The sequence below is a fragment of the Paraburkholderia phosphatilytica genome, assembly GCF_003443895.1.
GTDB classification, from domain to species: Bacteria; Pseudomonadota; Gammaproteobacteria; order Burkholderiales; family Burkholderiaceae; genus Paraburkholderia; species Paraburkholderia phosphatilytica.
Genome location: NZ_QQOA01000014.1, coordinates 115,343 through 169,959, shown reverse-complemented (window position 1 = coordinate 169,959; position 54,617 = coordinate 115,343). Strand labels below are relative to the sequence as shown.

50 protein-coding genes are annotated in these 54,617 nt (G+C 66.6%); 10 read left to right on the top strand and 40 right to left on the bottom strand.

Annotation, left to right across the window (positions count from 1 at the left end):
* Nucleotides 1–119: 119 nt before the first annotated feature.
* The 6 genes from DVS29_RS17370 to DVS29_RS17345 form a co-directional block, all read right to left on the bottom strand.
* A complete protein-coding gene (locus tag DVS29_RS17370) occupies nt 120–374 on the bottom strand; it encodes a GlsB/YeaQ/YmgE family stress response membrane protein (protein ID WP_118181696.1) in 255 nt (84 codons plus the stop codon).
* A 255-nt stretch (nt 375–629) separates the two neighbouring features.
* Nucleotides 630–1,298, bottom strand: coding sequence for a hypothetical protein (locus DVS29_RS17365; protein WP_118181695.1), 669 nt, complete (start codon nt 1,296–1,298; stop codon nt 630–632).
* Between the two features lie 15 nt (nt 1,299–1,313).
* Nucleotides 1,314–2,708 (bottom strand): selenium-binding family protein, encoded by a 1,395-nt coding sequence (locus tag DVS29_RS17360; protein ID WP_118181694.1) that lies wholly within the window; start codon nt 2,706–2,708, stop codon nt 1,314–1,316.
* 229 nt (nt 2,709–2,937) lie between these two features.
* Complete coding sequence (locus DVS29_RS17355) at nt 2,938–5,349, bottom strand: glycoside hydrolase family 31 protein (protein WP_118181693.1); 2,412 nt, start codon at nt 5,347–5,349, stop codon at nt 2,938–2,940.
* Between the two features lie 65 nt (nt 5,350–5,414).
* Nucleotides 5,415–6,707: an MFS transporter gene (locus tag DVS29_RS17350; RefSeq protein ID WP_118181692.1), complete on the bottom strand. Its 1,293-nt coding sequence runs from the start codon at nt 6,705–6,707 to the stop codon at nt 5,415–5,417.
* A 257-nt stretch (nt 6,708–6,964) separates the two neighbouring features.
* Nucleotides 6,965–8,134, bottom strand: a complete 1,170-nt coding sequence (locus DVS29_RS17345) for a metallophosphoesterase (RefSeq protein ID WP_118181691.1) — start codon at nt 8,132–8,134, stop codon at nt 6,965–6,967.
* A 337-nt stretch (nt 8,135–8,471) separates the two neighbouring features.
* On the opposite strand from DVS29_RS17345, the gene DVS29_RS17340 reads away from it, so the two are divergent.
* Nucleotides 8,472–8,792, top strand: a complete 321-nt coding sequence (locus tag DVS29_RS17340; RefSeq protein WP_240655664.1) for a hypothetical protein — start codon at nt 8,472–8,474, stop codon at nt 8,790–8,792.
* A 24-nt stretch (nt 8,793–8,816) separates the two neighbouring features.
* Here the strand turns inward: DVS29_RS17340 and DVS29_RS17335 are convergent, their stop codons facing one another.
* A complete protein-coding gene (locus DVS29_RS17335) occupies nt 8,817–9,401 on the bottom strand; it encodes a malonic semialdehyde reductase (protein WP_118181690.1) in 585 nt (194 codons plus the stop codon).
* Between the two features lie 169 nt (nt 9,402–9,570).
* On the opposite strand from DVS29_RS17335, the gene DVS29_RS17330 reads away from it, so the two are divergent.
* Entirely contained in the window at nt 9,571–10,161 is a 591-nt protein-coding gene (locus DVS29_RS17330; RefSeq protein WP_118181689.1) for an alpha-ketoglutarate-dependent dioxygenase AlkB family protein, read from the top strand.
* A gap of 68 nt (nt 10,162–10,229) precedes the next feature.
* Here DVS29_RS17330 and mdcH read toward each other — a convergent pair whose 3' ends face one another.
* The 8 genes from mdcH to DVS29_RS17290 are packed head-to-tail and all read right to left on the bottom strand — an operon-like array spanning nt 10,230 to nt 17,422.
* Complete coding sequence (gene mdcH / locus DVS29_RS17325) at nt 10,230–11,165, bottom strand: malonate decarboxylase subunit epsilon (protein ID WP_118181688.1); 936 nt, start codon at nt 11,163–11,165, stop codon at nt 10,230–10,232.
* On the bottom strand, nt 11,165–11,887 hold the full coding sequence (locus DVS29_RS17320) for a malonate decarboxylase holo-ACP synthase (RefSeq protein ID WP_338069333.1): 723 nt from the start codon (nt 11,885–11,887) through the stop codon (nt 11,165–11,167). Before DVS29_RS17320 ends, mdcH begins: the two co-directional genes overlap by 1 nt.
* A complete protein-coding gene (mdcE, locus tag DVS29_RS17315) occupies nt 11,884–12,705 on the bottom strand; it encodes a biotin-independent malonate decarboxylase subunit gamma (protein WP_118181686.1) in 822 nt (273 codons plus the stop codon). Before mdcE ends, DVS29_RS17320 begins: the two co-directional genes overlap by 4 nt.
* The gene (locus DVS29_RS17310; protein ID WP_118181685.1) at nt 12,702–13,595 is read right to left on the bottom strand and encodes a biotin-independent malonate decarboxylase subunit beta; all 894 of its coding nucleotides are present in this window, start codon (nt 13,593–13,595) and stop codon (nt 12,702–12,704) included. The genes mdcE and DVS29_RS17310 overlap by 4 nt, the downstream gene beginning before the upstream one ends.
* On the bottom strand, nt 13,592–13,915 hold the full coding sequence (locus tag DVS29_RS17305; protein WP_118181684.1) for a malonate decarboxylase subunit delta: 324 nt from the start codon (nt 13,913–13,915) through the stop codon (nt 13,592–13,594). The genes DVS29_RS17310 and DVS29_RS17305 overlap by 4 nt, the downstream gene beginning before the upstream one ends.
* Nucleotides 13,903–14,922 (bottom strand): triphosphoribosyl-dephospho-CoA synthase, encoded by a 1,020-nt coding sequence (locus tag DVS29_RS17300; protein WP_118181683.1) that lies wholly within the window; start codon nt 14,920–14,922, stop codon nt 13,903–13,905. Before DVS29_RS17300 ends, DVS29_RS17305 begins: the two co-directional genes overlap by 13 nt.
* Before the next feature lie 5 nt (nt 14,923–14,927).
* Entirely contained in the window at nt 14,928–16,634 is a 1,707-nt protein-coding gene (gene mdcA / locus DVS29_RS17295) for a malonate decarboxylase subunit alpha (protein WP_205962469.1), read from the bottom strand.
* 8 nt (nt 16,635–16,642) lie between these two features.
* Nucleotides 16,643–17,422, bottom strand: a complete 780-nt coding sequence (locus DVS29_RS17290) for a GntR family transcriptional regulator (protein ID WP_118181682.1) — start codon at nt 17,420–17,422, stop codon at nt 16,643–16,645.
* A gap of 238 nt (nt 17,423–17,660) precedes the next feature.
* On the opposite strand from DVS29_RS17290, the gene DVS29_RS17285 reads away from it, so the two are divergent.
* Entirely contained in the window at nt 17,661–18,971 is a 1,311-nt protein-coding gene (locus DVS29_RS17285; RefSeq protein ID WP_118181681.1) for an MFS transporter, read from the top strand.
* Between the two features lie 100 nt (nt 18,972–19,071).
* Here the strand turns inward: DVS29_RS17285 and DVS29_RS17280 are convergent, their stop codons facing one another.
* A complete protein-coding gene (locus tag DVS29_RS17280) occupies nt 19,072–19,977 on the bottom strand; it encodes a DMT family transporter (RefSeq protein ID WP_118181680.1) in 906 nt (301 codons plus the stop codon).
* A gap of 117 nt (nt 19,978–20,094) precedes the next feature.
* Between DVS29_RS17280 and DVS29_RS17275 the strand changes: the two genes are divergently transcribed.
* Together DVS29_RS17275 and DVS29_RS17270 are read left to right on the top strand one after the other, a co-directional pair.
* A complete protein-coding gene (locus DVS29_RS17275; protein WP_118181679.1) occupies nt 20,095–20,955 on the top strand; it encodes a LysR family transcriptional regulator in 861 nt (286 codons plus the stop codon).
* A 180-nt stretch (nt 20,956–21,135) separates the two neighbouring features.
* Nucleotides 21,136–21,741: a LysE family translocator gene (locus tag DVS29_RS17270; RefSeq protein ID WP_118181678.1), complete on the top strand. Its 606-nt coding sequence runs from the start codon at nt 21,136–21,138 to the stop codon at nt 21,739–21,741.
* A 6-nt stretch (nt 21,742–21,747) separates the two neighbouring features.
* On the opposite strand, the gene DVS29_RS17265 is transcribed toward DVS29_RS17270, so the two are convergent.
* The 7 genes from DVS29_RS17265 to DVS29_RS17235 all read right to left on the bottom strand — a co-directional run bounded on the left by DVS29_RS17265 (nt 21,748) and on the right by DVS29_RS17235 (nt 30,628).
* Nucleotides 21,748–22,605 carry an AraC family transcriptional regulator gene (locus DVS29_RS17265; protein WP_240655662.1) on the bottom strand — a complete coding sequence of 286 codons (858 nt, stop codon included), beginning with the start codon at nt 22,603–22,605 and terminating at the stop codon, nt 21,748–21,750.
* A 3-nt stretch (nt 22,606–22,608) separates the two neighbouring features.
* A complete protein-coding gene (locus DVS29_RS17260) occupies nt 22,609–23,688 on the bottom strand; it encodes an ABC transporter ATP-binding protein (protein WP_118181677.1) in 1,080 nt (359 codons plus the stop codon).
* Between the two features lie 69 nt (nt 23,689–23,757).
* Nucleotides 23,758–25,359, bottom strand: coding sequence for an ABC transporter permease (locus DVS29_RS17255; RefSeq protein ID WP_118181676.1), 1,602 nt, complete (start codon nt 25,357–25,359; stop codon nt 23,758–23,760).
* Nucleotides 25,360–26,403 carry an iron ABC transporter substrate-binding protein gene (locus tag DVS29_RS17250; protein WP_118181675.1) on the bottom strand — a complete coding sequence of 348 codons (1,044 nt, stop codon included), beginning with the start codon at nt 26,401–26,403 and terminating at the stop codon, nt 25,360–25,362. It lies immediately after the preceding gene.
* Nucleotides 26,404–26,533: 130 nt separating this feature from the next.
* Nucleotides 26,534–27,847, bottom strand: coding sequence for an iron uptake transporter deferrochelatase/peroxidase subunit (efeB, locus tag DVS29_RS17245; protein WP_118181674.1), 1,314 nt, complete (start codon nt 27,845–27,847; stop codon nt 26,534–26,536).
* Nucleotides 27,848–27,851: 4 nt separating this feature from the next.
* Entirely contained in the window at nt 27,852–29,009 is a 1,158-nt protein-coding gene (locus tag DVS29_RS17240) for an NHL repeat-containing protein (protein ID WP_118181673.1), read from the bottom strand.
* Between the two features lie 89 nt (nt 29,010–29,098).
* Nucleotides 29,099–30,628 carry a carbohydrate porin gene (locus tag DVS29_RS17235; protein WP_420816121.1) on the bottom strand — a complete coding sequence of 510 codons (1,530 nt, stop codon included), beginning with the start codon at nt 30,626–30,628 and terminating at the stop codon, nt 29,099–29,101.
* A gap of 389 nt (nt 30,629–31,017) precedes the next feature.
* Between DVS29_RS17235 and DVS29_RS17230 the strand changes: the two genes are divergently transcribed.
* Together DVS29_RS17230 and DVS29_RS17225 are read left to right on the top strand one after the other, a co-directional pair.
* A complete protein-coding gene (locus DVS29_RS17230) occupies nt 31,018–31,848 on the top strand; it encodes an arylamine N-acetyltransferase family protein (RefSeq protein ID WP_118181714.1) in 831 nt (276 codons plus the stop codon).
* 35 nt (nt 31,849–31,883) lie between these two features.
* Nucleotides 31,884–32,561, top strand: a complete 678-nt coding sequence (locus DVS29_RS17225) for a methyltransferase family protein (protein WP_118181672.1) — start codon at nt 31,884–31,886, stop codon at nt 32,559–32,561.
* 27 nt (nt 32,562–32,588) lie between these two features.
* On the opposite strand, the gene DVS29_RS17220 is transcribed toward DVS29_RS17225, so the two are convergent.
* The 3 genes from DVS29_RS17220 to DVS29_RS17210 all read right to left on the bottom strand — a co-directional run bounded on the left by DVS29_RS17220 (nt 32,589) and on the right by DVS29_RS17210 (nt 37,885).
* Entirely contained in the window at nt 32,589–33,374 is a 786-nt protein-coding gene (locus tag DVS29_RS17220; protein ID WP_118181671.1) for a hypothetical protein, read from the bottom strand.
* A gap of 148 nt (nt 33,375–33,522) precedes the next feature.
* Entirely contained in the window at nt 33,523–36,894 is a 3,372-nt protein-coding gene (locus DVS29_RS17215) for a GMC family oxidoreductase N-terminal domain-containing protein (RefSeq protein WP_118181670.1), read from the bottom strand.
* Nucleotides 36,895–37,057: 163 nt separating this feature from the next.
* A complete protein-coding gene (locus DVS29_RS17210; protein ID WP_118181669.1) occupies nt 37,058–37,885 on the bottom strand; it encodes a hypothetical protein in 828 nt (275 codons plus the stop codon).
* 304 nt (nt 37,886–38,189) lie between these two features.
* On the opposite strand from DVS29_RS17210, the gene DVS29_RS17205 reads away from it, so the two are divergent.
* Both DVS29_RS17205 and DVS29_RS37855 read left to right on the top strand, forming a co-directional pair.
* Nucleotides 38,190–40,046 (top strand): ATP-binding response regulator, encoded by a 1,857-nt coding sequence (locus tag DVS29_RS17205; protein WP_118181668.1) that lies wholly within the window; start codon nt 38,190–38,192, stop codon nt 40,044–40,046.
* A 136-nt stretch (nt 40,047–40,182) separates the two neighbouring features.
* Nucleotides 40,183–40,383: a hypothetical protein gene (locus DVS29_RS37855; RefSeq protein WP_240655661.1), complete on the top strand. Its 201-nt coding sequence runs from the start codon at nt 40,183–40,185 to the stop codon at nt 40,381–40,383.
* 166 nt (nt 40,384–40,549) lie between these two features.
* On the opposite strand, the gene DVS29_RS17195 is transcribed toward DVS29_RS37855, so the two are convergent.
* The 8 genes from DVS29_RS17195 to DVS29_RS17165 form a co-directional block, all read right to left on the bottom strand.
* Nucleotides 40,550–41,311 (bottom strand): response regulator transcription factor, encoded by a 762-nt coding sequence (locus DVS29_RS17195; protein WP_118181667.1) that lies wholly within the window; start codon nt 41,309–41,311, stop codon nt 40,550–40,552.
* A 32-nt stretch (nt 41,312–41,343) separates the two neighbouring features.
* Complete coding sequence (locus DVS29_RS36930) at nt 41,344–41,640, bottom strand: hypothetical protein (protein ID WP_164707937.1); 297 nt, start codon at nt 41,638–41,640, stop codon at nt 41,344–41,346.
* Nucleotides 41,641–41,804: 164 nt separating this feature from the next.
* Nucleotides 41,805–42,092 (bottom strand): hypothetical protein, encoded by a 288-nt coding sequence (locus DVS29_RS17190; RefSeq protein ID WP_124800664.1) that lies wholly within the window; start codon nt 42,090–42,092, stop codon nt 41,805–41,807.
* Nucleotides 42,070–43,071: a cytochrome d ubiquinol oxidase subunit II gene (cydB, locus tag DVS29_RS17185; protein ID WP_118181665.1), complete on the bottom strand. Its 1,002-nt coding sequence runs from the start codon at nt 43,069–43,071 to the stop codon at nt 42,070–42,072. The genes DVS29_RS17190 and cydB overlap by 23 nt, the downstream gene beginning before the upstream one ends.
* Before the next feature lie 84 nt (nt 43,072–43,155).
* Complete coding sequence (locus DVS29_RS17180; RefSeq protein WP_118181664.1) at nt 43,156–44,583, bottom strand: cytochrome ubiquinol oxidase subunit I; 1,428 nt, start codon at nt 44,581–44,583, stop codon at nt 43,156–43,158.
* A 319-nt stretch (nt 44,584–44,902) separates the two neighbouring features.
* The gene (locus DVS29_RS17175; protein WP_118181663.1) at nt 44,903–45,100 is read right to left on the bottom strand and encodes a 4-oxalocrotonate tautomerase; all 198 of its coding nucleotides are present in this window, start codon (nt 45,098–45,100) and stop codon (nt 44,903–44,905) included.
* Between the two features lie 102 nt (nt 45,101–45,202).
* A complete protein-coding gene (locus tag DVS29_RS17170) occupies nt 45,203–45,979 on the bottom strand; it encodes a class II aldolase/adducin family protein (RefSeq protein ID WP_118181662.1) in 777 nt (258 codons plus the stop codon).
* Nucleotides 45,910–46,941, bottom strand: a complete 1,032-nt coding sequence (locus DVS29_RS17165) for an urea transporter (protein WP_118181661.1) — start codon at nt 46,939–46,941, stop codon at nt 45,910–45,912. Before DVS29_RS17165 ends, DVS29_RS17170 begins: the two co-directional genes overlap by 70 nt.
* Before the next feature lie 171 nt (nt 46,942–47,112).
* On the opposite strand from DVS29_RS17165, the gene DVS29_RS17160 reads away from it, so the two are divergent.
* Nucleotides 47,113–47,673 carry a putative glycolipid-binding domain-containing protein gene (locus DVS29_RS17160; protein WP_118181660.1) on the top strand — a complete coding sequence of 187 codons (561 nt, stop codon included), beginning with the start codon at nt 47,113–47,115 and terminating at the stop codon, nt 47,671–47,673.
* Here the strand turns inward: DVS29_RS17160 and DVS29_RS17155 are convergent.
* The 6 genes from DVS29_RS17155 to DVS29_RS17130 all read right to left on the bottom strand — a co-directional run bounded on the left by DVS29_RS17155 (nt 47,646) and on the right by DVS29_RS17130 (nt 54,399).
* Nucleotides 47,646–48,653, bottom strand: a complete 1,008-nt coding sequence (locus DVS29_RS17155; RefSeq protein ID WP_118181659.1) for an alpha/beta fold hydrolase — start codon at nt 48,651–48,653, stop codon at nt 47,646–47,648. The two genes, DVS29_RS17160 and DVS29_RS17155, sit on opposite strands and share 28 nt — an antisense overlap.
* Nucleotides 48,650–49,540: a metal-dependent hydrolase gene (locus DVS29_RS17150; protein ID WP_118181658.1), complete on the bottom strand. Its 891-nt coding sequence runs from the start codon at nt 49,538–49,540 to the stop codon at nt 48,650–48,652. Before DVS29_RS17150 ends, DVS29_RS17155 begins: the two co-directional genes overlap by 4 nt.
* Before the next feature lie 68 nt (nt 49,541–49,608).
* A complete protein-coding gene (locus tag DVS29_RS17145; RefSeq protein ID WP_118181657.1) occupies nt 49,609–50,523 on the bottom strand; it encodes an SDR family NAD(P)-dependent oxidoreductase in 915 nt (304 codons plus the stop codon).
* Between the two features lie 64 nt (nt 50,524–50,587).
* Nucleotides 50,588–52,180, bottom strand: a complete 1,593-nt coding sequence (locus DVS29_RS17140; protein ID WP_118181656.1) for a flavin-containing monooxygenase — start codon at nt 52,178–52,180, stop codon at nt 50,588–50,590.
* Between the two features lie 269 nt (nt 52,181–52,449).
* Complete coding sequence (locus DVS29_RS17135) at nt 52,450–53,319, bottom strand: mechanosensitive ion channel family protein (RefSeq protein ID WP_118181655.1); 870 nt, start codon at nt 53,317–53,319, stop codon at nt 52,450–52,452.
* Between the two features lie 99 nt (nt 53,320–53,418).
* A complete protein-coding gene (locus DVS29_RS17130) occupies nt 53,419–54,399 on the bottom strand; it encodes an aliphatic sulfonate ABC transporter substrate-binding protein (RefSeq protein ID WP_118181713.1) in 981 nt (326 codons plus the stop codon).
* Nucleotides 54,400–54,617 lie beyond the last annotated feature (218 nt).

Sequence of the window (54,617 nt, the reverse complement as noted above, 5' to 3'; positions counted from 1 at the left end):
CGGGCTGATTGCCAGCGGGCCAACACGACCGCCCGATACCCGATCATGCCTCACGTGCGCGCCGGATTGCGGACGGCCTTCGCGAGGCGCTTACCAGCGAAAGCGGGTAGCGCGGTGTGCTATGTGCCGCGTCGGATGAGCCTGATGATGAAGAGCAGGATCACGGCGCCGATCACCGCGGTGATGATCGAGCCGATCCAGCCGCCGCCCAGATGGATGCCGAGTACGCCGGCGAGCCAGCCGCCAATGAAGGCACCGACAATGCCGACGATGATGTCGACGATCAGGCCGAAGCCGCCGCCCTTGACGAGGACGCCCGCGAGCCAGCCGGCGATCGCACCGATAATGATCCAGGCAATGAGGCCGTGTTGCATGGTCGATAACTCCCTTAGTAAGCGCGGACACAGGTGGTGCGTCCGCGGGGATGCAGCTTAGTGGATCGAGATGACGCAGTCCACACGCGTCGAAAGAAATTGACAATGCATAACACTCCGAAGCGATCGTGCGGAAAACACGCGCCCGGAGTTCACGACAACCCGCTTTTGCGAATATATGTCAGGCTAGTTATAGGTGACAGTACGATGGTTCGCAAGTGACCGGCCTCGCGTTGCGTGCGATAGCGAACCTGGTCAGCCGCTGAAGATCAGCCAGGCACCTGTCGTCGCGAGTGCGCCGCTCCAGAGCCAGTTGAAGTTGATCCAGCCACGTCGAAGCAGGCCGAGGCCAAAATATTCGTACGCGGCGACGGCAATAACAGCGGTCGTCGCGGTCATGACCACGGTATGCACGACAGCGAACTGGAGCGGGGCGAAAAGCGCGAGATCGAAGGCGCTACCGTGTCCGGACCCATCTGGAACGCCGGTGCCGGCACCGCCGCAAACCGACAGTAAGGCAGGCGTCAACATCAAACCGGCGCCATGCATGGTCGCCATGACCGCCGACCACAGCGTGAGTCCAGCGAACCCGGCAGTCATGCCGACACGGGCGCGATGCCGATGCCCGTACACATGCTGATAACACGCCCATCCCATCAGTAATGCTCCCAACATCAGATGCAGCGGCAGCAGCGTTGACCAGCTGCTGAGCAGTGCAACGGAGCCTGTCAGCAGCAGAATTGATAGAGCATGGCCTAGCGCAAGCGGTGGCAACGCCATCCAGAGCGCGGTGCGGCTGCCGCGCTGAAGCCCGATCGCGGTGGCGAAGAGCCAGCCCGTCGCCGGGTTGATGCCGTGAAAGATCCCGCTACCGACGACGCTCGCCCACGCGCCGACCGAATCGCTGACGAAGAACGTAGACATCTCGATCACACTGCATTATGGATAGCAGTACGAATCGGATGACGCATCGCCCCCTTCGAGCCTGATCTGATGGGGCCGATGTGTCTTCGGCCACTCGACGAAAAAGGAATCGTCGAACGTGAGGCCGCCGTCCGGCGCCGCATCGAGCTTCACCATCCAGCCGTCGATGCCGTCAGGGTAGAACTGCTCGTCGATTACGCCATAGAGCGAGTTGGTGAAATAGACGCGGCTGCCGTCACGACTGACCTCGACCATCTGCGGGCCACCGTTGAGCTTGCGGCCACCGGCCTTCGGATGCGTTGCGCGAGAGACGATGCCGCCAATGCGGATATTGCCGGTCAGTTTCGGCGCATCCGGATTCGACACGTCGTATTGCCGCAGGTCGCCGGTGCCCCAGCACGACACATAGAGGAAGCGGTCGTCGAGCGACAGCGCGATGTCCGTCACCAGCGGCGGCACCGCACCAAAGCTCTTGAGCATCGGCGGCAACAGATCGGGGTCGGCGGGTTCGGCGGGAATCTCGATGATCTTGCGCGCGGCCCACTGATCGCCATCGCGATACCACGTCCAGATCGATGCGGACAGATCCTTCAGGCTGATCACGGAATTGACGAACCCATAAGGACGCGTCGGATCGTGCGCGGGCCGCAGCTCGAACACGAGCTGGTTTTCCGCGCCGAAATCGATCACCTGCTTGTGCTTGCGCGAGTGCAGATCCCAGAAGTGCAGGCGGTGGCCATAGTTGCCGCCCAGCAGCACCTCGGGCACGAGACCGTTTTCAAAGGTTGCGGGCAAGCCCCATTCGCTCGTCACGACCGTATCGAAGCCCAGGTGCCACCAGCCGTCATACGCGAGCTGCTGTGGTCCGCGATCGATTTCCCATTGCCCACGAATGTCGAAGGTCTCGTGATCCATCAGGAAGATGCCGCCCGGCGCTTCGCCTTCCGCATTGGCGAGCGAAACGACGTAGATGCCTTCGGGGCCGCAATGCACGGTATGAGGACGTGTGTAGCCCGCGCGGTGCGCGACTTCATCGGGTTCGAGCACGCGAACGATTTTCGGCTGATGCGGATCGGGTTTGGTGTCGATGATATGAATCCGCGATGAACGCAAACCGGGCACAACGAGATAGCGCCGCTCCGAATGCGGATGCGGCGCGTTTGGACACAGGCATGAGCTGCACGCGTTCCAGCCGAAGTGATGCAGCTCGTCGCCGGTATTGGGCATCGGCACGCGGCCGGCGACGGTGCCGTAGGTGGACGACCCGCGTTCGATGTCGACCACGTCGAGGGCATCGGGCATCTGCCGCGTCGGATCGAACGTCGCGACGTACGCGAGCGTTTCCTTCGGCGCGCTGCTCGCCATGCGTGCGGATGGGTAGAAGGTTGGGTCCGGCTTCCATGTGGACATCGCGGTGCTCCCGTGACGTCTGCGTGCGCGCAGACTTCAGACAAGGTCAGCACCAGTATAGGAACAGCGACGCGAAGTTGCACGAACCGGGACAAAGTTCGGCAACATCCATGCAAGATAGTGCCGGATGCGGCGCGATAGCGGACATTCAGCCGAGAGCGCCCCGATGCGAGGCCCTGCATTCCAATACACGCATGCGCGAATGCGGCAGAACGATTGCACTACGAGGTCAATCGAGTTCCACGGTCAGGCGCTTCCACCCGTGCTCGTGCGCTTCGTTGACGATGCGTCCCGTCACACAGGCGATGGTTCGCGAATCCGCCGCCGGAAGCCATACTTCGACGCGTTCGAACGGCCGTGCGAACCGTCCACTCCATTGCACCGATACGTTCAGCGCGTTCGCGTCGCTTGTCACGGAGACTGTCCACGTTCCGTATTCTCCGTTGCGCCACGCCTCGGATTTGCCATCGTCTTCGATGCACTCGCCTGACGCTGTTCCTGCATTCGCGAACGGAGCAACAAGAAACGCGCGCTGGTCCGCACGATGCGCGAAGTGTTGCTCCGCGACGTTGAGCGGTATCGCATGACCTTCGCGGACGAGCATCGGCGGCTGGTCCCACGGTGCAGGCAACGTAACCGTCGTTCCGCCATCGAAGGTTTCCGCGGTCCAGTACGATACCCAGCGAGATCCTGCCGGGAGCGTCACGCAGCGTTGCGTCGCGCCGGCTTCGACGACCGGCGCGGCCAGCAGCGCTGCACCGACCATCATGTCGTCGTTTTCGGCGTAGCAGGCACCATCGTGCGGGAAATCCGCGAAGGTGGGGCGCAGTATCGGTTCATACGATGCAGTGGATTGCCACAGCAGGTGATACAGGTACGGCAGCAACCGATAACGCAGCTTGATCAGCCCGGAAATGTGGTTCGTCACTTCCGGATGCATCCAGGGCTCGTTCACCGTGCCGTCGTCGTTCCACGAATGAATGCTGAATCGCGGCATGAACACGCCGAACTGCACCCAGCGCAGGAACAATTCTGCATCCGGCGCGGGTCCCGAGAAACCACCGATGTCGTGCCCGATGTTCGATATGCCGGACAGCGCAAGACCCAGTCCCATCTTCAGGTTGTAGCGCAGCGTTTCCCACGACGTGTAGTTGTCGCCGGACCACGTCTGAACATACCGGTGCATGCCCACGCCACCCGAGCGCGACACGAGAAACGGCCGGCTATCGGGGGCGTACTCGCGCTGTGCGTCGCGCGATGCGCGCATCATCAGCATGGTCTGCAACACCTTCGCTTCGCGTGCCGGGAACGGCGTGCCGAAACCGTGTGCGATCGCGTCCGGCGACCAGAACTCGAACTCGTTGTTGTCGTTCCATGTGGAAGCGATGCCGTAGCGAAGCAGTGCGTCGGTGACCTGCGAGCGCCACCATGCAATCGCGTTCGGGTTCGTGAAATCGAGGTACGCGCCGACTTCATCCCAGAACTGCACCCATGCCGGTTCACCGTCTCTCGAGCACACCAGCAGCCCGTCGCGATGCGCTGCATCGAACTGCGGATGATCGCGCAGCAGGCACGGCTTGATGTTCGCGCACAGGCGCACGCCGTGTTCGAGGTAGCCCTGCACGAAACCGTCGACGTCGGGAAATTTGTCGCGATTCCAGTTGAAGACGTAACGCTTCGCTCCGATCGACGTATAGCCCGATGACAGATGGAACGAGTCGCACAATATGTCATGTTCCGCGCAGCGCTCGATGAACTCGCCCATCTGTTGCTGCGCGTCGGGAGCGTCCGTGTAGCTCATCGTCGAGCCGGAATAGCCGAGGCCCCATTTCGGCATCAGCGCCGGGCGGCCGGTCAGCCAGGTAAAGCGGCGCACCGCGGCGAGCGGCGTGTCAGGCGACGCGATGAAGTAGTAGTCGAGATCGCCGTTCTCTGCAATGAAGTGCCGGTAGTGGCCGTGATAATTGTCGAGCTCGCGGCCCATGTCGAACGTGCAATCCGCGAGCGTGTCGTAGAAGAGGCCGAAGCCGAGCGTCGCATCGCGCTGCCACGTCAGATAGAACGGGATGTGCTTGTACAGCGGGTCGGTGGTCTTCGCGCTGTAGCCCATCGCATCGACATTCACCATCGAATAGCGCTGGTTCGCGCGATCGAGCGAACCCGCCCGTTCGCCGAGACCGATATAGATCTCGCCGCGTTCGCGTTGCAGATAGTGATAGACGCGCTGGTCCCACCAGCCGAAGTTGTAGGCCTGGGTGGCACGATCCTGCAGGACACGTCGCCACTCGCCGTCGTGGCGCATCGCCCAGCTGCACCGGCCGCCGTGCAGCGCGACGGTCAGCCTGACCTGCGCGGTCGTGACGTGCAATTCCTCTGCATCATGCTGCAGGTCGAAAGCGGGCAACGTGAAGCCGGACAGATCGAGGCGGTCGCGTCCTTCGACTGGCACGTCGTCGAGTCCCGGCGCGATCGCCCACGTACGCGGGCCGTGCGCCGAGCCGTCCGGCAGTACCCGTACACGCACGATATCGTCCTCGAGCACGAAGATCTCGATCACCGGGCCGGCGGTGCTCGTCAACCGGATGCATCGATCGCCGGGCGTGCCGACGGTGAACACCGGAGGATGCAGTAACGACGTCATCAAACTTCCCTTGAGTGCATGTTGAACGGATTCGCGCGACGGTTGCGCCGCGCATGCAATCCGCTTCAGGTGTGCGAAGTACGAGGTTGTCCCTGCACCCCTTCCGAACGTTCGTCGCGGGTCTGACCGCGGATCAGGATGATCAGCAACGTCGCGCCGATCAGATCGAACGCGCCGAGGCAGGCGAACAGCGGACCGTAGCCGACCTTGTCGGCCAGCGCGCCGACCATCAGCGAGAAACCGAGCCCGCCGATCCACGCCGCCATGCCGGCGAAACCGCTCGCGGTCGCGACTTCGTCGGGATCGAAGACGTCGGCGCTCAGCGTGTTGACGAGCGCGGAGATCATCTGGTGCGCGAAGCCGCCGATGCAGAACAGTGCAATCGCTTCATACGGCGATGCGACGAGGCCGATGCACGCAGGACCGATCATCATCACGGCGCCGAGGACGACGCCGGCGACGCGTGACCAGACCAGCGGCAGGCGGAAGTACTTCATCATGAACGGCGACAGGTAGCCGCCCAGAATGCCGCCGAGGTCGGCCGCGAGGAACGGCAGCCACGCGAAGATCGCGATGTCCTTCAGTTGCATGTGCCGTTCGGTCGCGAGGTAGAGCGGAATCCAGAAGCTGAAGGTCTGCCATGCCGGTTCGGCGAAAAAGCGCGGCAGCGCGATCGCCCAGAAGCGGCGCGAACCGAGCACGTCGCGCACCGGCCGCTGGCTCGCCGGCGGCGAGTGCGTCTGGCCTTGCTGGATGAGTTCCAGTTCATGTCTGGAGATGCGCGGATGACTGACCGGCGGACGGTACAGCACGAACCAGAGCGCTGCCCAGATGAAGCCGACTGCACCCGTGAACATGAATGCCGACTGCCAGCCGAACCGCAGCGACAGGAAGATCACGAGCGGCGGCGCCAGCAGGGCGCCGAGCGAGGTGCCGGCATTGAAGTAGCCGACCGCCACGGACTTTTCGCGATCGGGAAACCATTCGGCGACCGCCTTCATGCCGGACGGAATCGCTGCTGCCTCGAACAGCCCCAGCATGCCGCGCATCGCGCCAAGCGACAGCCAGCCGCTCGCAAAGCCGTGCAGCACGCCGGTGGCCGACCAGAGCGCTGCGAACAGCGCGAAGCCGATCCGCAATCCGATCAGGTCGACGACGATCCCGCACACCGGCTGCATGATCGTGTAGCCGATCTGGAATGCTCCGACGACATACGAGTACTGCTGGGTGCTCAGGTTCAGCGCCGTCTTCAACTCCGGCGCCAGAACGCCGAGCGAGTTGCGCGCAAGATAGTTCAGGATCGTGCCGAGACAAACCAGCACAATGATCCACCAACGTAGTCCGCGGATTGCACTCAACTTCTGTCTCCATTCCTTTATGTGCGCGTCGAGGCGGCACGGTGTTGTGTTCGCCGACGGGATGTCCTGGTGCGAGATGATTGCGCCCCAAAACAGCACAAGAAGGCTTTCATCTCATCAGACAACTGACATCGTCGAGCGTGAAGCTATCGTATGTGCGAAAACGGTCAACAGTCAAGTTCGTTTGACCCTGATCGCACCAAAAAACGAAAATAAACGAACTGAAACGAAAATCCTGCGGAGCTGGGACGCTGAGTTCAGATCGGCGCCGCGCGTCCTGCCACCAGCCGCAAACGGGTGATCTCCGATGGCGCGCCGAGCCGCTTCGGCGGCCCCCAGTAGCCGGTGCCGCGGCTCGTGTAGATCCACAGTTCGCCGAGCCGGTCGAGACCGGCGGTGAACGGCTGCTGCAGCCGCACGAAGAAATTCCACGGGAAAAACTGCCCGCCGTGCGTGTGTCCGGACAACTGCAGCGTGAAGCCCGCTTCGGCGGCGGCTTCGGCCGTGCGCGGCTGATGGGCGAGCAGCACCCGGGTCCGGACGTCGGCAGGCGCGCCGGCCAGCGCGGTCGCCGGGTCGCTGCGATGCGCGGGGTCGAAGTGGGCCGCGGAATAGTCGGTGACGCCGGCGATGATCGCGCGGGCGCCGCGATGTTCGACCACCACGTGCTCATTGAGCAGCACATGCAATCCAATGCGTCTGAACTCGTCGATCCATGCATCGGCGCCCGAGTAGTACTCGTGATTGCCGGTCACGAGATAGACGCCATGCTGCGCGGCGAGCCGCCCGAGCGGCAGCGTATGGCTGGCCAGCTGCTCGACGCTGCCGTCGACGACGTCGCCCGTGATCGCCACCACATCGGGTTTCAGATGGTTCACGGCATCGACGATCGCGTCGACATAGCTGCGCTTGATCGTCGGTCCGACATGGATGTCGCTGATCTGCACGATCGTGAAGCCATCGAGCGCGGCGGGCAGATGTTCGATCGGCACGTCGATCGTGACGACACGCGCGCGGCGCCGCGCGTTGACGAAACCGATTGCCGTCGACAGCAACGCGAGCAGCGGGACGGCGCCGGCGGAACCGGTACGCCAGCCGGCGAGCGCAATCGTGTGCGGCGACAGCGCATCGATCGTCAGGAGCGACGCCATCAGCAGATCGCGCCCGAAGGTCAGGACCAGCAGCGAGGAAAAGAAGCCCATCGTCAGGAGCCCGATCCACGCGAGCCGGTCGCCGAGCGGCTGCTTCTCGATCGTGCGCGCCAGCATCCCCGCGGGGATCAGGAAGACCGACAGGACGAGCCACAGCGCGGCGAGCCATCGCCAGGTCGACCCGACGGGCAGATCCGGAATCAGCCGGAAGCCGATGTAGATGTGAAACAGAATGCCGATGCCGATGAAGCGAACGAAGAACGAGGAGCGGCGCATAGAAGAGGGCGAGAGAGCGCGACCCGCGCGCGGTAGGAACCGCCGTCGGACCGACTGGACGGCGCCTTGGGCAAAATCATTCTACCGGCACTGAAAGCCATGCGCAGAATCCACCCGGAACCGGGCGAGCATTGGCAGCAGCACCCGAATGCACGACACGATTTTTTGAACTGCACCGTTCATTGCGCTATGCTGGAAATGAACCGTGTCGCGCGCCTGACGTATCGTGCAGGCGGTTCGCGTTCACCTAAATGAACGGCGCCCCCAACGGGTCGCCCACGTCCGGCCGCTCTCATGGTTCGATGCATCGCGCGAGGTACGCGATGTGGGGAGATACATGATGAAAACGGACGGACGAATCCACCATGCCCACCATGTCGGGCACGAAGGCAGCCACGTGATGCTGCCGCTCGTCGTGCTGTCGCTGATGGCGCTTGGCGTCTACTACGGCGTGCGCAGCGTCGACTTCTCCGAGCTGGGCCGCAGCGCGCTCTTCTATACCGTCATGGTGTTCGTTGCGCTTGGCACAACGGGTCTGTTCGGCGTCGTGGCCGCGTGGCTCAGAAACAGCGGCGACAGGCGCAGCGAAGAGGGCTTCTGCTTCGTCGGCGCGCTGATCGGCGCGATCGTGTTCTACGTCGCGCTACTGACTGGCTGAACGACGCCTGAACCACAACCCACATCACGCCACCCGAGCGGCCTCGTCGAACGAAAGCCGAGGATTGCGCGGGTGCAGCTTTGCCGCGTCCCCATAGCCGAGGTTCACGAGAAAGTTCGAACGCAGCGTCGTGCCGGCGAAGAACGCCTCGTCGACCTTGCTCCTGTCGAAGCCCGACATCGGGCCCACGTCGAGGCCCAGCGCGCGCGCCGCCATCATCAGATAGGCGCCCTGCAGCGACGAATTGCGAAACGCAGTGTCCGCGATCGCCGCGTCGTTGCCGGCGAACCAGCTGCGCGCATCGGTATGCGGGAACAGCTTCGGCAGGTGGTCGTAAAACGCCATGTCCATCGCGACGATCACGGTGACCGGCGCCGCCATCGTCTTGTCGGCGTTGTTCGGCGACAGCGCGGGGCGCAGCTTTTCCTTCGCTTCCTGCGACTTCACGAACACGAAACGGCCGGGGCTCGAATTTGCGGAGGTGGGCGGCAGCAGCGTCAGTTCGACGAGTTCATGCAGCAGCGCGTCGTCGATGGGTTTCGGCTGCCAGCCGTTGTGGGTGCGGGCGGTGCGGAACAGCTGGTCGAGCGCGGCATCGTTGAGCGTCATGATGAAAGCCTGAAGTGAAGGGAAGAGAATGCTCGAATGAAAGCGGGAATGAAAGCGCAAAGCAGTGCAGCACGCTTATCCGGAATCGCTTTCATAATAGACGCTGGTTCCGCTTCAAAACGCCTGCATGCACTCGGCTTCCTGTTGCGTGCGGCGCACAGGCTATCCCATGCACGATCTGTTCGATGATCTTCCGTCCCCCGACGTCGACTGGCTCCCCGACTGGCTCGAGTCTGCCGCTGCGAACAACCTGCTGACGCGCGTGATCGACGAGGTTGCCTGGCAGCAGGATTCGATGGGCACGCCGGGCGGCCGCATCCCGTTGCCGCGCCTCACTGCATGGCAAGGCGAACCCGACGCCGTCTATATCTACTCGGGCATCCGCAATGTGCCGCAACCGTGGACACCTGCAGTCGCGGAGCTACGCGCCGCAGCCGAATCTGCCAGCCACGCGCGCTTCAACAGCGTGCTGCTGAACCGCTATCGCAGCGGCGCGGACAGCATGGGATGGCACGCGGACCGCGAGCCGGAACTGGGACCGCAACCGGTGATCGCGTCGGTGAGTCTCGGTGTTGCGCGCACCTTCGACCTGCGGCACAACCGCAGCGGCACGATGCGTTCATACCGGCTCAAGGGCGGCAGCCTGCTCGTGATGCGCGGTGACACGCAGGCTGAATGGCGTCATCGTGTGCCGAAAGAGCCGAAAGTGAGCGGCGAGCGTATCAACCTCACGTTCCGCTGGGTCACGCCACGTCGATGAAGCCAGCTTCGTGCGTATAAAACGAATAAAAAATTTATGCGCAGAAAGCACATGTGCCGCAAACGCGATCAGCCGTCCGCGGACAGTCGACGGTGCAGCGTCGCGACGAGCCGGTCGAACGCGCTGTTCGCCGCTGCGATCGATGTGATGTCGGGAGACTCCTCATGCGCGATGTCGGTCAGCACCTGTCCCGGCGGCGCTTCCAGCAGCACGCGTGCGCCTAGCTCCACCATCGCGGTGAGGCCATCGTACCAGCGCACGGTATGGCGCATGTTGCCCGCCAGGTCGCCGCGAATCGCATCCGCCGTGTACAGTGGACGGCCGCCGCGATTGCCGATATAGACGCTCTTCGGTGCGTCGAAGGGCAGGTGGGCCGCGAAGCCCAGCAGTTCCTCGGCCGCGTCGGCCAACAGTTCGCAGTGCGATGGAACGCTGACGTCGAGCGGCGTCGCCCTGCGGGCGCCGGCCGCACGCGCGCGATCGACAAAGGCGCTGAGTGCGTCGTTGGCGCCAGCCATCACGATCTGACGTGGCGCGTTGACATTGCCGATGTAGACGGGCGCCGCGCCTTCACGCATCTGGTCCGCGGCCAGCCGTTCGATTTGCGCTTCGCTCAAACCTGAAATCGCCGCGAGACCGTAACCGTGCGGATACGCGGCTTCCATCAGCTCCGCGCGTTTGCGCACCAGTCGCAGCGCGTTGGGGAAGCTCAGCGCGCCGCAACTCACCGCGGCTGCGAACGCGCCGACCGAGAGTCCCGCGCTGATGTCGGGCACAAAGCCCTCGTCGGCGAGTGCGCGCACGATCGCCACGCCGGCCACCACGAGCCCGATCTGTACCGCGACCGTGGAGCGCAGCGCGCTGGCGCTGTCGAGCGTGAGCAGGTCGCACGCGAGCGTCTGCGATGCCTCTTCGAGCGTCACGCGAACGGCTGGACGATCGGGTAGGCGGTGCAGGAAACCTTCGCTCTGCGCGCCCTGACCAGGGAACTGTAGTGCAAACATCAGACGCTCCAGAGATCGGTGACGAGCCGCGGACCCGTCGACGAACGCGCGAGCACACGAGGGCCGCCCGTGGCCCATTCCGCGAGAGCAATACCGCCGGCGGGCGTGTCGAGCTGCACATCGATACGGATTCCGAACGATATGCTATGCAACTGTAACCACTCAGCAAGACTGGCAGCTTCATCGCGTGAAAGCAAAATCGGCGCGCGAATCAACAGGTCGAGATCGCTCGCAGGCGTGACAGTCGGCACGGACGTAGCCAGTTCGAAACCCGCACTTCCAGCGGGTCCCCATGCATGAGCCCCAAAAATGGCACCACCCTCCGCGGACATCAAGGAAGCCAACGCTGCAAACACCGGCAAATCTCGTCGCGATCCGGACAGCGCGCACAACCCGTACGGCGCACGCAGCAACGCTTCCGGCGCAACGACCGCATCGATGTCGTCCAGCCCGACGAAGCAGCCGTAACGTTGCGCCCTCGTATCGCCGCGCACGCCAACCGCAACGAACCCGTCAGGCGCAAGCGCGCGCCTGACCACGACGAATGGCGCACGAACCAACGCTTCCTGAACCCACGCGGGCGCATCGATCAGAACAGGAAGCCTCGCCAACCGCAACAGATCGTGCGGCCGGCACTGGGCAGTCACGCCGCCACCTTCAGCGGAAACGCCACGCACGGCACCGCACGCAGCACCACCATCGCTAACGGCGTTCGCGCTCAAAGCGCATCCCACTGCTCGGCAAGCCGCCGCCGCACTTCGACGGACGCCGCGCGCGTCGTCCGCGCAGTCTCTGACGACAGACGCCGCGCAAGCGAACGATCGCCCGAGCGCGCATCGCGAATCTGCTCGACGAGCACGCTTTTCACGCGCTCGATCTGCGCGGCGTCCGGCGCATCCGCATCCACGCCGTCGATCAGCTGGTCCAGCAATCCAAGCTTCGCGAACGACGCCATCGAATACGACATCGGCGTGATCGTTTCGCCAAGCTGATCGAGCGCCTCGACGGTCCGCCGCGTCACGCGCGCCGCCGCCTCCTTGCCCATCGCGTGCACCATCGTGCCAGGCGCATCGAGCGCGACGATGCGGTTCGCCTGATAGCCATGCGCGAGAAACGCGCCCGACATCGCCGGTCCAACGATCAGCGCGATCACCGGATGCCCCGCGAGCCGCGCGGTCGCATACGCATCGACGGCCGCCGCACACGCGAGATGGATGCCGAGCATTTCCTCGCGATAGCCGTACGCCTGGCTCTTCACGTCGACGATCGCGACGATCGGCCGGCGCGTGGTCGCATCGCGGTCTGCTTCGACCGCGTCCGTCACCGCGCGCGCGAGGCGCCAGCCCTGTTCGAGCCCGACGACGTTATCGACCGCGCGCGGAAAGCGGTTCGCAGGATCGGACACGACGCTGATGAAGCGCGCGGTGTCGTCGCCGAGCTTGACGTCAGCGCAGAGCACTGGCGGGCGCGACAAAGAATCGCTGGCAAGCGCCTGGAACCAGCGCGCGCCGCGCGTGAGGGGCGTGTCGATCGAACTCATGCCTGCTGCTCCTGTTGTGCGGTCGGCGGGAAGATCGCGCGCATCGTGTCGGGCGTCACCGATGCCGGGTCGATCTGCGCGAGCCGCGCGAGATACGTATCGATCTGTCGCGAGCGGGGCGTGCTGTTCGATCCATGCTCAGCGTTCGCACCATGCGCGAAGGTCCGCAGCACGGCGTCGCGTACCGCGGCCGTATCGTCGTCGACGAGCGCATCCGCGAAGCCGGTCGCCGCGCGCTGCTCGCCGCCGATCAGTTGCCACACGCGGCGCCGGTCGCTCGAATCGAGTTCGTCGATGCCCGCTTCCTGCTCGATCACTTCGGGGCCGTTCATGCCGAGCCGGCCCTGCTTCGTGACGACGAGATGCGAGCACAGCGCCGCCGCGAGCGACATGCCGCCGAAGCAGCCGACCATTCCCGCGATCACGCCGACCACGGGCACGTACTGACGCAGCGCGACGATCGCGGCCTGCATCTCCGCGATCACCGCGAGCCCGAGGTTCGCTTCCTGCAGCCGCACGCCGCCGGTCTCGAAGACGATCACCGGTCGCACCAGCTTGCCGCGTTCGCAGTCGCGCAGCGCGAGCTCGAGTGCCGCGGCGATCTTGCTGCCCGACACTTCGCCGATGCTGCCGCCCTGGAACGCGGACTCGATTGCGGCGACGACAGCAGGCTGACCATCGAGCGTGCCGCGCGCGATCACCGCGCCGTCGTCGGCCTGGCAGACGATGCCCTGCAGCGACAGCCAAGGCGATTCGATCCGGTCGAACGGCCCGAGCAGTTCGCGGAAGCTGTTCGCATCGAGCAGCGTGCGCGCACGCTCGCGCGCGGACAGTTCGATGAAGCTGTCGTGCAACGTAAAGGCGGGCGTTTCGGCAGTAACAGTACTCATGGCCGGTTTCCTGAAGCAGCACCATCATTAACCTCAGCCGCTTCAACAGCCTCCGCGAGCCGCAGTGCAACCACGCCCGGCGTCGCGCCGAAGTCGTTGATCTCGATGAGCGCGGCGCCGTCATAGCGCGTGAAAAAGCGGTCCAGCACGCTCTTCCAGATGTGGCTGTAGCCGTCGACGCTGGTCCGCACGATCACGTGCGCAGTCTGCGCGTCGGCCGGAGAGAGCAGCACTTCGAGGTCGCCCGAGCCGACCACGCCCACGTGGGCGCGCGTCGTCACCGTGCGCTGTGCCGGATAGTCGAACGTCAGATGTTCCATGTGATGGGGCTCCCGCTGACGCCGGGCGACGTCAGCCTGTCGATGAAGAGGGTGGCGGCGAGCAGATCGGCTGCGCCGCCGGGCGATGCGTTCTGCAGCAGCAGCGCGCGTTCGAGCGAATCGAATTCGGCGCGGCCTTCGTGGGTCGCGCTGCCGCCCGCGGCCAGCACGCGTCGCGCGCCCTGCTGCGCAGTGTTGAGACCGGGCAGCCCCGCGCGATGCAGGAGACACGTGTCGTCGAGCGATACCATGATCGCGAGCAATGCGTCGAGCCTTGCGTGGTCTTCGGCGGCGCCGCGTGTGCGTGCCGCGCGCAGCGTCGGCAGACCGGCGCGGCGTACGTGCGGAAACGCGTACTGTGCTTCCTGACGCGCGCCACCCACGCCATAGCGTTGCCGCACGCGCTCGCCGTTGCTAGGACGGTGAGTTACAGCAGCGCTACTCACCGCCGTCGAGCCCGCGGCAAAACGATCGGGAAAGCAGGCGATCTGCGCGGCTGTCGTGCAGATACGCGAAGCGTAGGATTCCGATGTTTCTTCCGGCAGTGTGTTCGCGCAGATTGCCGCACCGGCCGCGAGCAGGCCGACGATCCAGATTGCGCCGCGATGCGCGTTGCTGCCTTCCGTCGCGTCGAGCATCGCGCGCTCGCCGGCGCGGCCGATCTGCCCAAGCTCCGCGCGCAATGTTGCCGAGGGTGAGCGGCCGCGCGACGTGCGGGCAAGCGCGACGAAGGTCGATTCGAGCGAACGCGCGGAGCGCAGCATCGTATCGAGATCGAGATCGGTGTGCGCGCCGCTGCCGCGCCGGTCGACGAGCGCAGGCTTCGGCGTGAGCTCCGCTTCCGCGATCAGCGCGGCGACGGCGAGACGGCCGAGGTCGGTATCGGACGCGGACGGCGCGAGACGACTGGCAGCGTCGTCTTGAACCACGAATGCGTCGGCACCATCAGAGGCATCCTCCCGGCGCTTCGCGTCAGCCAGAGCGGCGGCACAAACGTGCTTCGCCATGCCGCTCACCAGCTACGAAAGCGCGCGGGCGGCGCATACAGCCCACCCGACCACGCGACGAGATCGTCGATGCTGCGCGCCGCGAGCAGCGAGCGCTTCGCTTCGCCGCGACGGATGCCGAGATCTTCCGGATACGCGACGATGCCGCGCCGACGCAGCTCGGCGGTTTTCTCGGGCTTCGCGCGCAGACCGATCGGCGTCACGCCGGCCACCGCCGCGAGCGCCGCGCGCCGTTCGTCGACGCTTTCGGCCTTGTGCAGATGCGCGATGCCTTCTTCTGTCACAACGTGACTGACGTCGTCGCCATAGATCATCACAGGCGCGACGGCCATGCCGCTTTTCGCGCCGACCGCAACCGCGTCGAGCTCGTCGACGAAGGTCGGCTCGCCGCCTTTCTTCCATGTCTCCGCGAGCTGCACGACGAGCTTCTGGCCGCGCGATACCGGCCCGGTGTCCTTCAGCAGCTTCAGCCACGCTTCGCTCGTGTGACGGCGGCCGCGCGGATCGTGGCCCATGTTCGGCGCGCCGCCGAAGCCCGCGAGCCGGCCGCGCGTGACCGTCGACGAATTCGCGTCCGCGTCGATCTGCAGCGTCGAGCCGATGAACAGGTCCACCGCATACTGGCCCGCGAGCTGGCACAGCACGCGGTTCGAGCGCAGCGTACCGTCGCTGCCGGTGAAGAATACGTCGGGCCGCGCTTCGATGTACCGCTCCATGCCCACTTCGCTGCCGAAGCAGTGCACGCTGTCCACCCAGCCCGATTCGATCGCGGGGATCAGCGTGGGATGCGGATTGAGCGTCCAGTTGCGGCAGATCTTGCCCTTCAGCCCGAGCGACTCGCCGTAGGTGGGCAGCAGCAGTTCGATCGCGGCCGTGTCGAAGCCGATGCCGTGATTCAGCGCGGCGATGCCATAGGGCGCGTAGATGCCCTTGATCACCATCATCGCGGTCAGCACCTGCAGGTCGCCGATATGGCGCGGGTCGCGCGTGAAGAGCGGTTCGACCGCGAACGGCCGGTCCGCCTCGACGACCACGTCGACCCACGAGCCGGGAATGTCGACGCGCGGCAGCTCGTCGACGATCTCGTTGACCTGCACGATCACGATGCCGTGCCGGAACGCGGCCGCTTCGGCGATGGTCGGCGTGTCTTCGGTGTTGGGGCCCGTGTACAGGTTGCCATGGCGGTCCGCCTTCTCGGCGCACAGCAGCGCGACGTTCGGCGTGAGGTCGACGAACATCCGCGCGTACAGCTCGACATAGGTGTAGATCGCGCCGATCTCGAGCTGGCCATCTTCGAGCAGTTGCGCGACGCGCAGGCTCTGCGGACCGGCGAACGCGAAGTCGACCTTGTGCGCGATGCCGCGCTCGAACAGCGTCAGATGCTCGGGGCGGCTGATGCTCGAAATCAGCAGATGCACGTCGTGCACACGCGCCGGGTCCACCTTCGCGAACGCGCGCGACAGAAAGTCCGCCTGCTTCTGGTTGTCGCCTTCCAGTGCAACGCGGTCGCCGGGGCGAATCAGCGCTTCGAGCGCATCGACGATGTGCTCGCGCCGCAGGATGCCGTCGTCGAGCCACGGCGCGATCGACGCCAGGCGACGGTGTTTCTCATCGCGCAGCGTGGTCCACGAACGCGTGGCGGTCGGAGCGGGGCGGGCGCTGGCATTCTGAGTTGAAGCGGAGGCGGAACGCGTATCGGCGGGGGAATTCATCGGCGGCTTCAGCTCCGGGTGGCGCCGCGCGCACGTCGCGCGCGCGGCTTGCGCCCGGCGGCGTCCGCAGTCGCGGCCTCCGTCCGTGCGCGTTCGGTGAGAAAACGGTAGACCAGATCGCCGGTGCCGAGCAGGTGCGCGGAGAGCAGCGACTGCGCGGTGGCGACATCGCGGCGGCGGACCGCGTCGAGCAGCGCCTCGTGTTCCGCGTCGGACTCGCCCTTGTACGACGGCAGCCCGAACTTCAGGCGCAGGTAGCGTTCGCCGCGCCGGTGCAGCGTGTCGATCATCGCGGCCAGTTGCGCACGGCCGGCGGGCGCGTACAGGCTCAGGTGGAACGCCTCGTTGCGCGCGACGTAGCGCGACGGATCGGGCTCGTCTTCCGCGGCCTGACATAAACGTTCGCATTCCGCGAGCGTAGTCTCGGTGTGCAGCGGAATCGCGAGGCCGATCGCGAGGCTCTCCAGCGCCGAGCGGATCTCGTAGATCTCGCGGGCTTCTTCCGGCGACAGCTTCGCGACCGTCGCGCCCTTGTGGACCTCGACCTTGACCCAGCCTTCGCTTTCGAGCTGCCGCAGCGCCTCGCGCACGGGAATTGCGCTGACCGAGAAATGCCGCGCGATCGCGTCCTGGCGCAACGGCGCGCCGGGCGCCAGCGAGCCGTCGACGATCGCCGCGCGCAGCGCGTCCGCGATCACGCGCGACGTGCTGGCGCGCGGTTGCACGGGCGCGGGCAGGAACGCCGGCGAGGCCGCTTCCAGGGGAAAACCATTTGTTGCGTCGCTCATAAGATCAAATATTATATATAAAAAGACGCGTTTCCCAACCGGAAAAACCCGCCCCAACCGCGGCGATTCATCCGGCGACTCTGGCCACCGTGCACAAGCGTAGCCCAGCAGCGAGCTGGATGCGCCTGTCCGGCGGCCAGTTTGCCAAGGAAAAAGAAGAAAGCGCGCTACCACGTCCGTCGCGTGATACAGGAAGCACGCGGCGGCACGCCATCAACCGTATCGCCGGAGGAGCAACATGGACTCACTGATGGACCGCGAGCGCACCGCGCGGCGGCGCACGCCGCTGAACCGCTCGCAGATCGCCGGATTCTGGGGCGCGTGGGCGGGCTGGACGCTCGACGGGATGGACTCGTTCATCTACGCGCTCGTGCTCACGCCGGCGCTGACCGAACTGCTGCCGCACTCGGGCTACGCCGCAACGCCCGCCAACGTCGGGCTGGCCGGCTCGATCCTGTTCGCGCTGTTTCTGGTGGGCTGGGGCCTGTCGTTCATCTGGGGGCCGATTGCCGACCGCTTCGGCCGCACCAAGGTGCTGGCCGGCACGATCTTCACGTTCGCGATCTTCACCGGGCTGGCCGCCACCGCGCACAACGTGTGGGAGCTGGGCATCTACCGCTTCATCGCGGGTGTCGGGATCGGCGGCGAATGGGCGCTCGCGGGCACCTACGTGGCCGAGGCGTGGCCGGAGGATCGCCGCAAGATGGGCGCCGGCTATCTGCAGACCGGCTATTACGCGGGCTTCTTCCTCGCGGCCGCGCTGAACTACACGGTCGGCGTGCACTACGGCTGGCGCGTGATGTTCCTGACCGGCGCGGTGCCGGTGGTGGTCGCGATTCTCGTGCTGCTGCGCGTGAAGGAGACCGAGCGCTGGGAAAAGGCCGAGCAGCAGGCCGAGGTGAAGGCGATCCGCACGAAGCCGCTGCGCGAGATTCTCGGGCCGATGTATCGACGCCGCACGTGGGTCGCATGCGCGCTCCTGACCATCGCGATCATCGGGCTGTGGGCTGGCGCGGTGTACGAGCCGTCGGCGGTGATCCAGCTCGCGACGCGCTCCGGCATGGACAAGGCCGGCGCAATCAAGACCGCGTCGCTGGCCACGGGGCTGCTGTCGATCGGCACCATTCTGGGTTGCCTCGCGCTGCCGCCGCTCGCCGAGAAGATCGGTCGCAGGCGCACGCTGGCGATCTATTTTGCCGGCATGGCGGTGTCGATCGCCGGTGCGTTCGGCTGGGCGTTCTACCTGCCGAACGGGCTCGCGCCGTTCATCGCGTGGCTGTTCGTGCTGGGTTTCTTCGGCGGCAATTTCGCGCTCTTCAGCCTGTGGTTGCCGGAGCAGTTCGAGACGCGCGTGCGCGCCACCGCGTTCGCGTTCTGCACGTCGTTCGGGCGCTTCATCGGGGCGGGCGTGAACTTCCTGCTCGGTGCCGCCGTGCTGCACATGCATACGCTCGGCGTGCCGGTCGCGCTGACGGCGCTCGTGTTCGTCGCCGGCCTGTTCCTGATTCCGTTCGCGCCGGAGACGAAGGGGCAGGTGTTGCCGCAGTGAAGCGGGTACGCGGTTCAAGCTGAAACGAAGCGCGGCGCTCGAAGCGAGCGCCGCGTTTTTTTGCGGACGCGCGTTGCACCGCCTGAAGCTCGATGCACCTTCAACGCGGCGCGAGCCGCCGCACCATCGACACCAGCGGCCAGCCGAGATTCACACCGAGGCTCGCCGTCACGATCAGCGCCATGCCCACCATCTGCGCGGGCGCGAGCGGGCGGCCGTAGACGAGCGCGTCGACGGCGATCGCGGTCAGCGGATAGACGAACAGCAGCACGGCGATGGTCGGCGTCGTGAGTCGCGGTAGCGCGCCGTAGATCAGCACGTACGATAGGCCGGTGTGCAGCACGCCCATGCCGATCAGCCAGAACCACTGATGCGGCTCGATGTGCAGCGTGCCGAGCGGCGCGAGAAACGGCAGCACCACGGTGCCGACCAGACACTGCGCGAGCGTCAGCAGATGCGGCCGCAACGCGCCGAGCGACTTCGCGATCAGCGTGACGGCCGCATACATCACCGAACCCACCAGCGCTTCCGCGATGCCGATCAGGTAGCGCGTGTGGCCCTGCAGATGATCGGTCGCGAGCACGCCGGATGCGAGCACGAGCCCGACGAACGCGATCGCGATCCACGCGGGCCGGTCGATGCCGAGGCGCTCACGGAACAGCACCGCGCCCATCAGCACGACCCAGAACGGCTGCACATGGAACACGACGGTGGAGACCGCGATGCTGGTGCGGCCGATCGAATCGAAGAACGCGACCCACTGCGTGACCATCAGCACGCCGGTGATCAGCGCGAGCCCGACGATGCTCGGCGTGAAGCGCTGCTCGCGGAAATAGCCCTTCCACACGCAGTAACCGGCCAGCGCGATGAAGCCGAAGAAGCAGCGGCACAGCACCATCGTGAACGCATCGAGGCCCGCCTGTTCGACGAAGATCCCGATCGTGCCCATCAGCAGGCCGGCAGCGGCGAGCTGGATAGCAGCCTGTGGACGGTGGGCGGGCAACATCGGTTGAATGCTCCTGTTTGCGTGGATAGCGGAGAACGTGCAATCGAGTATCGACGCCTTGTCAGCCTGTGGCAAACAAATTAAATTGAGCAATCTCATCAATCTGGCTGATAAATCATGCATCCGGAGTTCGACGTCGATCTGCTGCGCACCTTCGTCGCGGTGGTCGATACGGGCAGCTTCACGAAGGCAGCCGCGAACGTGCATCGTTCGCAGGCGGCGGTGAGCATGCAGATCAAGCGGCTCGAGCAGATGCTCGGCGCAACGCTGTTCACGCGCGACACGCGCAATCTCGCGCTCACGCGCGCGGGGCACGCGCTGCTCGAATACGCGCGGCGTCTGCTCGATCTGCATGCGGAAGCGTGGTCGGCGATCGCGCGGCCCGAAGTCAGCGGCCGCGTGGTGCTCGGCGCGCCGGACGACTACGTATCGTCGCTGCTGTCGCCGGTGTTGCGGCGCTTTTCGAAGCGCTTTCCGCACGTGGAGATCGAGATCGTCTGCGCGCAGAGCACCGCGATCGCGCCGATGCTCGCGGACAACAAGATCGATCTCGCGTTCGTCACGCGCGACCGCAAGCTGCGCGGCGACTACGTGCGCAGCGAGCCGATGGTGTGGGTCGGGTTGCGCGACGACCGTAGCGTGCTGGCGGCGTCGCCGTTACCGGTGGGCCTGTACGAGCCGGGCTGCGTCGCGCGCGTGCATACGCTGAATGCGCTGAACGGCGCGGGCATCCGCTTTCGCGCGGCGTACAGCAGCGCGAGCATGCTGGGGCTCGTCGCGACGGTGGACGCGGGGATCGCGATCAGCGCGCTAGTGCGTTGCTGCGTGCCGCAGCGGCTGGAGGTGCTCGGTGAAGCGCACGGGCTGCCGGAAATCGAACCGCTCGATATCGTGGTGGCGCGCAGCGCGAAATCCGACCGGCCCACCTGCGACTATCTGGCCGAGCAGATGCTGCAGGATCTGTCGGTGCGGAGATAATGCGCTAACCCTGACGGCACGATCGTGCGGCGAGCGCCGGCCGGTCCCCGCAGGCAAATTTCCTTCAATACGCGCACGACACATTTCCCTATCGTGGTTTGCCTTCCGGATGAGAGAAGGCGGACGAAAGCGGCGGTCCGAGGTTCGCCGCCACTGCACAGTCAGTCGAAGGGGGAGGTCATGTCGCTACTTGTCGCGATGTGCACGTTGTCGCTGTCCATGTCGATATCGCCAGGACCCGTGAACATGGTGATCATCTCGTCGAGCGCGAATCACGGCGTTCGACGGACCATGCCGTTCATATCCGGCGCCACGATCGGATTCACGTTGCTGCTTGTGTTCGTCGGCTTCTGGCTGATGCAGACGGTGGGCCGTCATCCGCTGATGCTGAGATACCTCGAATACGTCGGCGCGGCATTCATGATCTATGTCGGCTTCCGGATCGCGTCGTCGTCGCCGGACCTTGCCCTCGAGAAGCGGCGCACGCCGACGTTCATCGAAGGCTTTCTGCTGCAGTGGCTCAACCCGAAAGCGTGGATTGCGTGCGCGTCGGGCGCCGCGCTGTTTTCCGACCCGAACACCCACGCGACGATGATCGTATTCGTCGCGGTGTACTTCGTCGTGTGCTATGCGTCGCTGGCCGCATGGGCCGTGCTTGGCGATCGCGTTTCCATTCTGCTGCGCAACCGGATGCGCATCCGTCTGTTCAATCTGGCGATGGGCGGGTTGCTGATCTCGACTGCCGCCTGTCTGGTGTTGACGCAGATCGCACCGCGCAACGCGTGACGGGTTTCAGCGCTTGTCGCGGTACTGGCCGGGTGTCGCGGCCATATGGCGTTTGAAGGCGCGCTGCAGGTGCGCCTGGTCGGAAAACCCCGCGTCGATCGCGACCTCGGCAATCGGGTTGCCGCGTTTGAGCAGCGCCCGCGCGTACTCGATCCGCGCGTTGACGAGGTACGCGTGAGGCGTCATCCCATAGCGACGCTTGAATGCGCGGATCAGATAGGGCGCCGAAAGCCCGGTCGCGGTGCACAGTTCATCGAGCTTGATCGCGCGCGTGCGGTTGTCGCGCAGGTAGTCCGCTGCCTCGACGATTCTTGGGTTCGGTTCGTCGGATGCAGCCGGTTCCGCATCGAGCGCATGCTGCAAACCGGAGAAGAACGTGATCATCGCGGCGTGCTTTCGCAGGCCTTCCTCGCCGGTGTCCGTCAGTACGTCGTGCAGACGGTTCAGTCCTTCGAACAGATGGCGGTTCGTGGTCAGCACTGTCGAAAATCGCTGGAATCCCGGCGTCCGGCGGGTGTTCGTGCGTTGCTGGATCTCGCCCAGCCATCCCGTATCGACATAGAGCATCAGGTACGACCACGCGCCTTCGTCGATCGGATTGCAGCAGTGGACGTCGCCGGGATTCATGATGACCACGCTGCCGGTGGTCACGGGCAAGTGAGCGCGTCCGTTGACGTAGACGTTGCGGCCCTGGGTGATCGCACCGATCGAAAAGGTCTCGTGCGCATGCGGGGCATAGCAGACTGTGCGGCCATCCGGAACGAAACGCGCTTCGACGAACGGTAGCGCGCTGTCTCGCCAGAACGTCGGCGCTGACAGGCGATTGTCTTCGTTCGTCGCAATCCGCTGGCGCGCTGCGCGCACGTTTCATCCCCTCGCGTAAGCCGTCACTTCCCCATCCACCGCGAGCCTGACCTGCTCGCCCGGCCGCGGGCTGCGATAGCCCGGCACGCGCGAACGAACTGTGGTGCGCCCCGCGGGCGAAGGCACGTCGAGCACGACTGCGGCATCCTGGCCGTGGAAGGTGACATCCTGCACCGTCGCGTCGAGCCATGCGGCTGTCGCGCCGATCGTTTCGTCCGCCGGCGAGATTTCGTCGCTGCGCCGCAGATGAATCTGCTCGGGCCGCACCATCACGTCGACCGCGCCGTCCACCACCGAACCCACGAGAGGCAGATCGCCGAGCGCGCAGGTCACGCGTCCGCGGAGCGCGTCGCCGGGCAGCAGCACCGCTTCGCCGATGAACGACGCGAGCTCGCGCGATACCGGCTGGCGGTACAGCGCTTCGGGCGTCGCGGTCTGCAGCAGACGGCCGCGCCACAGCACGGCCACTTCATGACCGAGCGACAGCGCCTCGCCCTGATCGTGCGTGACGAGCACCGCGGTCGCGCCGGCCGCGGCGAGCGCATCGGCGACGGCTTCGCGCGTCTCCAGCCGCAACGCGGCATCGAGCGACGAGAACGGCTCGTCGAGCATCACGAGCGTCGGCGAGGGCGCGAGCGCGCGTGCCAGTGCAACGCGCTGCTGCTGACCGCCGGACAGCTGCTGCGGCGCGCGATCCGCGAACGACGCAGGCAGGCCCACCAGCTCCAGCAGTTCGGCAACACGATGACGCGCACGACGTTGCGCGCGCGGCAAACCGAACACGATGTTGTCCGCCACCGAAAGATGCGGGAACAGCGCGCCTTCCTGCGGCACGTAGCCGATGCGGCGCTGCTCGGACGGCACGTGCAGGTTGTCGCCGGCCACGCGGCGGCCGTCGATCTCGATGGTGCCGCGATCCGCATGCTCGAAGCCGCACAGCACGCGCAGCAGCGTCGTCTTGCCGCTGCCCGATGGTCCGAGCAGCGCGAGCAGCGTGCCGCGCCGGATCGACAGGTCGACGCCGTGCAACACGGCGTGGCCGTCGAACGATTTATGCAGGCCGGAAATACGTACGTCGCTCATTGCAGATTTCTTCGCAGACTTCTTCGAATAGGGCGGACCAGCTTCAGTTGCGTGGCTCAGTTGCTAACGTCAGTTACTGCGTTCGCCCAGCAGCGCCGAGCGCCCGAGCAGCAGGAACAACAGGCCGGACGCGAACAGCGACAGTCCCGTCAATAGCGCAGCATACGGCGCCGCGGCCGCGAACGCGAGCTGCGACGTGTCGGACCAGACCTGGGTCGCCAGCGTATGCGTATCGATCGGCGACAGCAGCAGCGTCGCGTTCAGCTCGGTCACGACCGAGATGAACACCATCGCCGCGGCCGCGCCCAGACCCGGGCCCGCGAGCGGCAGCATCACGCGCAGACACGTCTGCAGCCAGTCGAGGCCCAGTGCGCGCGCGGTGTCTTCGAGCCGCGGCTGCGCCTGCGCGAGCGCGGCGCGCACGCTGACGAGCGCGAGCGGCAGAAAGAGGATCGCATACGCGATGATGAGGAGCGTCGTGCTTTGATACAGCGGCTCCAGCGCGTGTACCGCGAGCGACACGATCGCGAGCGCGATCACGATGCCCGGCACGCCCTGCGCGAGAAACACGGTGCGTTCGAGCAGCGTCGCGACGCGACCGGGGAAGCGCACCAGCAGCAACGCGAGCGGCAACGCGAGCACGGTGGCGAGCAGCGCCGCGACGAGACCGTATTCGAGCGAGGTCAGCGTGGTGTTCAGCAGCAGTTCGGGCGACACATCGGCGGGCGTCACCGCGGCGGACGATTCCTGCGTGAGCCAGTAGCCGATCATGCCGAGCGGCACGCCAAGTGTGGCGATCGATACCACCGCGAAGCCGCCGGCGACGAGCCAGCGCCAGGCGCCGAGCTCGTAGCGCTTCGCGGCGCGGCGCGCGCCACGGTCGAGGCGTTCATAGCGCGCGGTGCCGCGCACGCGGAATTCGACCGCGAGCACGATCAGGCACAGCACGATCAGCACGCACGCGAGCATCGACGCGCCGCCGCCGTCGAAGCTCGTGCGGTACTCGGCGTAGATCTCGGTCGTGAAGGTACGAAAACGCAGCAGCTGGAATGCGCCGAACTCGGACAGCACGCCGAGCGCGACCAGCAGCATGCCGCCCAGCAGCGCAGGCCGCAGTTGCGGCAGCACGACGCGCACGAAGGTTTCCCAGCGTCCACAGCCGAGCACGCGCGCGCTTTCCTCGAGCGCCGGATCCATGCCGCGCAACGCGGCCGCCACCGGCAGATAGACGAGCGGAAAATAGCCCGACGTGATCACCAGCAGCGCGCCGCCGAAGTCCTGCAGATCGAGACTCAGCGACACCCACGCATAGCTGGAAACGAATGCGGGCATCGCGAGCGGCGCGGCCATCAGCACGGCCCACAGGCGCCGCCCCGGCAGCCGCGTGCGTTCGATGAACCACGCGGCGGCAGTGCCGACCACTGCTGCCGCGAGCGTGGCCGACACGGTAATCAGCAACGTATTCGCGAGCAGTTCGCCGACGAGCGGCCGGTACAGCAGGTCGACCGCGTCGTCGATGCCGAAGCTCGCCGCGCGCCACACCGTGAGCGCGAGCGGCAACAGCACCAGCAATGCACCGACCGCCGCGGCGGCGAACAGCGTGCGCGGCGCCCGCCTGCGCGTTTGCGCGGGGAGGGGCGCCGGCGCACCGACCGACACGGCGTCGCTCATTTACAGCAGGCCAGCCTGACGCAGCAGACGGCCCGCCTGGCTGTCGTCGCCGAGTGCCTTCACGGACAGCGTCGGCGGCTGCAGCTGGTCGAACGGCTTCAGGATCGGGTCGGGCGAGACGCCCGGACGCGCCGGATATTCGAACTCGACCTTGCTCTTCGCCATCAGATCCTGCGCGCGCTCGCTCACGAGATACGCGAGGAATTTCTGCGCGCCGGCCGGGTTGTGCGCGCTCTTCAGCACTGCCGCGCCCGACACGTTGACGAGCGCACCCGCGTCGCCGTTCGTGAAGTGATAGATCGCGCTGCGCGTGGACTTGTCGCCAAGCTCCTGATGCAGACGCGCCCAGTAGTAGTTGTTGATGATGCCGGTCTGCACCGCGCCGCGGTTCACGGCGGCGACCACGCCTTCATCGTCGTCGAAGATCTGCGAGTTGGTCTTGAGGCCCTTCAGCCAGTCGAGCGTCGCGGCTTCGCCCTTCAGCGCGAGCACCGCGGACACGAGCGGCAGGAAGTCGCCGTCGCTCGGCGCGATGCCGACACGGCCCTTCCACTCCGGCTTCGCGAGATCGAAGATCGACTGCGGCATCTGCGCCGGCTGTACCTTCGCGGTGTTGTACGCGAGCACGTTTTCACGCGTCGTCACAGCAACCCAGTCGCCGTCCGGCGAGTTGTAGCGCGTGGGCACCGCGGCGAGCGTCGAGTCGTCGACCTTCGCGAGCAGGCCCTTTTCCTCGAGCAGCATCAGTTCGGGCGAGTTCTCCGTGAAGTAGACGTCCGCCGGCGACTTCGCGCCTTCGGCGACGATCTGCGCGGCGAGTGCCGGGCCTTCGTCGGTGCGAACCTTCACCGAGATGCCGGTCTGCTTTTCGAAGTCCTTCGTGAGCATGTTGACGACCTGCTCGTGCTGCGCGTTGTACAGCGTGATGGATTCCGCGTGGGCCGCGAGCGGTGCCGCGCCGAGTGTCGTCAGCGTGAGCGCGAGTGTGCCTGCGGATGCGCCGGCGGTTGCGCGCCGGCGCAGGTTGAGCCACGTTTGAACCATGATCGGGTGTCCTCTTTGTTCTATGGTGTGATGTTGCGTTGCCGCCGCGGATGGAATGAGCGGCACCGGCGGCTGCGCATCGCGCGCTGCCGGTGTGCCGCTGTCCGCTGTCATCCGCCGGTTGGCATCGTTACGCTTCGAACAGCTCCGCGCCGATGTACGAACCTTCCTTCGCGCCCGGCGGGCACGCGAAAATCGCGCTGCCGACGTGCGTCGTGAACTGGTTCATCATGTCGAACTTCGAGAGCTTTTCGTTGATCGGGATGAAGCCCGCGCGCGGGTCGCCCTGATGCGCGATGAAGATGAGACCCGCATCGTACTCCGTCTCCTGGCGCCACGGCGGCCACCGTTCGATGTAGAAGTTCGTGCTGTCGTTGTACGAGTACGAGCGGCGCAGGATCTGCGCGCCGTTGTTGTTGTCGCGATTCGACAGGCGCACGTGCGAATTGTCCGGAATCAGCGGATTGCCGTCCTTGTCGTTCGCCGAGAGATCGACCTTGTCGAACTCGTTCTTGCTGCCGATCGGCGCGCCGCTGTACTTGTGGCGGCCGAACACCTGCTCCTGGAAGCCGAGCTCCATCTGGTCCCAGTGCTCGACCGTGATGCGGATGCGGCGCACCACCGTGTAGGTGCCGTCGTTCATCCACGACTGGTCCTGCGAGCTTGCCCAGACGAATTCCTTCATCGCCGCCGGATCGGTCGCGGGCGGGTTGTTGGTGCCGTCCTTGAAGCCCATCAGGTTGCGCGGCGTCTTGCCCTTCGGTCCTGACAGGAAGCCTGCCTGGCCCCAGCGCATCGCCGCGGTGCCGTACGCGACGCGCGCGAGCTGGCGCACCGCGTGGAACGCGATCTGCGGATCGTTCGCGCATGCCTGGATGTACAGATCGCCGCCGGTCTTCTCCGGCAGCAGCTGGTCGCCGTTGAAGCGCGGCAGGTCGACGAGCGCGGCGGGGCGTTTGCCCGCGAGGCCGTAGCGATCCTTGCCGTCCTTCGTGAAGAGACCGGGGCCGAAGCCGAACGTGATCGTGAGACCCGCCGGATCGAGACCGAGGATGTCGCCGGAGTCGACCGCGGATTTGTCGTCGGCGGTCTGCAGCGACGCGGCCGTGTCGCCGCGCGTCATGCGCGCCGACATCTCGGTCCACGTGCGCAGCAGCGCGATCACGTCGTCGCGCTTCGTCGTGGTCAGATCGAGTGCGGCGACGTAGGTGCTGGTCTGCTGCGGCGTGACGATGCCGCCCTGATGCTTGCCGTAGAACGGCTCGACGTGATGCGTCGGGTCGACCGTCGCGGTGCGGGCGTTGGCACCGTCTTTTGCAGTGGCCGTGGCCGCCTGCGCGAGACCGGCCGCGCCGACGCTCGCGCCCGCCGCGACCGCGAGGCTGCCGGCCTTCAGGAAGCCGCGCCGCGCTGTTTGTGTGGGGGACTGTTTTTTCTCTGCCATATGCTTACTTCGCCAGCACGAGCGTGTTGACGTCGTCCTCAACGTAGTAGAAACCATCGCCTTCCGGCGTCATTGCGATACCGAACAGGTCGCCGTTGCCCGGGGGCGACTGCGCCTTGTCGGTGTCGATCCAGCGTGCGTAGATCTGCTTGCCGCTGACCGGGTCGATCTCGACGACCTGGCCGTTCAGCGCGTTGGTCGCGAGCAGGTGGCCGTTCGGCGCCGTGGCGAGCGCGAGCGGACGGTGCAGCAGTCCGTCGACGGTCAGTTGGCGGCCGACGCCCGCGCTGGTGTCGCGCGTCATCGGATCTTCGATCTCGTTGATGCGGTTGCCGATCGCGTCCGAAACATACAGCAGTTTCTTGTCCGCGGACAGCGCGAGGCCCGTCGGTCCGACGAGGAACACGCCCTTGTCGGCCTGCGCGCCGTAGCCGCTGCCGATCACCGTCTCGCTCTTCACAACGGGCGGCTTGCCGTCCGGAATGTCGAGGTCGACGCGCAGCACCGTCGCCTGCTTGAAGACCGGCGGATTGCCGTCCGCGCCGCCCACGCCGAAGCCCGCGTTGCTGACGAACAGCGTCGCGCTCGCGCCGTTGTCGACGACGGCCATGTTGCCCCACGGATCGTTGATGTTCGGACTCGCGATCGTTTTGGCGACCTTGCCCTGGTTGTCGAGCACGATCAGGCAGCCGGCGCCCTTGGTGCCCGTCGTGCCGTCGTTGCTCGGCGTGCTGCCGACGATCACCCAGCCCGACTTCAGCATCGTCATCGCGGTGGACAGGCCGATGCCGCCCGGGCAGTCCTTCAGGTCGCGCGGTACCGTCGCGAACACCGACATCTGCTTCGTGTCGGGGTGATAGTCGACGATCGTGCTGCCGGTGCCCTGCAGGTTCGTCGAGTTGTTGAAGTTGCCGACCAGCACGTCGCCGGCCTTCACGCTGCCCGACGACACCGGCGCGACGACGATCGCGTACGGGTTCTGGTCGCCGTTGTCCGGCACCGTGTTGATGAGCGTCGTGTGCTTATGGACCGTTTCGAGGAAGCCTTGCGGATCGGCGAATGCGCTGCCGGCCGCGGCGAATGCCGCGACGCCGGCCGCGAGCGCGGCGAGCGTGCGCGCCGCGCGCCGGCCGCGAGCGTTGAGTGACGAAGTAGTGCGCATGGAGTGATTCATCGTGTGGTGACCGCGCGCTGTCCGGATATCGTGGTGTGAGGTCATGATCGGCGGCGCGGTGCGGTGGATGAGAAAGCTCAGAACGTGATATTGGTGCGGACGCCGACGACGAACGTGTTAGGCAGCGGCTGCGTCGCATCGTTCGGGTTCTGGCCCGCGCCGGCGTTGAACGTGTACTGCATGTCGCCCTGGATCTGCCACCACGGCGTGGCCTGATACACGTAGGTCGCTTCGAGCGTCGTTTCGCTGGTGCGCACGCCGTACGGGCCGTCGCTGAACGCGCGCGCATCCTGGTCGAGGCCGGTGATCGCGCTGCCGACCTTGATGTAGGTGGCGGCGAGGCCGACGCTGTCGTTGTCGCGGCCCGCGAACGGCGCCTTCATCACGATGCCCGCGTTCGCCGCGAAGCTCACCAGATTGCGGTCGCCCGGCGCGCCCATCACGCGCGCGAACACGCCGATGCTGCGCGGCTCGTCCGGATCGGGGCGCCACACCATCTGGTCGGCCACGGCGTAGAAGCTGTAGTCGCCGCGATGCTGGGCCGCGTTGCCGTTGCTCGCCGGGTTCGCGAGCGACAGGCCGGTGGTGTCGTAGTGCTGGTCCGCGAAGCTCGCGTTGTTGTACCAGAAGCCGATCTTGTAGGTGCCGGGCAACGCCTTCGAACCCGTGCCCACCATGTCGCCGTCGCTCGGCTGGTTGAGCGCGTACTGCAGCTCGCCGATGTACAGCGCACCGTTGTGCAGGTTGAAGTTCGTGCCGCTGAGGTTGTTCGGGTTGTTGCCGAGCGGATCGCCGTCGAACACGCCCGCGAGCGCGGTCACGGTCGGCGTGATCTGGCCGCGCACGCGGATGCCGAGATCGGCGAGCGGATAGGCCGGGCCGCCCGACGGCATGTCGTACGACGGCAGCGCCGGCCAGCCGAACATCGTATTGACGAAGGTCGCCGCGTACGAACTCGTGATGAATTCCTGGTCGAGACTCTGCTGACCGACCTTCACGTCGAGTCGCTTGTTCAGGAACGACTGCTGGTACCAGAGTTCCCACAGGCGCGTCGTGTCCTGTGCTTCGATGCCCGATGCCGTGTTCAGCGTACCGAGCTTGTTCGCGCTCAGATTCTGGCCATGGATGTTGAGCGCGCTTACGTTGAAGAGCCCGCCCGGAATGCCGAGCGCCTTCGACGTATCGAGCTGCACCGTCGCGGTGGTCAGGCCGTCGTAGTCGCCGCCGGTGTGCAGGCCGCCGCGCAGGTTCGCGAGGTACTCGCTGGTTTCGGTCAGGCTGAACGACACGCCATATTTGCCGAGCCACGGGCGCAGTCCGCCCATGTCGCCGAGCATGTTCTGGCGGGTCCAGAAACCCGTCCACTGATCGACCTGGCTGGACTTGATGTTCAGGTCGGCTTCCGGCGCTTCGGGCGCCGCATCCAGATTGCTTTGCGCCGGCGTGCTCTGTGCATACGAGACCCCGCTCGCGAGCGACGTGACGGCGAACGCGGTGCAGAGCACCGCACGGCGCAACGAAGTCGCCGGCAACCGGCGTGCGCGCAACGAGCTGTCCGGCATCGGACGCGCCTGCTTCAGGCGGTCGGTGGTGCGGGCAAATTTCATCGAGATACCTGATTGTTGTTTGAGTGAATCGGCATGCGATCCGGCAACGATCGGGATCGTGCGCGAAACGCCATCCGCAGCCGCGACGATCGGTTACGGGACAGCGAAATGGTACGCATCCGGCATGGCTCAGTCAATATAAATGAGAACGATTCGCATCCATATTACGAATCTTCCGTCGGTATCTTTCGTTATGCTTTCTATTTGGGTTTGGTGTAAATGAAAACGAAGCTTCGAGGGCGTTGTGCACGGCATCGAGCGAGGCGGTGCACCATACGACTTCCGGCCTGCGCGGCTACGCGCCGGGCCCGTTGTCCGGCGCCCGGCGTCGCGCGATGATGATTGACACGACCCGGCGCCCGCCGGGCTCAACCGCAGAGGTTGCCACGATGCCGCACACCATCCGTCTCGACCGCTACTTCGCCCGCATCGGCTACGACGGCCCGCGCCTGCCGACGCTCGACGTGCTGCGCGCGCTGCAGCGGCTGCATCCGCAGGCCATTCCGTTCGAGAATCTCGATCCGCTGACCGGCCGGCGCGTGCTGCTCGATCCGGCGTCGATCGAGGCGAAGCTCGTCGACCGCCGGCGCGGCGGTTACTGCTTCGAGCAGAACCGGCTGTTCGCCGAGGCGCTCATGCAGCTCGGCTTTCGCGTCACGCCGCTGATCGCGCGCGTGCTGTGGGGCCGCGACCCCGACGCCGTGACGGCGCGCACGCACATGCTGCTGCGCGTCGATATCGACGACGTGTCATGGCTCGCGGACGTCGGTTTCGGCCGCGTCACGCTGACGGCGCCGCTGCGCCTGATCACCGGCGGGCCGCAGCCGACGCTGCTCGAAACCTGCCGGCTCGCCGATGCGTCGCGCGGCGCGCTCGATCTCGAAGCGGCCAGCGGCGACCGCTGGTTCAAGGTGTATCGCTTCGATCTGCAGCCGGCCGAGTGGATCGACTACGAGGTCGCGAACTGGTACACGTCGACGTGGCCGGATTCGCATTTCGTGCACGACCTGATCGTCTGCAATACGCGGCCCGACGGACGCACGCTGCTCGTCAACACGAAGCTCTCTACGCTTGACGCGCACGGCGGCCGCAGCGACCGCACGCTGGCGGATGCCGCGGAACTGGCCGCGTGCCTGCATGACATGTTCGGCATCGCGACCGGCGACATCGATCTCGCCGACGTGTACCGGCGCGCCGCGGAACGCGACGCGGCCGCGTGACGCGTAAAAGCGCAGGTGAAACGGAGGCGCTTGCCATGATCGTCCGGATGATCGTTCACACGCTGCTGTGGCTCGTGGGCATGGGCGCGCTGCTGTTCGGCGCCGCGGGTACGCTCGCGTGGCCGAACGCATGGTGGCTGCTGCTGGAGATGGGCGTGCTCAGCATCGGCGCGGGTTGGTGGCTCGCTGTGACGGATCCGGCGTTGCTGGCCGAGCGGATGTCGGTATTCGGTCAGCGCGGACAGAGCCGGTTCGACCGCGTGTTCATGCCGTGCGCCGCGATCGGCTGGACCGCGTGGCTGGTGCTGATGGGCATCGACGCGGTGCGCGTGCGCTGGTCCCAGGTGCCGCCCGCGCTCAGCGTGCTCGGCGCGCTGGGCATCTGCGTGTGCATCGTGTTCACGCTGTTCGTGTTCCGCGCGAACAGCTACGCGGCGCCGGTCGTGAAGCTGCAGGCGGAGCGCGGCCATCGCGTGATCGATTTCGGTCCGTATGCCGTCGTGCGGCATCCGATGTACGCGGGCGCGATCCTGTATCTGGCTGGCATGCCGTTGCTGCTCGGCTCGTGGCTGGGCCTCGCGTGCGTGCCGTTGCTGGTGGCGGGCATCGGCTGGCGCGCCGTGCTGGAGGAACGCATACTCGCCGCGCAGCTCGATGGCTACGCGGCGTATATGCGGAAGGTGCGGTACCGGTTCGTGCCGTATGTGTGGTGACGGTTCAGCGAGCGCTGACCGCTGACGTTAGCCGCGGCCGCGCGCCGCCGTCACCGCGCGCGGCAATTCCTGCGCGTGCCGCCGGTACAGCCACGACAGCGTGGACGACGCGAGCACGAGCCACAGCACCGTGAACACGCCGCGCACCGCGGCGACCAGCGCGACCACCGGCATCGACACGTCGCGGTCCCCCGCGGAAAAGGCGAACGCAAACGCGGCGCAGACGATCACGGCGAGCAGCGGCAGATACGCGCAGACGGTCACGCCGAACATCGACCAGAAATGCCCACGGCTGTCGTTCCATGCGGCTTTCCATTCGAAGCCGCTGCCGAGCGCGATCGCCGGCACGAGCAGCGACAGGCGCATGAGGATGTACACCACAGTCGGATAGACGAGCAGCACGCCGAGCGCTTCCGCGCCGGTCGGCGAGATCTGGTAGAGGCTGATCAGCACCGTCACGACGCACACGATCACGACGCTCATCGCGAGCGTGAACAGCACGTAGCGCCGCACGGGCGCGCCACGCGCCGGCAGCACGGGCCGCGTGCGCTCGTCGAGCAGCACGAAACGGTGCACCTTGACGATCACCATCCCGCACACCGCGATCGTGACGAGCGATGCCGCGATCGTGATGACCGCGCGCAGCAGCAGCATGCCCGGATCGTCGCCGGCCGCGGCGAACAGGAACGGCACGAGATTGAGCGCCGTGTAGATCGCGGCGATCGCGAGCAGCAGCACCGGCATGCGGACCACGGCAAGCCACGCGCTATGCCACGCATGGCGGATGCACTGGCTGAAACTGAGGGATTCCATGTTGAGCCTGGACGTCGTGGATTCGGAGAGGGCGGCGCGCGTGGCGAAATGACTGCGACGTGAACAGCAGAACGGCCACGCGCACGGCGCGGCCGCCAGTATCTCCGAAGTCCAGCCAGGCCGGCAAATTCCTCCGGATCTCAAAATCTCAATGCGCGTCCAGATGTCGCACGATCAGCGGATAGACGTCGACGTCGGCGGTCTTGCCGAAGATGCAGTCGATGTGGCCGTAGCCGTCGACCACGTGCCGTTCGTACAGATCCGCGCCGTGGAGCGCGACCAGCGCGTCGTAGGTCTCCTGCGTGCTTTCCGGCACGTAGACCTCGTTCTGCTCGCCGTGGATGAACGCGATCGGCAGGCGCAGCCGGTCGAGATGCGGCATGTACACCTCGTTGCCGTCGACGTCGGTCACGTGGCCCGCGCGCACCATCGTCGCGAGATGTTCGAACAGCGTGATGTCGTGCACGCCGAACAGCTCCTGCAGATTGCGGTGCAGCGTGTCGTCGAGCCGCGCGTGCCGGTACGGCAGCCCGTACATGAAGGTCGCGCGATGGCAGACCGCGCTGTCGCAGCCTTCCAGACGACCGACCGGCAACAGCCGCAGCGCGTCGTCGAGCAGGTTGTGCGGCCAGCGCGCGTGCTGCGTGTACGCGGTCAGATCGCGCACGCCGAGCAGATCGAGCACGCCGGGCATGTGCAGACCGGCCTTGATCCGCGCGGCAAGCGGCGGCCGCAGATGCGCGGATACCTGCGACATCACGGCCGAGCGCACGCCCTTGAGGTCCGCGAGCAGCGACATCGTCAGCGCGACGGAGCCGAAGCAGTGCGCGACCACCTGCAGCGACGGCTTTTTCGTGACTTCGAGCACCTTGGCGACGGCGGCCGGAATGTCCTCGCGCGCGACGAGGTCGGCATTCGTCTGCTCCAGCGCGGTGGGGAGCGCAATGCTCACGCGCAGATCGACGAGCCACACGTCGTAGCGCGCCGCGCACAGATATTCGACGAGATTGGTGCCGATCAGGTCCGTCGAGAAGATGCGGCTCGACACGCCCGAGCCGTGGATCAGCAGCACGGGGCCCTTGTCGCCGCCCTGGTAACGCGTGAGGCGCAGCGTCTTGCCGTCGCGCGTCTCGCACACGCCCACGGTCGGCGCGGGCGCGCGCAGCGTACGGCGCAGCCGTGGCGCGGCGGACGGATCGAAGTACTGCAGCGGCGCGGCGATGCCGCCGTATTCGTCGAGCAATACACCGGTGAAGAAGCGGCCGAACTTCAGCTGCCAGTCGAGCCGCGTGCGCAGATCGGGCGCGTTCGTGACTTCCATCGTCCGCATCTGGCGCAGGAAGTTTTCGGGCGTGATGATCAGCGTCGCGCTGCCGAGGAGCGGCGCATCGTCGCGGTCCTCGCGCAGTTCCACATAGAGCGTATTGGTCTGCGCCCACAGTTCGACCGGCGACGAGCGCGTGATGGTCTTCTGGCCGAAGAAGCGGTAGCGCGGGCCTTCGTCGGCGATCAGCGTCATGTGGTAATTCATGTCGCGCCGCTCGACCTGGGTCGGGTCGTCGGTGAAGAGATTGAATCGGCCGTCGGCGATCTGCAGCGGGGTGCCGGACAGCGCCGCGCACGTCAGCGTGCCGACCATCGTCGCCGGATGCTCGGGATCGGCGATGAGCTTCGCGAGGTCGTCGGCGGTGACCGTCAGCGTGAACTCCATGTGCGAGGCGGCGCCGCCCGCCGGCGTGTAGTCGCCGACCATCGTTTCCGTGAAGCGCAGGCCGATGGCCGGCGGCGCGGGCGGTTGCGCGGTGCCGCGCGCGTCGTAGTCGATGGCCCAGCCGCGGGCTTGCGCGAGCCTCGCGCAGTTGCGCTCCGCGAGCGCCGAGATCGTCAACAGCGGATTGACGCCGAGCGACAGCGGCACCACCGATCCATCCATCACGTACAGGCCGTCGTGCGCCGCATTGCCGGCCACGCCGCTGAACACGCGGCTGTCCGCGTCGACCACGCCGTGCTCCGCGTCCTCGCCCATCCCGCAGCCGCCGAGCGGATGCACGGTGACCACCTTGTCGCCGAGCAGCTTCGTCGAGATCGGATTGCGCACGTACTCGCCGCCGAGCGCGGTCGTCGCGGTTTCGAGCGTCTTTTCGATCGCGGCGTAGACCGGCTGCTTGCCCGCATTCGGCCAGCTCACGCGCGCGCGGCCGTCCTTCACCGACACTTCGCCGCTCTCGTCGTCGTGCGCCATCACGAGGTAGGTCTGCGTGTTGCGCATCGCGCCGTAGTGCGGGCCGCGCAGCACGCTTTCGGCGATGCGCGCGTCGGCGTCGAGCGGATCGTCGTTGCGCGCGGCCGGGTCGGGAATGGGCACGCCTTCGACCGGCGCCGCGAGGCCGAGCACGCCCATCAGCGCGGTGCCGACCGGCGACGCGAGCGAGCCTTCCTCGATCACGAAGCCGTCCGTCACGTTCGGCGTGTCGCGATGGTCGATGATCCCGCAGATCGTCGGGCCCACCGGCGGAATCTCGCCGGGCCGGTGCGTGCCCCAGCCGACGCCGTTGATGTCGTGATCGGTATTGAACGTGAACGACAGCACGTCGCCGTTGCCGGTGAAATGCCGGCCGAGCTGCGAAGACACCGGCAGCCCCGCGTCGCGCGAACGCAGCAGGATCGCCGTCGAGCCGAGCGTGCCCGCCGACAGGATCACCACGTCGGCGCCGACTTCGAGGTCCGGCGCGCGAAAGATGTCGCGGCCGAATTCGACCGGCGTGTAGCGGACCCGCCAGCTGGCGCCGTCCTCGCTCTTCAGCACCGAATGCACGGCCACTTCCGTGAAGATCTGCGCGCCGTGCGCGACGGCGTCCGGCAGATAGTTCATGTGCGTCGAGTTCTTCGCGCCGTGATTGCAGCCCGAGTTGCAGTCGCCGCAGCCGATGCACGCCTGCTGGTCGACGCCGGCCGCGTTCGGGCCGTCCTGGAACGTCACGGTGATCGGCGGGCGGTAGAACGAGCGCTCCATGCCGAGCGCCTGCGCGGAGGCGGCGAGCGCGTCGAGCTTCGGCAGGTCCGGGAAACCGGCCGGCACGGGTGAGGGCGACAGCATCGTCGTCGCGCGCCGGTAGCCGTCTTCGAGGCCGGCCTGATCGGCGCGGATCGCCGCGGGCCAGCGCGGATCGTCCCACAGCCGCTTGTCCGGGTGCAGCGCGACGTTCGCGTTGATCAGCGAGGTGCCGCCCAGCCCGCAGCCCACCACCACCGCGACGTCCGGGTTCATGTGCACTTCGAGCAGCGCGAGCGGCGAGCCGACCTGTGCGAGCTCGGTGTTGTACTGGACGTTGCGCGCGCCTTCGAGCTGCGTCGCGGGAAATTCGCCCGCCATGAACTCGCGGCCGCGCTCGATCACGCAGACGCGTTTGCCCGCGCGCGCCATGCGGCTCGCCGCGATCGCGCCGCCATAGCCGGAGCCGACCACCACGACGTCGTAATGCGGTTGCATCGCCCCAAGGGCGCTGGACAGGCGGTTCATAGGACACCTCGTACTGGAACGGACGACGGAGCCTGGCGGAACGGCGACCGGGCGCTTAATAAGGACGATGAGGAGGCGAAGAGGGCGATGGCGGCTGCTTTTTCCCGCTCTGCGAACTGTGTGGCCTATCTATCCTGGACGGCGGCGGCGAAAAATCAACCTCTTACGATAGCGCGCAGTCGAGCGACGCGTCCAGCTGATCGCGGATCGAAGCCCGGGTGGTCTCCTCGCTCGATTCCGCCGCCAGCAGGTTCAGCGCGACCAGGATCGCCGCGCGGTTTTCCGCGTCGATCTCGATGCCGAGCACGTCGGAGAGCCAGCTGCCGATCCGCGTGTTCGAAAAATCCTCGGGCCCGGCCGTCTTTCGGGTAGTGACGCCGAGCTTGACGGCGCGATAGTGGTACGACGGGATCTGATGCTCGGCGGCGATCGCCGACAGGCCGCCCTTGCATTCGGAGCACCAGCCGAGGGTGCCCGCCAGCACCAGCCGCTCCGGCTCGTCGAGCCCGGCAATGAAGGTGCGCGCCGAGAACCGCACGCGCGCCTCGTCGAGGCCGTACTGGCTGAGCACGCTGTTCACCGGGTCGTCGATCGACGCGGCGTGCAGGTCGATCTCCTGCTCCATGCCGTCTTCCTCGAGCGACACGTTGCGCTGATGGCTCGCGCTCCTCAGGCAGTCGATCAGATAGCGGCGGAAGTACGCGCAGAGCGCATAGCCGTTCGACGGCGCGCTTTCCGGGCACGCATGCGAATCGGGCAGACCGGGAGCCAGGCGCAGCACCTTGCTGTAGATGAACTGCGCGACCAGTTCTTCCTTGTCGTCGCCGAGCGCCTGCAGTTCCTGCGGGTGATAGGTGCGCAGCGCCCGCGTGACGAGGCCATACATCGACACCACTTCGTCACTGGTGAGCTGGGTGCGGCGGCGCCAGAGATCCGGCAGGATTGCATCGTCGAAGTTGCGTGCCAGTTCGCGGCCCGGAAGTGCGCCCATGAAAGCCTCCGTCGTGGTGTTGGGGCAAAGAGCGCGGGAAGAGCCCTGAGGCTCCGGCCGGCGAGGCCGGTGGGGTGGTCCGTGAGGACGGTGCCGCGCTGAAAGTGGTTGCAGTATGGTTTTTCGCCCGCGCTTCGCCTATATGGATTAAGTGATAGCTGATGGGTAAACTGCCCGGGGCGGACCGGCGGCCCTCAGTGGCGCATAACGGCGGAGGCGGCGGGTTTATTCCGTCGCCGGGCGCTTGCCCGTGCAACGGCACGCCCACCTACAACAACGGCTGGACCCGACAGGAGGCTGCCCGATGCGGGCCGATCCCATCCAGCGTGCGGTCGACGAGGATCTGGTGCGCGTGCTGTACGCGCAGGACCCCATCGCGTTCTGCACGCACTGGTTTTCGATTGCGGTGCTGGTCGCGATCTATTGGGGCGACATACCGGCGCCGCATCTGTTCGTCGCGTGCTTCACGTTCTATGCCGCCGCCAACTGCGCGGGGCTCGGCCTGTGGATGTTCCACCGCCGCTGGCCGCAGGCGGTCGCGCCGCGCGACTGGATCAACCTGCACGCGCTGCGCGGCGTGCTGCTGTACCTCGCGCCGGGCGCGTCGATCTGGTTCGCGTTCCATTCGTCGCACACCGATCTGCCGGTGCTGCACACGGTGATGCTGGTGACGCTGGCGGCGGGCGTGTTCATGTCGAACGGCTTCGACGTGATCAACTTCGCGACCGCGATTCCGATCCTGCTGCTGCCGTCGATCATCCTGCACCTGAGCGCGCACACCTTCGACCGCACGATCCTCGCGATCGTCCTCGCGTTCTTCTTCTGCGCGATCAACGTCTATTCGGCGAGCTACCGGCGCCTGTTCCGCAAGGTGGTGGAGGCGCGCGTCGACCAGCAGTACCTGGCCGAGTCGCTGGCCGCGCAGAAGCTCGTGGCCGAGGAGGCGAGCCTCGCGAAGACACGCTTCTTCGCCGCCGCGAGCCACGACCTGCGCCAGCCGCTGCACGCGATCGGGCTCCTCGCCGCGTCGCTGAACGATCCGCTCGCGACGCCGTCGCAGCATGCGCAGACGGCCGATCACATCGCGCGCAACGTCGAGGCGCTCAACCAGCTGTTCAACCAGGTGCTCGACCTCGCGCGGCTCGAAAGCGGCGTGACCCAGGTGATCCGCATGCATTTCCGGCTGTCCGAGCTGTTCGAGCGGGTCGGCAACCAGTACCGGCCGCAGGCGGCGGCGAGGGGTCTCGCGCTGCGGATCGCGCCGACCACGGCCGTCATCTACGACGATCCGGTGCTGCTCGAGCGGGTGCTCAGCAATCTGCTGTCGAATGCGGTGCGCTATACCGAGGACGGCGCGATCTGGATGGGCTTTCGCCGTTCGGGCCGGCGCGACGGCGGTTTCATCGAGGTACGCGATTCCGGCATCGGCATTCCGGAGCGGGAGCACGGGCGCATCTTCGAGGAGTTCTATCAGGTCGCGAATCCGCAGCGCGACGCGCGCCAGGGGCACGGCCTCGGTCTGCCGACCGTGCGGCGGCTCGTGCTGCTGCTCGGCGGCGATCTGACGCTGCGCTCCGCGCCGGGCCGCGGCTCGACGTTCCGCTTCCCGGTGCAGGCGGGCGACCCGGGCCGGATCGTCGCGAGCCTGAACGATGCGCCGGTGCCGGAAATCTCATCGACGCGCGGACGTCGCGTGCTGTGCATCGACGACGATCCGTCGATCCTGCAAGGGCTGTCGTCGCTGCTCGGCCGCTGGGGCTGCGTGGTGCAGGGCGTGCACGACGAAGCGCAGGCGCTGCGCGCGATCGCGGACGGCTTCGCGCCCGACGCGGTGCTATGCGACTACCAGCTCGCGAACCACCGCACCGGCGCCGAAGCGCTGCAGGCCGTGCGCGCGGCGTTGCTGCGCCACGGCCATACGCAGACGGTTACGCTGCTGATTACGGGCGACATGGCGTCGTCCGAACTCGAGGCGCTGGCCGCGCAGGGCATTCCGGTGCTGCACAAGCCGGTCACGGCGGCGCGGCTGCGCCGCACGCTCGAAATGTTGTGGCAACGCGCGGGCCGGGGCGCCGGCCAGGATACGGGCGCGAGTGGCGGTGCGGGTGGCGGTGCGGATAGCGGTGAAGCAGCAGCCTGCGACACCCTGCCGCATTCTTAAGCATTTCATTAAGAGATATCTGATCGAATCATTATCTGCCTAGGCTGACAATACCTCATCGACTTTGCCACGCCCGGCGCCGCCTGCATCGAATCATCCGGCGGCAGGCGCGGCGTTCATCCTTGAGGTATTCACCATGCATCAAAATCCGACCGACCGGCTCGTCGCCGGCGTTCTTCTTGGCGGGCTCGTGACGGCGGTTATCGTGGCTGCGCTGATCTGGCTGGGCATTCCGCAGCACGCGAGTGTGCTGGTCCGGGTGGCGCTGCCGGTGGGCATCGCGGCGGCGGTGCTGTTTCCGGCGCCGCTTCTGAAGCGCACCGTGCTGCGCCATTAGCGCGACGTGTTCCTGCTCGACGAAGACCTGAACGCGATGCTGCTCGGCCGGGCGGTGGGTGTGGTCGGCGGTCTCGCGATCGGCGTGACGCTCGCCACGCAGCTGCTCTGATTCCGCGGGTTTTTTACTCGTTTGTTTGTCCCTGACGTCACACGCGGCAAGACGCCTACAGCGTCTTGCCCGCCTCCAGCCAGCCGTTGATGACGGCAATCGCCATCGACCGGTTGTGCACTCCCAGCGCGCGAAAGATCACCGACAGGTGAACCTTCACGGTGCCCTCGGCCACGCCGAGTTCGCGCGCGATCATCTTGTTGGTCCAGCCGCGGTGCACGAGCCGCATGATCTCCTGCTGCCGCGGCGACAGGTTTTCGAGCAGATGCTGCTGATGCGGCTGCAGAGGCTGCGATGGCGCGACCGGCTCCAGCGCGCGCAGCGCCGTGGCGGCGGCCGCGCCGGCTGGTGCGGTTGCCGTGGATGAAGCGGAAGCCGTGGACGCAGCGGCAGCAGCCGGCGCGGCCTCGCGCGTGCCGAGCAGGCTCAGCGCTTCCATCGGCACGTACGCGCCGCCGGACAGCACGAGTTCGATCGCCTTCAGCATCACGCTCGCGGGCTGACGCTTCGGCACGAAGCCGAGCGCGCCCGCGGCGAGTACCGCGCGCATTTCGTCCGGCGACTCTTCCGCGGACAGCACGACGACCGGTAGCGCCGGATTCTCTTTCAGCAGCACTTCGAGTGACGGGGCGCCGCCCATGCCGGGCATGTGCAGATCGACGATCGCGAGGTCGTGATTGGCGTCGGGACGGGCCGCGGCGGCGAGTGTTTCCCAGCTGTCGGCTTCGTCGAACTGGGCATCCGGATCGAGCCCGCGCAACAGGCCCTTCACGCCCTGGCGGATCAGTTCATGGTCGTCGGCCACTAGAAACTTCATGAATGTCTCCGCGTGTCGGCCCAGAGTTGTTGTTAGCACCGCTCATTCAGCCGCTTATCAAGCTGCTTGTCCACCTGCGCATCCAGCCGCGCATCCAGCCGGATCAGGCGATCATATGCCGGATCGGCTGGATGCAGCGAGCCCTGGATACCCGGATACCTCATCGATTGCACGGCCCCCCGAGGCGCGCGGCAGGCGATGCCACGCGTTGCATGGCTTGCCGCGCGCGAGTCGATGCGTTCCGGTTGCTCTCCTCGCGTAACCATCAGCACGGCAATGCTTCGGTGCTGCCCGAAGCCGGGCCGGCAGCGCGGCGGCGCAAGTGCCATCCGCACCGGCGGGTTACGCTGCGCTTGGCGGCGGGTGCCCGTCGGGTGCCGGCCGCACGAGTCATGCTGCGGCTTGCCTGGTAGACGAGCGAACGAAGCGGTTTTTGAACGCGCACGGCTTGCCGCGCGTGTGCAAGATGCGCGTGAGATGCGCGCCGTGCGTTTCAGCGCATTACAGCGAACAGCGTCGCGTTCATCAGCAGCTTGAACGCGAAGCCGGTCAGCATCGCGGCGCCCACGCCGCCGCACCACAGCGCGACGAACCAGAGCCAGCCGGGCAGGCGACGCGGCGCGTGCCGGGCGATGCTTGGCGCATCGGTGTGACGGCCGATTGCATCACGTTGTGCTGTATGTGCTGCATGTGCCGTAACGCCACCCGCCGGCAAGTGCAACCGTGCAGGCAACGCAACGACGCCGCCGCGCGCAGTCTCAGTGATAGTGAACTTCGTCATGACGCACCTTGCCGCGGAAGACCCAGTAACCCATCGTCGTGTACGCGAGAATGATGGGTAGAATGATGGCCGCGCCGACCAGCGTGAAACTCTGGCTCGACTTCGGCGCGGCCGCGTCCCAGATCGTCACGCTCGACGGAATCGCGTACGGCCACAGGCTCACCAGCAGTCCTGCATAACCGAGCAGCACGAGCGCGAGCGCCAGCACGAACGGCGTGGTGTGATGGCGCTCGCGCACGGCCCGGTACATGAACACCGCGCACAGCGCGACGAGGAACGGCACCGGCACGAGCCGCCAGAACAGCCCCGAATCGAACCAGCGCGCGGCCACGTCCGGATCGGCGAGCGGCGTCCACAGGCTGACGATCGCGATGAAGCCGAGCAGCACGACGGTCAGCGGCCACACCACGCGATGCAGGCGGCGCTGCAGATCGCCTTCGGTTTTCGCGACGAGCCAGCAGCAGCCCAGCAGCGCATAGGTGACGACGAGACCGAGCCCCGTCAGCAGGCTGAACGGCGTGAGCCAGCCGAATGCGTTGCCGGCGAAGCTGCCGTCGTCGACGGGGATGCCTTGCAGGAACGCGCCGAGCGCGATGCCCTGGAAGAACGCGGTGCCCGCCGAACCGCCGATGAACGCGAGGTCCCACAGATGCTTCGTGCGCTTCGCCTTCGCGCGGATCTCGAACGACACGCCGCGGAAGATCAGGCACACGAGCATGAAGACGAGCGGCAGATACAGCGCCGACAGCACGGCCGAGTAGACGACCGGAAACACCGCGAACAGCCCGGCGCCGCCCAGCACGAGCCAGGTTTCGTTGCCGTCCCAGACGGGCGCGACGGTGCTCATCATCAGGTCGCGTTCGCGTTCGTCGGGGAAGAACGGAAACACGATGCCGATGCCGAGATCGAAGCCGTCCAGCACGACGTACATGAAAAGGCCGAGCGCGACGATCGCGGCCCAGACGACGGTGATGTCCATAAGGATTCCTGCGATAGATGAAGTTCGTGCCTGCGTGAACGCGTTCTTATTGCAGCGGCCGAGCAGGCGTCGCTCAGTTGAAGATCAGGCGTCGATCAGCTGGTCCGCGGCCGACATGGGTCGACGCGCGGTGCCGCGCGGCGACGGCTGCGGCAGACGCTCGCGGTCGCGCGGCGTGCTGTCCGCCTCGGCCGGCAGTGGCGGGCCCGCGCGCAGCAGCTTCAGCAGGTAGTAGATGCCGGTGCCGAACACCAGGAAGTAGACGACCACGAACGCCATCAGCGAAATGCCGACCTGTTGCGCGGAGAGCGGCGACGCGGCCTGCGCGGTGCGCATCACGCCGTATACGACCCACGGCTGGCGGCCGGCCTCGGTCGTGACCCAGCCCGCGAGCAGCGTGACGAAGCCGGTCGGTCCCATCGCGACGCACAGCTTCAGGAACCACTTCGCGTCGTACAGCCGGCCGCGCCGGCGCAGCACCCACGCGGCGACGGACATCGCGATCATCAGCAGGCCGAGGCCCACCATCACGCGGAAGCTCCAGAACACGAGCGTCGAGTTCGGCCGGTCCTGCGGCGGGAACGACTTCAGCCCGCGGATCTCGCCGTTCCAGCTGTGCGTGAGGATCAGGCTGCCGAGATGCGGAATCGACACCGCGTAGCGCGTGGTTTCCGCTTTCATGTCGGGAATGCCGAACAGGTTCAGCGCGGTGCCGCCATGCTCGGTGTCCCACAGGCCTTCGATCGCGGCTATTTTCGCGGGCTGGTATTCGCGCGTGTTGAGCCCGTGCTGGTCGCCGACGAATGCCTGCAACGGCGTGAGGATCAGCAGCAGCGACATCGCCATCGAGAACATCTTTTTCACAGCAGGGTCGCGCCGGCCGCGCAGCAGATGCCACGCGCCGGTGGCTGCCACCACGAGCCCGCCGACGATGAACGCCGCGATCGCCATGTGCGCGAGCCGGTACGGGAACGACGGGTTGAAGATGATCTTGAACCAGTCGGTCGGCACGACCTGATCGTTCACGATCTTGAAGCCTTGCGGCGTCTGCATCCAGCTGTTCGACGCGAGGATCCAGAAGGTGGAGATCAGCGTGCCGGTCGCGACCATCAGCGTCGCGCCGAAGTGCGCGCGCGGGCTCACGCGCTTCCAGCCGAACAGCATGATGCCGAGGAAGCCCGCTTCGAGGAAGAACGCGGTCATCACTTCGTACATCAACAGCGGGCCGGTGACGGGCCCGGCGAACTTCGAGAAGCCCGCCCAGTTCGTGCCGAACTCGTAGCTCATCACGACGCCGGACACGACGCCCATGCCGAACGCGACCGCGAAGACTTTCGACCAGAACATGCAGAGGTCACGGTAGTGCGTTTCGCCGGTGCGCAGCCACATCGCTTCGAGCACGGCGATGAAGCTCGCGAGTCCGATCGAGAGCGCGGGAAAGACGATGTGGAACGAGACCGTGAAGGCGAATTGCAGGCGGGCCAGGTCGAGGGCCGAGAGTGCGGAGTCCATGTTCGTGTGCCAGTTTCGACGACGATGTCCGCCGACCGCTGTCGACGGACACTGCGCGTGAGCAGATGCGCAAAGCGTACGGGAAAGGCCGCGATTTTGTTGCGATGCGGGGTGCGCCAACACGCCGCATGGCGAGGCTTCGAACTGGACGGGAAAGCCGCTAATGCATTGATCTATCTCAAAAAGAGGCGCGCACGTGCAAGTGCGCGAGCAGGCGATGCGGCGCGCAGCTGCGGCAATCGACCGCGCTGCAGCACGATGGCCGCGCGCGGCGCTGCGGCGGGCTGTCGCAGGCCATGCGCGCTCGCATCGTCACGTGTCAGACCGCAGGTTCCGGATCGGACCATAGCCGTCCACCGGTCGCCCAGTTTTCGCGCTTCACGTCGACGAGGATGATGTCGACGGAGCCCGGCGTCACGCCGAGCGTTTCGCAGGTCGTGCGGGTGATCGCGTCGACGAGGCGGCGTTTGTCTTCGACGCTGCGGCCTTCGAACAGCTCGATACGGAAAGTCGGCATGGTGATGTCCTTAACGTTACGTTGAGTTGCATGGTGGTGACGCATGCGACGCGAGCTGCGCGCGTCGCGATGGAAAAAAGCACTGATGAAAACAGGCGCGCGTCAGTCGCGGTAACTGCGATCGAGACGGTCCAGCCTGCGGAGCAGCGCGGGCCATTCGAGTTCGCCTTCGATCGCGCCGTCGTCGTACAACTGTTCGGCGGTGCGCGCCGCGACGTCGGGCGACGGCAGCACCAGTGGCGCGCCGCCCGCCTGCGCGTCGAGCTGGATCTCGCAGGCCTTGATCAGTGTGGCCATCAGCACGTAGGCCTCGGCCACCGTACGGCCGACGGTCAGCGTGCCGTGATTGCGCAGCAGCATCGCAGGATGATCGGCGAGATGCGCGATGAGCCGTGTGCCCTCGACCGGCGAGAACGCGAGGCCTTCGTAGTCGTGATAGCCGAGCTTGCGGTAGAAGCGCATCGCGTGCTGCGACGCCGGCAGCAGCCCGTCGTGCTGCGCCGACACCGCGATGCCCGCGCTGTTGTGCAGGTGCATCACGCAGAACGCGTCGCTGCGCGCGCTGTGAACGGCGGCATGCAATGCGAAGCCGGTTGCGTTCACCGGATGCTCGCTGTCGCCGACGATGTTCCCGTCGATATCGATCTTGACCAGATCCGATGCGCGCACTTCGTCGAACGTGAGCCCGAACGGGTCGATCAGGAAGTGCCCCGGTTCGTCGGGCACGCTTGCGGAAATATGCGTGTAGATCAGGTCGTCCCAGCCGTTCAGCGCGGCGAGCCGGTACGCGGCCGCGAGATCCACGCGGGTCAGCTGTTCCGCCGCGCTGATGGGGCCGCGGGCGGCGATGCGTCCCGCGGGGTTGTGAGCGAACGACATCTGCGGCTCCTCGATTCGATGATGCGGCGCACGAGCGCCTGGCGGGCGGCGCGTACGATGCGCGCCGATGTGCTTCGATGCGTGCCGTGGCGCTTGCGGGTGGCCCACGCGGTGACCCTTTGGGCGACCCATGTCGCGAGCACGAACGGCGCGGTCATCGCAGGCCAATGATAGTAGCCCGTCCATTGCTGGAGCGCGACAGCGAGCAGCACGCCGGCGAGCGTGGCAAGAGCGCCGCAGTCGGCCAGCGCGAGCGCAGTCAGCGCGCCGTTGAAGCCCGCGAGGCCCTGTGTGAATGACGTCGCGCCTGTGTCCGAAAGCGCCAGCTGGATCGCGCCCGCAAGTGCCGCACCCGCCAGCGCCCAGCCCGCATGACGGCGCGATGACAGCGCGATCCCCGCGAGCACCAGCGCGCCCGCCCAGGCGCCGGATGCGAACGTGGTCTGCGCGATGCCGGCGAGCACGCCGTTCGCTAGCGTCGCAGCGGTCCAGACTTGCGGTGTCAGAGGCGCCGACGCAGTGACGACATGCACCGGCTGCATCAGCGCCAGCCAGCACCAGCTGACCACAAGACACGGCGACGAATAGCACGCGACCCCAAACATGCGAAGCCGGCGCGCGAGCGCGGGTTGACACCAGCCGGTCGCGGTCGATGCCAGCAGCGCGACCGCCATTGCAGTCGCGGCATCGTCGACGAAGACGTTCGCTGCGATCGCCGCGAGCGCGCCGTTGAACCCGTACAGGCCATCGTGCTGCTCATGCTCGTCGCAGCCCGCGAGCAGCGCGCCGATATTCGCCGCGATCGCGCCCGTCACGGCCGCGCACGCAAGCCGCGGAGCGCCGATCGCGAGCGCCGCGAGCACGCAGAGCCCGGTCCACGCGTTCGGCTGCAGCACGATCTGTCCGACGCTGCGCAGCAACGTGCGCAGCGCGATAGGAGTGGGATCGGACGTGGCGGACATGACGAAGGGCAGGGCGTTGTAGGGCGCGCGGGTTGAAGGGAAAGACGCGCGTCACGGCAAGGAAAGCCAGCAGCATAGGCGAAGCGTGCCGCGAGCGGCATCGCGCCGGATTGATAGTGTCTATTCGCGCGCGAGACGCTACGATGTGCTGTCACGTCCACGGGAGCCGACATGCGCGAGCTGCGCTGGAGTTTGCTGACGGGTGAAAACGACCCGGGCGGTCAGGGTATCGAGCACCTTGTGTTCGACGCGCGCGACGACGGCTTTCATATCGACAGCGTGGTCGTCGGCGACATCGACGGCGAGCGCTTCGGGCTCACGTACCACGTGCGATGCGACCCGCAGTGGCGCACGCGCGAAGCGCAGCTACAGGTAGTGGGCGGCCCCATGCTGGAGTTGCATGGCGACGGCGAAGGCCACTGGCGCGACGGTCACGGCCTCGCGTTGAGTTTGATCGAAGGCTGCATCGATATCGACATCATCGCGACGCCGTTCACGAACACGCTGCCGATCCGCCGGCTCGCGTGGACCGAAGGCGCGCGGCAGACGATCGAAGTCGCGTGGATCGCGCTGCCCGACCTGCAGATCACGCGCGCGAGCCAGGCGTACACGTGTCTCGCCGCCGGCCGGCGGTTTCGCTACGAGAGTGTGGGAACCGGCTTTACCGCCGAGCTTGACGTGGATGAAGACGGCGTCGTGATCGACTACGAAGGCATCTGGAAACGCACCTGATCGTGCGGCGGCCATGCGCCCGACGGGGCCGCTGAAGCCCCAGGCGCAGCACCGGCCGGCGCGGCGTTCGCGGCCCACATCGTCTCGTGCTGCCGCACGAAGCGCTCGATCAGCGCGGCGATCCGGTCAGGCTCGCGCAGCACGACCCAATGCCCGGCGTCGATCGTTTCGCGCGGGTAGTGCCCCACCCACGGTTCGAGACCCAGCGACAGCTCCGGTCCGACATAGCGATCGCGCAGCGGCACGATGCATTGCACCGGCGCGACGGCGCGGCGCGGCCGCGGATGCAGCAGCCGGTCGACGAAATTCGTGCGGTACAGCGCGAGGCCGTTGAGCGCGTTGCGGGTCTGCGCCGGATCGCGTTCGGCCCGCACCCGTTCGGTGAGCCGCAGCCACAGCGGCCACAGCCGCGCGCCGCCGAGCAGCCACACCAGCTCGGGCAGCAGCGGCAGATGAAAGAACACGATGTACCAGGACTTCAGGAACTGCGGCATGCCGTGACGTTCGCGCGGTGCGGTGTTCGTGCCGGCGGTAGCGGAGGCCGCAGCGGACTTGCCGCCGCGCAGCGCGGTGGACGCATGATCGAGGCATGGGCCCGAGATCGACGTGTACGACGCGATGCGGCCCGCGAAGCGCGTGTCGGAGACGGCTTCCCAGCACTGGATCGAGCCCCAGTCGTGCCCGACCAGATGAAACGGACGCGTGCCGCAGGTCGCATCGGCGACCGCGGCGAGGTCGGCGGCGAGCTGCTCCAGCCGGTACGCGCGGCGCGAACGCGGTGCATCGGACGCGCCGGCGCCGCGCACGTCGTACGCAATCACGCGATAGCGGTGATCGAGCAGCGCGCGCAGCGGCTCCCACACCAGCGCCGAATCCGGATAGCCGTGCACGAGGATCAGCGGCGGCGCATCGGGCGGCCCGCTCACGTACACGGCGAGCTGCACGCCGTCGGCGTCGACGGTCTGCAGTTCGCGGATCATGCAGCCGCCCGGATGCCGCGCCGCGATGCCTTCAGCGGCGCGCCGTTCGCGGCCGCATACGCAGCGTTCGAAGCCTCGACCGCGGCCACCAGCCCGTCGATGCGCTGCAGATGCCCGCGATTGTCGTGGTCCCACGGATGGAAGCTGGGCTTGAAGAAGCGCAGCCATTCGAGCGCGATGCCGGGAAACACGCCGCGCGGCCCGTAGAGAAATTTCGTGATGCGCCACATGCCGCGCAGATGGCCGCCGCGCTTGCGGTCGGCGATCAGCAGACGCACGTGGAAGTCGAACACGATCAGCCAGAAGAAGATCGTCACCGTGATCATCGTGCCGGTGCGGACAAGGTAGCGGTTGAGGCCGGGCTTCATCACTGTGTTCCAGACGTCGAACGATACCGACTTGTGCTCGGTTTCCTCGAGCGCGTGCCACGTCCACATCTGCGCATAGCCTTCGACGGAACCCGCGATGCGCGTGTCGTCGTCGAGCAGCATGCCCGCGAGCATCGCGGTGTAGTGTTCGAGCGCAACCGTCATCGCGAGCTGGTACGACGGCGGCAGGATCCTGCGGTTCAGGTTCAGGAACCACGTGAGCCGCCGGTCGAGCTTGTGCGCGGGCAGCCGGGCCGCTTCGAGCAGAGCGTTGTACTCGATGTGTTCGCGCGTGTGCATCGCTTCCTGTCCGATGAAACCGAGCACCTGCTTCTTCAGCTCGGGGTCGTGAACCTGATCTCGATAGTAGCGCACGCTGTCCATGAAGAAGCGTTCGCCCGCCGGAAACAGCAGCGACAGCGCATTGAAGAAGTGCGTGACGTACGGGCCCTGGCCGTGCCAGTCGCTGGCGCGCTCGGGCGGCAGGTTGAAACGAAGGTCTCGGCGAACGGGCATCATGTTCTGGACTCCTTGGATCTGGCGATGGCTTGTGCTTTTGCTTTCGCGATCTCGCGCATGTTGTGCGCTTACGCGCGACGGCTCGCGACCGCGCCGGCTTCGGCGCGGCGCGCGCGTCTGGCGGCGATGCGCCGCATCCGGCGCGTTTGCAGCACGACGAGCGTCTGATAGGCGGCGGGCAGCGTGCGCGCGAGCCAGTCGGCGGCGCGCGCGTCGCGGCCAATCAGCACGCGGCGCTTATTGCGGCGCACGCCGTCGAGAATCACGCGCGCGGCTTCGTCTGCGGTCGTGATGAAGAACTTTTCGAAGTCGTCCTTGCCTTGCTGCTCGTCTTCGATCATGAAGCCGACCATGTTCTGCGCGATGCGGCTCGCCTGCGCGATGTTCGTGCGGATGCCGCCCGGATGCACGCAGGTCGCCGACACGCCGCACTTCATCAGGTCGAGCTCCTGGCGCAGCGCCTCGGTGAAACCGCGCACTGCGAACTTGGTCGCGTTGTAGCCGCTCATGCCGGGCTGCGCGAAGAGACCGAACACGCTCGACGTGTTGATCACGTGACCTTCGCCGGACGCCTTCAGATGCGGCAGGAACGCTTTCGTGCCGTGCACGACGCCCCAGAAATTGATGCCGACGATCCATTCAAGGTCCGTGTAGTCCATCCCGTCGATGGTGCTCGACAGCGCGACGCCCGCGTTGTTGAAGATCAGGTTTACGCGGCCGTGCGCGGCGGCGGTGTCGGCGGCCCAGTCGAACATCGCCGCGCGGTCCGACACGTCGAGCGCGCGGGTCGTGATTTTCAGCGGCGCGCCGGTCGCTTTCGGTGCGAGCGCCGCCGCGAGCTGCGCGGTTTCAGCGAGACCCTGCGCGTTGCGATCCGCGAGCGCGAGATGGCAACCTTCGCCCGCGAGCTGGAGCGCAAGCGAGCGCCCCATGCCCGAAGCCGCGCCGGTAATCGCCGCAACCTTGCCTCGAAAAGTTTTCATTCACGTTCTCCGGTGTCCGTGATTCGTGGTCTATGTCGATCCTGTTGGCACGCACGCGCGCAACTCAGGTCGCTTCCGCCGATGCCGCATCGAGCCGCGCATCGCCACCTGAAGCGTTAGCGTGAGCGCCGCGTACGTCATGCGCGAGCGGCACCGCGGCCGGCGCATACGCGTAGTAGTCGTCCATCGTGAAGCTGCTGGTGGCCTGGCGGAAACGGAACGCGAAGCCCGGCCACAGCGTCGTGTTGCGGCCGGTGCGCGGATCGAGATACCAGCTGCGGCAGCCGCCCGTCGACCAGATCGCACGGCCGAGCTGGCGCTGGATCTGCGCGTTGTACGCGCGCTCGATCTGCGGCCGCACTTCGATCGCGGCGGCCTGTTCGCGGCGCATCGTCTGCAGCGCGCGCAGCACGTACTCGACCTGCGCCTCGATCATGTAGACCATCGAGTTGTGGCCGAGCCCGGTGTTCGGTCCGACGATCATGAAGAGGTTCGGATAGCCGGGCAGCGTCGAGCCGAGATACGCATGCGCGCCGTCGCGCCACGTATCGACGATGTCGACGCCGTCGCGGCCGCGAATCAGGCCGCGCGGAAACGGATCGGCCACCTGGAAGCCGGTGCCGTAGATGATGCAGTCCACCGGATGGCGCGTGCCGTCCTGCGTGACCACCGCATCGGGTTCGACGCGCGCGATGCCGTCCGTCACCACCGATACGTTCTCGCGCGACAGCGCCGGAAAGTAGTCGTTCGAGATCAGGATGCGCTTGCAGCCCATCGTGTAGTTCGGCGTGAGCGTCGCGCGCAGCCGCGGGTCGGGCACCTGGCGGCGCAGATGCTTGAACGCGATCTTCTGCGCGGTCTTCATCAGCGAAGGATGGATCGCGAAGCCGAACGCGCGCGATTCGAGCATCCAGTAGAGGCCGGTGCGCATCAGCTTCTGCGTGAACGGCAGGTGGCGGAACAGCCACTGCTCGACCGGGCGGATCGCGCGGTCGGGTTTCGGCATGATCCACGGCGGCGTGCGCTGGAACAGCGCGAGGCTCGCGACGCGCGGCGCGATCTGCGGCACGAACTGGATCGCGCTCGCGCCGGTGCCGATCACCGCGACGCGCTTGCCTTCGAGCGGATAGCGGTGATCCCACTGCTGCGAGTGGAAGGTCTTGCCCTCGAATGTGCCCATGCCTTCGATGTCGGGCAGCGCGGCGCGCGACAGGCCGCCCATTCCGGAGACGAGCACCCGCGCCGACCACTGCGCGCCGTTCTCGAACGTGAGCTGCCAGCGATGCCGCGCGTCGTCGTACACGGCGCTCGCGAGCCGATGGCCGAAGCGCAGATGCGGCGCGATGCCGAAGCGCGCGGTGCAGTCTTCCAGATACGCGCGGATTTCCGGCTGGCGCGCGAACATGCGCGTCCAGCGCGGGTTCGGCGCGAATGAAAACGAGTACACGTGCGACTGCACATCGCACGCGCAGCCCGGATAGTGGTTGTCGCGCCAGGTGCCGCCGACGGCATCCGCCTGCTCGGCGACGATGAAGTCGGTCATGCCGGCCTGCCGCAGCCGGATCGCCATGCCGAGCCCGGCAAAGCCGGAGCCGATGATCGCGACTTCGGTCTCGATGGTCGCGTTCGCGTCAGGGGGCATCGTGCGGGCATTCATCCGGTCCGTCTCCTGTTCGTTCGTCATCAACCGTGACATTGGTGGATGTAACGATAGGGGGTGCACCGGCGCTGCGCAAGACGGCGGCTAGACGGCGGACTCTACGCGGAAGCCCGCCCGGTGGGGCTTTGCGAGCGGTCGCGTTTGACTGGGAGCAGTGAACGGCGCGCGAACGCACGCCGCGATTGGGAGACCGGAACCGAGAGGGAAGCGCGAACGGTTTGAATCGCCCGCGCCTTCGCGGGAGGCGAAGTTACGCGCTGACGGAGTTACGCGCTGACGCGTGCCGCCGCCTCGCCCGACGGTTGCACGACATGCAGCTCGCGCGTGCGCGTGGGCAGCGAACACTGCGCGTCGGCGAGCGCCTTGCGCACCTGGCGGGCGAGGTCCCAGCGCAGGTCCCAGAACACGTCGCTGTTCGACCACACGCGGATGTTGAGCACCGCGGTGCTGTCGTCGAAGCGGCTCACCATGACCTGCGGCTTCGGCTCCTGCAACGCGCGCGGATCGGCTTCGGTCAGCGCGCGCAGCGCTTCGAGCGCGCGGTTCACGTCGTCGCGCATCGACACGTCCACCTCGAGGTCTAGCCGGCGCGTCGAATTACGCGAGTAGTTGCGGATCGAGTTGCTCCACAGCGTGCCGTTCGGCACGTATTCGCAGATGCCGTCGGGTTTCGTGAGGCGCGTGGTGAAGAGGCCGACTTCCTCGACCGTGCCGGCCACCGTGCCGCCGCCGCCATCGATGCTGTCGCCCACCTTGAACGGCCGCAACAGCAGCAGCATGATGCCCGCCGCGATGTTCTGCATCGTGCCCTGCAGCGCGAGGCCGATCGCGAGGCCGGCGGCGCCGAGCACCGCGACGATGCTCGCGGTCTGGATACCCAGCTGCGACAGCGCGCCGATCACCGCGACGATGCGGATGCCCCATACGGAGGTGTCGCACAGGATGGGCCGTAGCGTGGCGTCCATGCGCGCGCGGCTGGTCAGCACGCGGTTGAGCCAGCGACGCACGCGCCGCGAGATCCACCAGCCGATTACGAGGATCAGCAGCGCGGTGCACAGACGGATCGAGAACGCGGTGAGCGCGTCCCACAGGAAAGTCCATCGGCTCGGATGGATTTCGGCGAGGATGTTCAGCATGACGAGGTCCTTGTTGGCGGCCGCGACGGCGATACGGCAATGCGCGCCGTGATGTCCGTCGCGTGACGGGAAAACTGCAACAAGGGGATTATCGTCGAGTTACTTTGCGGCGAGGTTCGATGCGGCCTGCGGAAGCGTCGGAACGTTCGCGCTCACGGTGATCCTGCGCGGAATCAGGTGCGCGTCGTAGAACACGTCGGCAACAGTCTGTTGTCCGCGCACGATGTCCGGTGTGACCGTGGTCGTGCCGTAGGGCACGCGGCGCACCCAGGTTTCGACGAGCGCGCGGTCGAGCCCGACCGTGGGCGCGATCAGCGCCGCGGTGTCCGACAGATGCGCGCCCACCCACTCGCCGGTGTCGCGCAACTGCGCGAGCACGGCTGCGATCACAGCGGGATGCTGCTGCGCGAACGTGCGGGTGGCTTCGTAGAAATTGTTCGTCACGTCGAGGCCGGTGTAGTCGGCCAGCGTGCGCGCCTTCAGCGCCTGCTGCGCCGATGCATAGTAAGGATCCCAGATCACCCACGCGTCCACGTCGCCGCTTTCGAACGCGGCGCGCGCGTCGGCCGGCGGCAGGTAGACGGGCTGGATCTCGTCGTAACGCAGCCCGGCCTTCTTCAGCACTTCGAGCAGCAGCAGGTTCGAGCTCGATCCCTTCTGCAGTGCGATGCGCTTGCCCTTCAGATCGGCGGGCGTGTGCAGCGGCGAGTCGGGTTTCACGATCACGGCCTCGTTATGCCGTGCGCCGGGCTCCGCGCCGACGTACACGAAATCTACCCCCGCTGCCTGCGCGAACACGGGCGGCGGCGCGCCGGTATAGCCGAAGTCGATGCTGTTCGCGTTCAGCGCTTCGAGCAGCTGCGGGCCGGCTGGAAACTCGAACCATTTGACGCTGTAGCCGAGCGGTTTCAGTTTCGCGTCGAGCGAGCCTTGCGCCTTGATGATCGCGAGCAGGCCGGACTTCTGGTAGCCGATGCGCAGTGTGTGCTGCGCGTTTGCGGACGCGTCTTCGGCGCGCGCAAGCGAAGGGGCGAGTGCGAGCATCGCGGTGGCGGTCATGGCGGCGACGGCCGTGCGCATTGCGGCCAGCGACCGCTGATTGCGCGTACGCGTGGCGCGCAGGCAGGGCGTCGTCGAGAACGAGGCAAACATGCGGATGAGTCTCCTAGACGATGGAGGGTGCGAACCAAATGCCGCATCGGGCATTCACGGAATTCGCGAATCGTCGCATGCCGCCATGGCGACGCCAACGAAGCGATTCGGCTTTGGATATGACCGGGCGGCGGGTATCCAAAACC

What these genes read in the sequence shown, in the direction of transcription:
- DVS29_RS17370 (WP_118181696.1), bottom strand. Translation starts at nt 374, where the DNA reads ATGCAACACGGCCTCATTGCCTGGATCATTATCGGTGCGATCGCCGGC.
- DVS29_RS17365 (WP_118181695.1), bottom strand. Translation starts at nt 1,298, where the DNA reads ATGTCTACGTTCTTCGTCAGCGATTCGGTCGGCGCGTGGGCGAGCGTC.
- DVS29_RS17360 (WP_118181694.1), bottom strand. Translation starts at nt 2,708, where the DNA reads ATGTCCACATGGAAGCCGGACCCAACCTTCTACCCATCCGCACGCATG.
- DVS29_RS17355 (WP_118181693.1), bottom strand. Translation starts at nt 5,349, where the DNA reads ATGACGTCGTTACTGCATCCTCCGGTGTTCACCGTCGGCACGCCCGGC.
- DVS29_RS17345 (WP_118181691.1), bottom strand. Translation starts at nt 8,134, where the DNA reads ATGCGCCGCTCCTCGTTCTTCGTTCGCTTCATCGGCATCGGCATTCTG.
- DVS29_RS17340 (WP_240655664.1), top strand. Translation starts at nt 8,472, where the DNA reads ATGATGAAAACGGACGGACGAATCCACCATGCCCACCATGTCGGGCAC.
- DVS29_RS17335 (WP_118181690.1), bottom strand. Translation starts at nt 9,401, where the DNA reads ATGACGCTCAACGATGCCGCGCTCGACCAGCTGTTCCGCACCGCCCGC.
- DVS29_RS17330 (WP_118181689.1), top strand. Translation starts at nt 9,571, where the DNA reads ATGCACGATCTGTTCGATGATCTTCCGTCCCCCGACGTCGACTGGCTC.
- mdcH (WP_118181688.1), bottom strand. Translation starts at nt 11,165, where the DNA reads ATGTTTGCACTACAGTTCCCTGGTCAGGGCGCGCAGAGCGAAGGTTTC.
- mdcE (WP_118181686.1), bottom strand. Translation starts at nt 12,705, where the DNA reads ATGAGTTCGATCGACACGCCCCTCACGCGCGGCGCGCGCTGGTTCCAG.
- DVS29_RS17310 (WP_118181685.1), bottom strand. Translation starts at nt 13,595, where the DNA reads ATGAGTACTGTTACTGCCGAAACGCCCGCCTTTACGTTGCACGACAGC.
- DVS29_RS17305 (WP_118181684.1), bottom strand. Translation starts at nt 13,915, where the DNA reads ATGGAACATCTGACGTTCGACTATCCGGCACAGCGCACGGTGACGACG.
- DVS29_RS17300 (WP_118181683.1), bottom strand. Translation starts at nt 14,922, where the DNA reads ATGGCGAAGCACGTTTGTGCCGCCGCTCTGGCTGACGCGAAGCGCCGG.
- mdcA (WP_205962469.1), bottom strand. Translation starts at nt 16,634, where the DNA reads ATGAATTCCCCCGCCGATACGCGTTCCGCCTCCGCTTCAACTCAGAAT.
- DVS29_RS17290 (WP_118181682.1), bottom strand. Translation starts at nt 17,422, where the DNA reads ATGAGCGACGCAACAAATGGTTTTCCCCTGGAAGCGGCCTCGCCGGCG.
- DVS29_RS17285 (WP_118181681.1), top strand. Translation starts at nt 17,661, where the DNA reads ATGGACTCACTGATGGACCGCGAGCGCACCGCGCGGCGGCGCACGCCG.
- DVS29_RS17280 (WP_118181680.1), bottom strand. Translation starts at nt 19,977, where the DNA reads ATGTTGCCCGCCCACCGTCCACAGGCTGCTATCCAGCTCGCCGCTGCC.
- DVS29_RS17275 (WP_118181679.1), top strand. Translation starts at nt 20,095, where the DNA reads ATGCATCCGGAGTTCGACGTCGATCTGCTGCGCACCTTCGTCGCGGTG.
- DVS29_RS17270 (WP_118181678.1), top strand. Translation starts at nt 21,136, where the DNA reads ATGTCGCTACTTGTCGCGATGTGCACGTTGTCGCTGTCCATGTCGATA.
- DVS29_RS17260 (WP_118181677.1), bottom strand. Translation starts at nt 23,688, where the DNA reads ATGAGCGACGTACGTATTTCCGGCCTGCATAAATCGTTCGACGGCCAC.
- DVS29_RS17255 (WP_118181676.1), bottom strand. Translation starts at nt 25,359, where the DNA reads ATGAGCGACGCCGTGTCGGTCGGTGCGCCGGCGCCCCTCCCCGCGCAA.
- DVS29_RS17250 (WP_118181675.1), bottom strand. Translation starts at nt 26,403, where the DNA reads ATGGTTCAAACGTGGCTCAACCTGCGCCGGCGCGCAACCGCCGGCGCA.
- efeB (WP_118181674.1), bottom strand. Translation starts at nt 27,847, where the DNA reads ATGGCAGAGAAAAAACAGTCCCCCACACAAACAGCGCGGCGCGGCTTC.
- DVS29_RS17240 (WP_118181673.1), bottom strand. Translation starts at nt 29,009, where the DNA reads ATGCGCACTACTTCGTCACTCAACGCTCGCGGCCGGCGCGCGGCGCGC.
- DVS29_RS17235 (WP_420816121.1), bottom strand. Translation starts at nt 30,628, where the DNA reads ATGAAATTTGCCCGCACCACCGACCGCCTGAAGCAGGCGCGTCCGATG.
- DVS29_RS17230 (WP_118181714.1), top strand. Translation starts at nt 31,018, where the DNA reads ATGCCGCACACCATCCGTCTCGACCGCTACTTCGCCCGCATCGGCTAC.
- DVS29_RS17225 (WP_118181672.1), top strand. Translation starts at nt 31,884, where the DNA reads ATGATCGTCCGGATGATCGTTCACACGCTGCTGTGGCTCGTGGGCATG.
- DVS29_RS17220 (WP_118181671.1), bottom strand. Translation starts at nt 33,374, where the DNA reads ATGGAATCCCTCAGTTTCAGCCAGTGCATCCGCCATGCGTGGCATAGC.
- DVS29_RS17215 (WP_118181670.1), bottom strand. Translation starts at nt 36,894, where the DNA reads ATGAACCGCCTGTCCAGCGCCCTTGGGGCGATGCAACCGCATTACGAC.
- DVS29_RS17210 (WP_118181669.1), bottom strand. Translation starts at nt 37,885, where the DNA reads ATGGGCGCACTTCCGGGCCGCGAACTGGCACGCAACTTCGACGATGCA.
- DVS29_RS17205 (WP_118181668.1), top strand. Translation starts at nt 38,190, where the DNA reads ATGCGGGCCGATCCCATCCAGCGTGCGGTCGACGAGGATCTGGTGCGC.
- DVS29_RS37855 (WP_240655661.1), top strand. Translation starts at nt 40,183, where the DNA reads ATGCATCAAAATCCGACCGACCGGCTCGTCGCCGGCGTTCTTCTTGGC.
- DVS29_RS17195 (WP_118181667.1), bottom strand. Translation starts at nt 41,311, where the DNA reads ATGAAGTTTCTAGTGGCCGACGACCATGAACTGATCCGCCAGGGCGTG.
- DVS29_RS36930 (WP_164707937.1), bottom strand. Translation starts at nt 41,640, where the DNA reads ATGGCACTTGCGCCGCCGCGCTGCCGGCCCGGCTTCGGGCAGCACCGA.
- DVS29_RS17190 (WP_124800664.1), bottom strand. Translation starts at nt 42,092, where the DNA reads ATGACGAAGTTCACTATCACTGAGACTGCGCGCGGCGGCGTCGTTGCG.
- cydB (WP_118181665.1), bottom strand. Translation starts at nt 43,071, where the DNA reads ATGGACATCACCGTCGTCTGGGCCGCGATCGTCGCGCTCGGCCTTTTC.
- DVS29_RS17180 (WP_118181664.1), bottom strand. Translation starts at nt 44,583, where the DNA reads ATGGACTCCGCACTCTCGGCCCTCGACCTGGCCCGCCTGCAATTCGCC.
- DVS29_RS17175 (WP_118181663.1), bottom strand. Translation starts at nt 45,100, where the DNA reads ATGCCGACTTTCCGTATCGAGCTGTTCGAAGGCCGCAGCGTCGAAGAC.
- DVS29_RS17170 (WP_118181662.1), bottom strand. Translation starts at nt 45,979, where the DNA reads ATGTCGTTCGCTCACAACCCCGCGGGACGCATCGCCGCCCGCGGCCCC.
- DVS29_RS17165 (WP_118181661.1), bottom strand. Translation starts at nt 46,941, where the DNA reads ATGTCCGCCACGTCCGATCCCACTCCTATCGCGCTGCGCACGTTGCTG.
- DVS29_RS17160 (WP_118181660.1), top strand. Translation starts at nt 47,113, where the DNA reads ATGCGCGAGCTGCGCTGGAGTTTGCTGACGGGTGAAAACGACCCGGGC.
- DVS29_RS17155 (WP_118181659.1), bottom strand. Translation starts at nt 48,653, where the DNA reads ATGATCCGCGAACTGCAGACCGTCGACGCCGACGGCGTGCAGCTCGCC.
- DVS29_RS17150 (WP_118181658.1), bottom strand. Translation starts at nt 49,540, where the DNA reads ATGATGCCCGTTCGCCGAGACCTTCGTTTCAACCTGCCGCCCGAGCGC.
- DVS29_RS17145 (WP_118181657.1), bottom strand. Translation starts at nt 50,523, where the DNA reads ATGAAAACTTTTCGAGGCAAGGTTGCGGCGATTACCGGCGCGGCTTCG.
- DVS29_RS17140 (WP_118181656.1), bottom strand. Translation starts at nt 52,180, where the DNA reads ATGAATGCCCGCACGATGCCCCCTGACGCGAACGCGACCATCGAGACC.
- DVS29_RS17135 (WP_118181655.1), bottom strand. Translation starts at nt 53,319, where the DNA reads ATGCTGAACATCCTCGCCGAAATCCATCCGAGCCGATGGACTTTCCTG.
- DVS29_RS17130 (WP_118181713.1), bottom strand. Translation starts at nt 54,399, where the DNA reads ATGCGCACGGCCGTCGCCGCCATGACCGCCACCGCGATGCTCGCACTC.